Origin of the sequence: Arthrobacter sp. (genome assembly GCF_031179985.1) — a bacterium.
Lineage (GTDB): Bacteria > Actinomycetota > Actinomycetes > Actinomycetales > Micrococcaceae > Arthrobacter.
Window position 1 is genome coordinate 59,648 of sequence record NZ_JAPSHJ010000004.1, and the last position, 56,036, is coordinate 115,683.

At 61.4% G+C, this 56,036-nt stretch carries 58 protein-coding genes and 1 riboswitch (1 of these 59 cut by a window edge); of the genes, 30 read left to right on the forward strand and 28 right to left on the reverse strand.

Going from position 1 to position 56,036, the window contains the following annotated elements; all coding sequences use genetic code 11:
- A partial coding sequence (locus RIN13_RS03205; protein WP_309105890.1) for a GNAT family N-acetyltransferase occupies positions 1 to 207 on the forward strand: 207 nt, incomplete at its 5' end.
- An 8-nt stretch (positions 208 to 215) separates the two neighbouring features.
- Here the strand turns inward: RIN13_RS03205 and RIN13_RS03210 are convergent.
- From RIN13_RS03210 to RIN13_RS03220, 3 genes are all read right to left on the reverse strand, one after another.
- Complete coding sequence (locus RIN13_RS03210; protein WP_309105891.1) at positions 216 to 1,001, reverse strand: alpha/beta hydrolase; 786 nt, start codon at positions 999 to 1,001, stop codon at positions 216 to 218.
- Between the two features lie 72 nt (positions 1,002 to 1,073).
- Positions 1,074 to 1,646: a hypothetical protein gene (locus tag RIN13_RS03215; RefSeq protein ID WP_309105892.1), complete on the reverse strand. Its 573-nt coding sequence runs from the start codon at positions 1,644 to 1,646 to the stop codon at positions 1,074 to 1,076.
- Positions 1,647 to 1,727: 81 nt separating this feature from the next.
- Positions 1,728 to 1,988, reverse strand: coding sequence for a hypothetical protein (locus RIN13_RS03220; RefSeq protein ID WP_309105893.1), 261 nt, complete (start codon positions 1,986 to 1,988; stop codon positions 1,728 to 1,730).
- A gap of 604 nt (positions 1,989 to 2,592) precedes the next feature.
- Between RIN13_RS03220 and RIN13_RS03225 the strand changes: the two genes are divergently transcribed.
- From RIN13_RS03225 to RIN13_RS03235, 3 genes are all read left to right on the forward strand, one after another.
- Positions 2,593 to 4,347 carry an ABC transporter family substrate-binding protein gene (locus RIN13_RS03225; protein WP_309105894.1) on the forward strand — a complete coding sequence of 585 codons (1,755 nt, stop codon included), beginning with the start codon at positions 2,593 to 2,595 and terminating at the stop codon, positions 4,345 to 4,347.
- A 104-nt stretch (positions 4,348 to 4,451) separates the two neighbouring features.
- A complete protein-coding gene (locus RIN13_RS03230; RefSeq protein WP_309105895.1) occupies positions 4,452 to 5,990 on the forward strand; it encodes an ABC transporter permease in 1,539 nt (512 codons plus the stop codon).
- A gap of 1 nt (position 5,991) precedes the next feature.
- Complete coding sequence (locus tag RIN13_RS03235) at positions 5,992 to 7,083, forward strand: ABC transporter permease (RefSeq protein ID WP_309105896.1); 1,092 nt, start codon at positions 5,992 to 5,994, stop codon at positions 7,081 to 7,083.
- 21 nt (positions 7,084 to 7,104) lie between these two features.
- Here the strand turns inward: RIN13_RS03235 and RIN13_RS03240 are convergent, their stop codons facing one another.
- Positions 7,105 to 7,734: a PH domain-containing protein gene (locus tag RIN13_RS03240; protein WP_309105897.1), complete on the reverse strand. Its 630-nt coding sequence runs from the start codon at positions 7,732 to 7,734 to the stop codon at positions 7,105 to 7,107.
- 79 nt (positions 7,735 to 7,813) lie between these two features.
- Here RIN13_RS03240 and RIN13_RS03245 point away from each other — a divergent pair, with 79 nt between their 5' ends.
- A complete protein-coding gene (locus RIN13_RS03245) occupies positions 7,814 to 9,640 on the forward strand; it encodes an ABC transporter ATP-binding protein (RefSeq protein ID WP_309105898.1) in 1,827 nt (608 codons plus the stop codon).
- 32 nt (positions 9,641 to 9,672) lie between these two features.
- Here RIN13_RS03245 and RIN13_RS03250 read toward each other — a convergent pair whose 3' ends face one another.
- Entirely contained in the window at positions 9,673 to 10,323 is a 651-nt protein-coding gene (locus RIN13_RS03250; protein ID WP_309105899.1) for an SGNH/GDSL hydrolase family protein, read from the reverse strand.
- A gap of 609 nt (positions 10,324 to 10,932) precedes the next feature.
- On the opposite strand from RIN13_RS03250, the gene typA reads away from it, so the two are divergent.
- Entirely contained in the window at positions 10,933 to 12,861 is a 1,929-nt protein-coding gene (typA, locus tag RIN13_RS03255; RefSeq protein WP_309105900.1) for a translational GTPase TypA, read from the forward strand.
- A 109-nt stretch (positions 12,862 to 12,970) separates the two neighbouring features.
- On the opposite strand, the gene RIN13_RS03260 is transcribed toward typA, so the two are convergent.
- Entirely contained in the window at positions 12,971 to 13,474 is a 504-nt protein-coding gene (locus tag RIN13_RS03260; protein WP_309105901.1) for a helix-turn-helix domain-containing protein, read from the reverse strand.
- A gap of 41 nt (positions 13,475 to 13,515) precedes the next feature.
- Positions 13,516 to 13,761: a hypothetical protein gene (locus RIN13_RS03265; RefSeq protein ID WP_309105902.1), complete on the reverse strand. Its 246-nt coding sequence runs from the start codon at positions 13,759 to 13,761 to the stop codon at positions 13,516 to 13,518.
- Positions 13,762 to 13,915: 154 nt separating this feature from the next.
- Between RIN13_RS03265 and fdxA the strand changes: the two genes are divergently transcribed.
- The 3 genes from fdxA (at position 13,916) to RIN13_RS03280 (ending at position 16,933) form a co-directional block, all read left to right on the forward strand.
- Positions 13,916 to 14,242 carry a ferredoxin gene (gene fdxA, locus RIN13_RS03270; RefSeq protein WP_050685972.1) on the forward strand — a complete coding sequence of 109 codons (327 nt, stop codon included), beginning with the start codon at positions 13,916 to 13,918 and terminating at the stop codon, positions 14,240 to 14,242.
- Positions 14,243 to 14,256: 14 nt separating this feature from the next.
- Complete coding sequence (gene dapC, locus RIN13_RS03275; protein ID WP_309105903.1) at positions 14,257 to 15,405, forward strand: succinyldiaminopimelate transaminase; 1,149 nt, start codon at positions 14,257 to 14,259, stop codon at positions 15,403 to 15,405.
- 229 nt (positions 15,406 to 15,634) lie between these two features.
- Positions 15,635 to 16,933 (forward strand): citrate synthase, encoded by a 1,299-nt coding sequence (locus RIN13_RS03280; protein ID WP_309105904.1) that lies wholly within the window; start codon positions 15,635 to 15,637, stop codon positions 16,931 to 16,933.
- Positions 16,934 to 17,058: 125 nt separating this feature from the next.
- Here the strand turns inward: RIN13_RS03280 and galE are convergent, their stop codons facing one another.
- A complete protein-coding gene (gene galE, locus RIN13_RS03285) occupies positions 17,059 to 18,072 on the reverse strand; it encodes a UDP-glucose 4-epimerase GalE (RefSeq protein WP_309105905.1) in 1,014 nt (337 codons plus the stop codon).
- A 114-nt stretch (positions 18,073 to 18,186) separates the two neighbouring features.
- Between galE and RIN13_RS03290 the strand changes: the two genes are divergently transcribed.
- Both RIN13_RS03290 and RIN13_RS03295 read left to right on the forward strand, forming a co-directional pair.
- Entirely contained in the window at positions 18,187 to 18,867 is a 681-nt protein-coding gene (locus RIN13_RS03290) for a TetR family transcriptional regulator C-terminal domain-containing protein (protein ID WP_309105906.1), read from the forward strand.
- Positions 18,868 to 18,929: 62 nt separating this feature from the next.
- Positions 18,930 to 19,541, forward strand: coding sequence for a hypothetical protein (locus RIN13_RS03295; RefSeq protein WP_309105907.1), 612 nt, complete (start codon positions 18,930 to 18,932; stop codon positions 19,539 to 19,541).
- 15 nt (positions 19,542 to 19,556) lie between these two features.
- Here the strand turns inward: RIN13_RS03295 and RIN13_RS03300 are convergent, their stop codons facing one another.
- Together RIN13_RS03300 and dapD are read right to left on the reverse strand one after the other, a co-directional pair.
- Positions 19,557 to 20,411 carry a hypothetical protein gene (locus RIN13_RS03300; RefSeq protein WP_309105908.1) on the reverse strand — a complete coding sequence of 285 codons (855 nt, stop codon included), beginning with the start codon at positions 20,409 to 20,411 and terminating at the stop codon, positions 19,557 to 19,559.
- Between the two features lie 80 nt (positions 20,412 to 20,491).
- Positions 20,492 to 21,505 (reverse strand): 2,3,4,5-tetrahydropyridine-2,6-dicarboxylate N-succinyltransferase, encoded by a 1,014-nt coding sequence (gene dapD, locus RIN13_RS03305; RefSeq protein WP_309105909.1) that lies wholly within the window; start codon positions 21,503 to 21,505, stop codon positions 20,492 to 20,494.
- A gap of 50 nt (positions 21,506 to 21,555) precedes the next feature.
- Between dapD and dapE the strand changes: the two genes are divergently transcribed.
- Positions 21,556 to 22,692: a succinyl-diaminopimelate desuccinylase gene (gene dapE / locus RIN13_RS03310; RefSeq protein ID WP_309105910.1), complete on the forward strand. Its 1,137-nt coding sequence runs from the start codon at positions 21,556 to 21,558 to the stop codon at positions 22,690 to 22,692.
- A gap of 147 nt (positions 22,693 to 22,839) precedes the next feature.
- Here the strand turns inward: dapE and RIN13_RS03315 are convergent, their stop codons facing one another.
- The 5 genes from RIN13_RS03315 to RIN13_RS03335 form a co-directional block, all read right to left on the reverse strand.
- Positions 22,840 to 23,118, reverse strand: a complete 279-nt coding sequence (locus tag RIN13_RS03315; protein WP_309105911.1) for a hypothetical protein — start codon at positions 23,116 to 23,118, stop codon at positions 22,840 to 22,842.
- 889 nt (positions 23,119 to 24,007) lie between these two features.
- A complete protein-coding gene (locus RIN13_RS03320; protein WP_309105912.1) occupies positions 24,008 to 24,847 on the reverse strand; it encodes an ABC transporter permease subunit in 840 nt (279 codons plus the stop codon).
- On the reverse strand, positions 24,844 to 25,494 hold the full coding sequence (locus RIN13_RS03325) for an amino acid ABC transporter permease (protein WP_309105913.1): 651 nt from the start codon (positions 25,492 to 25,494) through the stop codon (positions 24,844 to 24,846). The genes RIN13_RS03320 and RIN13_RS03325 overlap by 4 nt, the downstream gene beginning before the upstream one ends.
- A gap of 94 nt (positions 25,495 to 25,588) precedes the next feature.
- A complete protein-coding gene (locus RIN13_RS03330) occupies positions 25,589 to 26,470 on the reverse strand; it encodes a glutamate ABC transporter substrate-binding protein (RefSeq protein WP_309105914.1) in 882 nt (293 codons plus the stop codon).
- Between the two features lie 58 nt (positions 26,471 to 26,528).
- The gene (locus RIN13_RS03335; RefSeq protein WP_309105915.1) at positions 26,529 to 27,284 is read right to left on the reverse strand and encodes an amino acid ABC transporter ATP-binding protein; all 756 of its coding nucleotides are present in this window, start codon (positions 27,282 to 27,284) and stop codon (positions 26,529 to 26,531) included.
- Positions 27,285 to 27,446: 162 nt separating this feature from the next.
- On the opposite strand from RIN13_RS03335, the gene RIN13_RS03340 reads away from it, so the two are divergent.
- The 4 genes from RIN13_RS03340 (at position 27,447) to RIN13_RS03355 (ending at position 30,423) form a co-directional block, all read left to right on the forward strand.
- On the forward strand, positions 27,447 to 28,310 hold the full coding sequence (locus RIN13_RS03340) for a TIGR00730 family Rossman fold protein (RefSeq protein WP_375164655.1): 864 nt from the start codon (positions 27,447 to 27,449) through the stop codon (positions 28,308 to 28,310).
- 24 nt (positions 28,311 to 28,334) lie between these two features.
- Positions 28,335 to 28,748, forward strand: a complete 414-nt coding sequence (locus RIN13_RS03345) for a DivIVA domain-containing protein (RefSeq protein ID WP_309105916.1) — start codon at positions 28,335 to 28,337, stop codon at positions 28,746 to 28,748.
- Positions 28,749 to 28,810: 62 nt separating this feature from the next.
- Positions 28,811 to 30,025 (forward strand): hypothetical protein, encoded by a 1,215-nt coding sequence (locus RIN13_RS03350; protein WP_309105967.1) that lies wholly within the window; start codon positions 28,811 to 28,813, stop codon positions 30,023 to 30,025.
- A gap of 230 nt (positions 30,026 to 30,255) precedes the next feature.
- Positions 30,256 to 30,423 carry a DUF3117 domain-containing protein gene (locus RIN13_RS03355; RefSeq protein WP_009357720.1) on the forward strand — a complete coding sequence of 56 codons (168 nt, stop codon included), beginning with the start codon at positions 30,256 to 30,258 and terminating at the stop codon, positions 30,421 to 30,423.
- Positions 30,424 to 30,530: 107 nt separating this feature from the next.
- Here the strand turns inward: RIN13_RS03355 and RIN13_RS03360 are convergent, their stop codons facing one another.
- Complete coding sequence (locus RIN13_RS03360) at positions 30,531 to 31,163, reverse strand: O-methyltransferase (RefSeq protein ID WP_309105917.1); 633 nt, start codon at positions 31,161 to 31,163, stop codon at positions 30,531 to 30,533.
- A gap of 313 nt (positions 31,164 to 31,476) precedes the next feature.
- On the opposite strand from RIN13_RS03360, the gene sigE reads away from it, so the two are divergent.
- The 3 genes from sigE (at position 31,477) to RIN13_RS03375 (ending at position 33,560) form a co-directional block, all read left to right on the forward strand.
- Positions 31,477 to 32,106: an RNA polymerase sigma factor SigE gene (gene sigE, locus RIN13_RS03365; protein ID WP_309105918.1), complete on the forward strand. Its 630-nt coding sequence runs from the start codon at positions 31,477 to 31,479 to the stop codon at positions 32,104 to 32,106.
- A 236-nt stretch (positions 32,107 to 32,342) separates the two neighbouring features.
- Entirely contained in the window at positions 32,343 to 33,080 is a 738-nt protein-coding gene (locus RIN13_RS03370) for a hypothetical protein (protein WP_309105919.1), read from the forward strand.
- 78 nt (positions 33,081 to 33,158) lie between these two features.
- The gene (locus tag RIN13_RS03375) at positions 33,159 to 33,560 is read left to right on the forward strand and encodes a Sec-independent protein translocase TatB (protein ID WP_309105920.1); all 402 of its coding nucleotides are present in this window, start codon (positions 33,159 to 33,161) and stop codon (positions 33,558 to 33,560) included.
- A 24-nt stretch (positions 33,561 to 33,584) separates the two neighbouring features.
- Here RIN13_RS03375 and RIN13_RS03380 read toward each other — a convergent pair whose 3' ends face one another.
- From RIN13_RS03380 to RIN13_RS03390, 3 genes are read right to left on the reverse strand one after another with little or no spacing between them, the layout of a single operon-like run.
- A complete protein-coding gene (locus RIN13_RS03380; RefSeq protein WP_309105921.1) occupies positions 33,585 to 34,712 on the reverse strand; it encodes an Mrp/NBP35 family ATP-binding protein in 1,128 nt (375 codons plus the stop codon).
- A gap of 10 nt (positions 34,713 to 34,722) precedes the next feature.
- Positions 34,723 to 35,463 (reverse strand): DUF1003 domain-containing protein, encoded by a 741-nt coding sequence (locus tag RIN13_RS03385; protein WP_375164656.1) that lies wholly within the window; start codon positions 35,461 to 35,463, stop codon positions 34,723 to 34,725.
- Positions 35,444 to 36,727, reverse strand: a complete 1,284-nt coding sequence (locus RIN13_RS03390) for a magnesium transporter MgtE N-terminal domain-containing protein (RefSeq protein WP_309105922.1) — start codon at positions 36,725 to 36,727, stop codon at positions 35,444 to 35,446. The genes RIN13_RS03385 and RIN13_RS03390 overlap by 20 nt, the downstream gene beginning before the upstream one ends.
- Positions 36,728 to 36,804: 77 nt before the next feature.
- Between RIN13_RS03390 and RIN13_RS03395 the strand changes: the two genes are divergently transcribed.
- On the forward strand, positions 36,805 to 37,695 hold the full coding sequence (locus RIN13_RS03395; protein WP_309105923.1) for a general stress protein: 891 nt from the start codon (positions 36,805 to 36,807) through the stop codon (positions 37,693 to 37,695).
- 130 nt (positions 37,696 to 37,825) lie between these two features.
- Here the strand turns inward: RIN13_RS03395 and RIN13_RS03400 are convergent, their stop codons facing one another.
- Positions 37,826 to 39,409: an aminopeptidase P family protein gene (locus RIN13_RS03400; protein ID WP_309105924.1), complete on the reverse strand. Its 1,584-nt coding sequence runs from the start codon at positions 39,407 to 39,409 to the stop codon at positions 37,826 to 37,828.
- Between the two features lie 112 nt (positions 39,410 to 39,521).
- On the opposite strand from RIN13_RS03400, the gene RIN13_RS03405 reads away from it, so the two are divergent.
- Together RIN13_RS03405 and RIN13_RS03410 are read left to right on the forward strand one after the other, a co-directional pair.
- Entirely contained in the window at positions 39,522 to 40,370 is an 849-nt protein-coding gene (locus RIN13_RS03405) for a PHP domain-containing protein (protein WP_309105925.1), read from the forward strand.
- 83 nt (positions 40,371 to 40,453) lie between these two features.
- Positions 40,454 to 41,062: a MarC family protein gene (locus RIN13_RS03410; RefSeq protein WP_309105969.1), complete on the forward strand. Its 609-nt coding sequence runs from the start codon at positions 40,454 to 40,456 to the stop codon at positions 41,060 to 41,062.
- Here the strand turns inward: RIN13_RS03410 and RIN13_RS03415 are convergent.
- The 3 genes from RIN13_RS03415 to RIN13_RS03425 all read right to left on the reverse strand — a co-directional run bounded on the left by RIN13_RS03415 (position 41,043) and on the right by RIN13_RS03425 (position 45,408).
- On the reverse strand, positions 41,043 to 41,915 hold the full coding sequence (locus RIN13_RS03415; RefSeq protein WP_309105926.1) for a DNA methyltransferase: 873 nt from the start codon (positions 41,913 to 41,915) through the stop codon (positions 41,043 to 41,045). The two genes, RIN13_RS03410 and RIN13_RS03415, sit on opposite strands and share 20 nt — an antisense overlap.
- Before the next feature lie 8 nt (positions 41,916 to 41,923).
- On the reverse strand, positions 41,924 to 43,618 hold the full coding sequence (locus tag RIN13_RS03420; RefSeq protein ID WP_309105927.1) for a DEAD/DEAH box helicase: 1,695 nt from the start codon (positions 43,616 to 43,618) through the stop codon (positions 41,924 to 41,926).
- A gap of 278 nt (positions 43,619 to 43,896) precedes the next feature.
- Entirely contained in the window at positions 43,897 to 45,408 is a 1,512-nt protein-coding gene (locus RIN13_RS03425) for an RNB domain-containing ribonuclease (RefSeq protein ID WP_309105928.1), read from the reverse strand.
- A 41-nt stretch (positions 45,409 to 45,449) separates the two neighbouring features.
- Here RIN13_RS03425 and RIN13_RS03430 point away from each other — a divergent pair, with 41 nt between their 5' ends.
- A complete protein-coding gene (locus RIN13_RS03430; protein WP_309105929.1) occupies positions 45,450 to 46,169 on the forward strand; it encodes a ferritin-like fold-containing protein in 720 nt (239 codons plus the stop codon).
- Positions 46,170 to 46,222: 53 nt separating this feature from the next.
- Here RIN13_RS03430 and thiE read toward each other — a convergent pair whose 3' ends face one another.
- The gene (gene thiE, locus RIN13_RS03435) at positions 46,223 to 46,909 is read right to left on the reverse strand and encodes a thiamine phosphate synthase (protein WP_309105930.1); all 687 of its coding nucleotides are present in this window, start codon (positions 46,907 to 46,909) and stop codon (positions 46,223 to 46,225) included.
- 26 nt (positions 46,910 to 46,935) lie between these two features.
- A riboswitch (TPP riboswitch) is annotated at positions 46,936 to 47,055 on the forward strand.
- Here thiE and thiO point away from each other — a divergent pair.
- The 4 genes from thiO to RIN13_RS03455 all read left to right on the forward strand — a co-directional run bounded on the left by thiO (position 47,047) and on the right by RIN13_RS03455 (position 50,279).
- Positions 47,047 to 48,411 carry a glycine oxidase ThiO gene (gene thiO, locus RIN13_RS03440; protein WP_375164657.1) on the forward strand — a complete coding sequence of 455 codons (1,365 nt, stop codon included), beginning with the start codon at positions 47,047 to 47,049 and terminating at the stop codon, positions 48,409 to 48,411. Its footprint overlaps the riboswitch before it by 9 nt.
- Before the next feature lie 8 nt (positions 48,412 to 48,419).
- Positions 48,420 to 48,656 (forward strand): sulfur carrier protein ThiS, encoded by a 237-nt coding sequence (gene thiS / locus RIN13_RS03445; protein WP_309105931.1) that lies wholly within the window; start codon positions 48,420 to 48,422, stop codon positions 48,654 to 48,656.
- A 43-nt stretch (positions 48,657 to 48,699) separates the two neighbouring features.
- A complete protein-coding gene (locus RIN13_RS03450; protein ID WP_309105932.1) occupies positions 48,700 to 49,509 on the forward strand; it encodes a thiazole synthase in 810 nt (269 codons plus the stop codon).
- Positions 49,510 to 49,598: 89 nt separating this feature from the next.
- On the forward strand, positions 49,599 to 50,279 hold the full coding sequence (locus RIN13_RS03455) for a 4a-hydroxytetrahydrobiopterin dehydratase (protein ID WP_309105933.1): 681 nt from the start codon (positions 49,599 to 49,601) through the stop codon (positions 50,277 to 50,279).
- A gap of 71 nt (positions 50,280 to 50,350) precedes the next feature.
- Here the strand turns inward: RIN13_RS03455 and RIN13_RS03460 are convergent, their stop codons facing one another.
- Genes RIN13_RS03460 through RIN13_RS03470 form a run of 3 tightly spaced genes read right to left on the reverse strand, consistent with a single transcriptional unit; the run spans position 50,351 to position 51,624 of the window.
- A complete protein-coding gene (locus tag RIN13_RS03460; RefSeq protein ID WP_309105934.1) occupies positions 50,351 to 50,653 on the reverse strand; it encodes a hypothetical protein in 303 nt (100 codons plus the stop codon).
- Positions 50,654 to 50,670: 17 nt separating this feature from the next.
- Positions 50,671 to 50,895, reverse strand: coding sequence for a DUF3107 domain-containing protein (locus tag RIN13_RS03465; protein ID WP_247042468.1), 225 nt, complete (start codon positions 50,893 to 50,895; stop codon positions 50,671 to 50,673).
- A 60-nt stretch (positions 50,896 to 50,955) separates the two neighbouring features.
- A complete protein-coding gene (locus RIN13_RS03470; RefSeq protein WP_309105935.1) occupies positions 50,956 to 51,624 on the reverse strand; it encodes a TetR/AcrR family transcriptional regulator in 669 nt (222 codons plus the stop codon).
- 93 nt (positions 51,625 to 51,717) lie between these two features.
- Here RIN13_RS03470 and moeB point away from each other — a divergent pair, with 93 nt between their 5' ends.
- On the forward strand, positions 51,718 to 52,908 hold the full coding sequence (gene moeB, locus RIN13_RS03475) for a molybdopterin-synthase adenylyltransferase MoeB (RefSeq protein ID WP_375164658.1): 1,191 nt from the start codon (positions 51,718 to 51,720) through the stop codon (positions 52,906 to 52,908).
- Here moeB and RIN13_RS03480 read toward each other — a convergent pair.
- Positions 52,905 to 54,272, reverse strand: coding sequence for a glutamyl-tRNA reductase (locus RIN13_RS03480; RefSeq protein ID WP_309105937.1), 1,368 nt, complete (start codon positions 54,270 to 54,272; stop codon positions 52,905 to 52,907). The genes moeB and RIN13_RS03480 overlap by 4 nt on opposite strands.
- 158 nt (positions 54,273 to 54,430) lie before the next feature.
- Between RIN13_RS03480 and hemE the strand changes: the two genes are divergently transcribed.
- On the forward strand, positions 54,431 to 55,561 hold the full coding sequence (gene hemE, locus RIN13_RS03485) for a uroporphyrinogen decarboxylase (RefSeq protein ID WP_309105938.1): 1,131 nt from the start codon (positions 54,431 to 54,433) through the stop codon (positions 55,559 to 55,561).
- A 61-nt stretch (positions 55,562 to 55,622) separates the two neighbouring features.
- On the forward strand, positions 55,623 to 56,036 hold the start of the coding sequence (locus RIN13_RS03490) for a protoporphyrinogen/coproporphyrinogen oxidase (RefSeq protein WP_375164661.1). Its footprint extends 990 nt past the window's final position; 414 of the gene's 1,404 nt are visible here — the first part of the coding sequence; it begins with the start codon at positions 55,623 to 55,625; its stop codon lies off the right edge, out of view.

Consider the following 56,036-nt stretch of genomic DNA (forward strand, 5'->3'; position numbering starts at 1 on the left):
CTGCAAATCGAGGGACTGCGGGTTGCGGCCACGGAACGTTCACGTGGCTTGGGGACCGCGATGCTTGAGTGGGCCCACGATTTTGGGCGTGCGCGTGGGGCGCAACTCGCACAAGTGACCACGGACGAAGCACGGGAGCGGGCTCGAGCCTTCTACACCCGGCTCGGATATCGGACCGCCCACGTCGGCTTGAAACGGCGCATATAGATCCCTCCTCACCTGGCAGACGTACGGGACCGCAGCAGCCAATCCTTCAACAAGGCTGCGGTGAGGTCCGGGCGTTCAAGATGAGCATTGTGGCCCGCGGAGTCGAGCACCGCATAGGTGCCACGGACATAGTGGTCCCTGAGTTTCCACCCGTCCTCATATCCAGTTACGTGGTCCTGACGCCCGAATAGATGCAAAGAAGGCGCTTCAAACGGAGCAGGGTGAGCGACCTCCGGTTCGACGGGGAGTGCGTAGTCCGCCGCCACCAGTTCCAGAACGTTTTGGTTCGCGCCGCGAAGGCCGGGAAGTGCGTACCGGACGAATGCATTGAGCGTGGCCTCGCTCTGAACGACAGTCATCTCCTCGTAGGCTTCCCTCACCTGACCGGCCATGGCCAGGATGGAGGGATCGTTTCGGACAACCTGCCGAAGGGGAAGGGTGCGTGCCTGATGGACTGGTTCGAACACCCCCGCAAGAGTAGCCAAGCCAAGGACCTGATCCCGGAGCTCGTGGGCGATGTACCGGGCGATCATGCCACCGTAGGAACTGCCAATAACGGCGAACGGTTGGGTCCCTAGATATTCCAGGATGTCGACAAGAGCCCCCTGTGCGACCTGGTTTGCGCTGGACGCACGAATGTCAGCGTGCCCTTCAGCCCAAGGGAGGTCAATATAGACGCGCTGCCAACCGGAACCATCGACGATGTCCTCCAGCGGGAGCATGATTCGGTGATCGACCCCGAATCCGTGGATGGCGACGAGCGGAAGACCTTCTCCTGAGACTTGAGCAATCACGAACCAGAGCCTACTAGCTTCGGTAGCGGCACCAGTTGGCGAAGACGGCCCGGCGACGGCGACACGCAGGCACTAGCGTGAATCATACGGGGGAAACGCTTCAATCGGGCCGCTCACTCGCACACCGCCGACCGCTCCCGTCCATGGCGTGTCGCCCGGGGCGGGCAGGGCCAGATGCGCGAAAACGTACCCCTCCTGAAGTGCAATGGCCTGCGAAGCGGCCCCGGTGCAATTCAGCGCGAGTTCCATCGGTCGAAAAGGGGCGCCGGGATGCTCCTGTCCTACTGCTACGTTCGCCTCGGAAGCACCAACACAGGCTGCGGTGACGGTATAACGCCCGGCTGCCGGCACTTTTTCAGTTTCGCCAAATCCCCTGAGAGGGCCGTCCAGTGGCCCCACGTCGGAAAGGAGGACTGGCTCCGGCGCATCCTCCAGGAGCCGTTCCAAGTGAGCGTAGTTCTTAGCCTCCTGTTCCAGAACCTGCGGATCCCGGTAGGGCTTCGGGGCCCCTGTTACCGAGGTTGGGTCAGCTGTTGGCGTGCGTGTGGGCTCGGAGTATTCATAGACGCACCCCGCCGTTCCGCTGAGAGGGATCAACAGGCAGAGGGCAAACGCAAACCGGTGCCGCTTGTCCTTCTTTCCCACTCTTCAATGGTGTGCAACCCCGCTGCTCAAAACAACAACGGTATCGATCTTTGATGTCTGTCCGAACGTGGCGGCGAATTGTTAGTTCCGGCGGAGCAGCAGCGTCAGGGCAGCGAAGGCCGCCGAGTAGGCGGTCACGATGCCTACCAACATGACGGTGGCCCAGGCGTCATCCCAGCTCGCCTTGTTTACGGAAGTAATGGTGGCAACTGCGGCAAGTATCCCGAACGGGAGGAGATAAGTCAGCCGCAGCAGGATGACGAAGGCAGCCGTGGCCCCGGCGTGGGGTGGCTGCCCGGCCAGGGCTCGCCGGGAGGATGAATCTCCAGACGGCGTGGTCAACTCCGCATACCCCTCATCCGCAGAAGCATACCCTCGTGTTTGTCCGCGACGGAGGAGATCGAAACGGGCACCCTCGACGGACCTGAAGCCTGGAAGAATACTCCCCGAAGCAGATGCGCCAGGGCCCTGCGTGTGTCGCAACGGGGACTGCGGCCTGCCCCTAGTGGCTTGGGCCTCTTGTGCAGTTCGAGACGCCTCCGGCGAAGCTTGGAGGCCCTTGGCCCGAAGCGGCCCGACTTCAGGAAGTCGACCAAAAACGGCACATGCAGGAGGGCTGAACGGAGGCCGATCCGTCCGCCGCGTCTCCTCCAAATCGCGGATTTCAGTGATTGAGGATTAACAACAGAAGCCGCGACTCCGTTGGATCGGGGCTTTCATTGTGATTGAGGATTGTTCCGGACAAGTAACGGGCATGTTGCGCGGAGGGGGCCAAAAACAGGGGGAAACTGCCCTTGATTGCATCTCGATAACAAACTTTACTAAGAGGTAACTTTCGTGCCGCTGGCGATCCTTTCGGGTCTAGGCTTCTTCTCATGTGAGACACGGCACAAGCCCGGCTGGGATTGTGACGGTCTTTTTCCAGACCGAAAACATAGGAGGCGGAATGCGTTTCGGACGTATTTCCAAAGCAGTTGGCCTTGCGGCTGCTGCAGCGCTCGCACTGAGCGCCTGCGCAACGCAGGGTGGCGGCGGCAATTCGACGCCAGAGCCTAGCGCGAAGACCGGCGGTACCGTGACCGTGGCGGAGGTGAACGGCTTCACCTCGTTCAACCCGGGCACGGCGGACAACAACGTGGATATCAACGGCCGCATCGGCTATGCCACCCACTCGAACTTCATCTATATCGACAACAAGCTGAACATTGTCAAGAATGACAAGTTCGGTACATACGAGAAGACATCCGACGATCCCTTGACGGTGAAGTACACCATCAAGGAGGGCGTTAAGTGGTCTGATGGCGCGCAGGTCAGCGCTGCAGACATGATCCTCTCCTGGGCGTCGGGGTCCGCTTACTATGACAGCGATGCAACAACGTACTTCACCACTGCTGCCGATACATCGGGTCTGAACCTCACGGATTTCCCAGAAATCGGTGATGACGGGCGAACGATCACGCTCAAGTACTCCAAGCCCTTCGCCGACTGGGAGTTGGCCTTCGGCACTGCCGGAAACGGTGGCATTGACGTACCGGCGCACGTAGTTGCAAAGCAGGCCGGACTGGCTGATGCTGATGCCCTGGTGGATCTCCTCAAGTCCATCCCGCGTGGAGCGGCTTCGGGAGATGCGGCAACTCTTAAGAAGGTAGCCGATTCCTGGAACACGGGCTTTGACGCCGCTTCATTGCCTGCAGACTCGAGCCTCTACCTCTCCAACGGTCCGTTCATCGTCAAAGACATGGTTCCGGACCAGTCAATGACCCTCGTGCGGAACAAGGACTACAACTGGGGTCCGATTCCGAACATTGACGAGGTTGTCGTCCGCTACATCGGTGAAGCACCGGCCCAGGTCCAAGCGCTCAAGAACGGCGAGGCGGACATCATTGCCCCGCAGGCTTCCGCCGATACGCTTGAACAGCTCAAGGCCCTTCCCGGCGTCACCGTCCAGACGGACAAGCAGCTCTCTTACGATCACCTCGACCTTAACTTCACAGGAGTTTTCGCAGAGCAGGACGTGCGTACAGCATTCATGCTGACCGTGCCCCGCAAGGACATCGTGGACAAGATCGTCAGAAAGCTCGATCCCGAGGCCAGCCCTCTCGATTCCCAGCTCTTCGTTCCGGCCCAGGCCTCCTATGAGGAGACCGTGAAGTCCAACGGCTCTGCGGACTACGCAGATGTAGACATCGACAAGGCGAAGAGCCTGCTCGCTGGTAAGACCCCGGAAGTCCGCATCATGTACAACAAGGACAACCCGAACCGCGTGGATGCGTTCTCGTTGATCCGTGAATCCGCTGAGAAGGCCGGCTTCAAGATCGTCGACGCCGGTCTCCCTAAGGACCAGTGGAGCAAGGCCCTGGGCGACGGCAGCTACGACGCTTCGATCTTCGGCTGGATCAACTCGGGCGTCGGCGTGACCGGTGTGCCGCAGATCTTCAAGACCGGAGCTGGCAGCAACTTCAACACGTTCTCCAGCCCTGAGGCAGACAAGTTGATGGACGAGCTCGTGGTCACCACTGATAAGGCAAAGCAGGATGAGCTCCAGGTGAAGATCGATGAGCTGATCTGGAAGAGCAGCTACGGACTGCCGCTGTTCCAAGCGATCGGCGTGGATGCCCACAGCGACAAGGTCACCGGCGTGCAGTACATGCCGAACCTGACAGGCGTCTGGTGGAACATGTGGGAGTGGTCGGTCAAGTAGTCTGATCGATTTCTCATGCAGGGAGGAGCGTTGGGATCGGGTAAGTGGGTCCCAGCGCTCCTGTCTGTGTTATCCGTTGCATCTTCCGATCCGAGGTACCCCCAATGGTGACGTATATCGTCCGGCGGCTCATCACAGCCGCGTTCATCCTGCTCGGCGCTTCTTTCGTCGTCTACATCCTGACGGCAATCTCCGGTGACCCCCTTGGAGAGCTCCGAGCCCTCAACACCCCCAACCGTGATCAGCTCATCGAGGCACGCATTAACCTCCTGGATCTGAACACACCGGCGCCCATCCGCTACTTCAAGTGGCTCGGCGGAGCAGCACAATGCCTGGTTCCCTTCGCCGGCAACTGCGACCTTGGCCGTAACGTCACAGGACAGCCGGTCACTGAAGCGTTAGGCCTGGCGCTGGTCCAGACCCTCTCGCTCGTTACCGCTGCCACCGTGCTGGCCATCCTGATCGGCGTCGCACTCGGCATCGTGACAGCCCTGCGCCAGTACAGCACCTTGGACTACGGCGTCACGTTCATGGCCTTCCTGTTTTTCTCCCTGCCGATCTTCTGGATCGCCGTCCTCCTCAAGGAATACGGCGCTATCGGCTTCAATGACTTTCTTCGGAATCCGGATATCCCCTGGTATATAGCCGCCGGGATCGGCATTGCCGCAGGCCTGGTCCTCGCGGTCGCTGCCGGAGGCGACCTCAAACGCAGGCTGACGGTCGGCGCGGTGGGCTTCGGCTTCGTCGCAGCACTCCTCCTGGTCGCGTCCGTCACCCGTTGGTTTACGACTCCAGGGCTTGGGATCGTTGTCATCCTGTTGGCGGGTGTGGGGCTGGCTTTCGCCATTACCGTCCTGGTCTCGGGCCTGCAGAACAAGAAAGCCCTCTATTCCGGGCTCACTGCTGTGGGAATCGGCATCGTCTTGTACTTCCCGATCCAAGGGTTGCTTAACGTGGCTACGCCGCTGATGATCTTCATCCTTGCGGTCGTGGCGGTCCTCGTAGGCGTCGGAGTCGGCTGGCTTTGGGGAGGTTATGACCGCGGTCAGGGCATGCGGGTCGGCGCAATCACCGCCTTCCTCGTCGGCGGACTGATCGTCCTGGACCGCTTTATGCAGGCGTGGCCTTCCTATTTCAACAACGGGAAGATCCGGGGCCGGCCTATCGCGACAATCGGAGCAAGTACACCGAACCTCGAGGGCGATTATTGGGTTTCCACCCTGGACTCCTTCACCCACCTGATCCTGCCTACCGTTGCCCTGATCCTCATCTCCCTTGCGAGCTACACGCGCTTCACGCGCTCTTCCATGCTTGAAGTGATGAACATGGACTACATTCGCACCGCGCGGGCGAAGGGTGCGACGGAGCGTTCAGTGGTGATGCGTCACGCCTTCCGCAATGCGCTCATCCCCATCGCCACAGTCGTTGCCTTCGACATCGGTGCGCTCATTGGCGGTGCAGTAATCACGGAGCGTGTGTTTTCCGTACAGGGCATGGGAACCCTGTTTTTCGATGGCCTCGACCACGTAGATCCCAACCCGGTGATGGGCGTGTTCCTTTGCACAGCCGTTACAGCCCTCGTGTTCAACCTCGTCGCTGACTTGGCCTATTCAGCACTCGACCCGCGTGTAAGGGTGAAATAATATGACTCAGCCATCCCAGCAGAATGAAATCCTGGCGGAGCGCACCGCGGAGGTCGAGGAGCCGATTGCCGGCATCGAAGACATCCGCGAGGCGAAAGGCCTCAGCCAGGGCCAGATCGTCCGCAAGCGCTTCTTTGGGCATACAGGTGCCCTCATGGGGCTAGTTGCCTTTGCCTTCATCTTCCTTCTTGCCTTCACCTCGGTGGGCTGGGCAGGGATTCCCGGCTGGTGGAAGTACAACCATGTCGATGTCGCACCGCTGATCAATGACGGCGCTCCCACCCTCACACTAACGTCCATTGGTGAACACCCCTTTGGCCAGGACCGTATCGGCAGGGACCTCTTTGCCATGACGATGCGTGGCGCACAGCAATCGATCACCGTGATGTTCATCATCGGGCTGATCGCAGGCCTGATCGGAGTTGTTGTGGGCGCTCTTTCCGGCTACTTCCGCGGTTGGTTGGAAGCAGTGCTGATGCGCATCACCGATATCATTATCATCGTCCCGGCCCTGCTGCTGGCCGCTGTGGTATCGCAGATCGCCGGCCGTCGCGATTCGGGGAGCTGGTTCTCGGCATTCGCGGTGGATAACGGGACCGTGGTGCTTGGAGTGTTCCTGGGTTTTGTGGTCTGGGTGGGCTTGGCGCGACTGGTCCGCGGCGAATTCCTGTCCCTGCGCGAACGTGAGTTCGTAGACGCTGCCAGGATCTCCGGATCAAGCAACGCACGGATCATCTTCAAGCACATCCTTCCCAACGCGATTGGCGTGGTGATCGTCAACGTCACGCTCACCATGTCCTCGGCAATCCTGCTGGAAACTTCACTCAGCTACCTTGGGGTGGGCGTGAAGTCGCCGGACACGTCCCTGGGCCTGCTCATCTCGCAGAATCAAGAAGCGTTCTCCACGCGCCCATGGCTTTTCTGGTGGCCAGGCCTCTTCATTGTCGCCATTTGCCTTTGCATCAATTTCATCGGCGACGGGCTAAGGGACGCTTTCGACCCCCGGCAGAAGAAGTTCAATGCGAAGAAGGCCGTGAGTTCGGGTCCTGGCGCAGCTCCGGTGACGGCGGCCGACACTGCGAAAGGCGCCTGAGTGGCAGCCCTTGGAGACCTGCTAGAACAGGAGGATCGCGCCATAACCGGCACCGGCGAGGATCACCGCCACCCCTATGCGCGACCAGACGACGGCGGAACGCACCGGTGTTTTTTCGGCTCGCCCGGACTCCACACTGCCGCTCTCCAGGAGCTGCTGCCAGCGTCCCCTGACTATCTGGGCTGCGGCGCCGGAATCAGTGCTTTTGAGGTCCCCGGGACGTACCGAGTTGCCTGGCCCATAGCTCGATTCCGGAAGTCCGCGGAGATGGCCAGGGTGCGCGTTGCGGGCTCCCCAGATCCCCGGCGCCGGCGCAGCCCAGGCCGAGTACTTTCCACGTGGTGTGATCAAGGTGAGGGAGTAGCGCGTGTCGACGTCAACCAAGGCCTCCCAGGGGACCTCTACTACCCGGAACGGATTCTCGAGGGTCACTCCGGTGTCGCTGACAATGACGGCGGGACGCCAGAACAGCAGCCAGCCAAGGTAGGCCACAAAGAGCAGGGGAAGAATGCCGGCCAGAGCCGCCGTTCCCCCGCTCAGCACGGAAACCACTATGCCGAAAACCGCTACAGCCCAGCAGGCCCAGGCGAACAGCCGGCTGATGCCAGGTTGGAAGACTTCGACATTTTCGGCGTTGGGCAAGGGACTCATGCCTCCAATAATTCAGGATTCCGGGCCACGGAACCAATTACCCTTCATTCAGTGGCTCCGGTGAAAGGAAACCCAAACCATGACTGATAACCTCAGCCCCAATCCCGCCGCTGCGACGGGCCAGGTATCCGCCAAGAGCCCTGTTGTCCTTGAGGTGCGTGACCTCAGTGTCGACTTCGGAGTAGACAAGCAGTGGGTGCCTGCGGCGATCGGCCTGAACTACGAGGTGCGTGCTGGAGAAGTCCTGGCAATCGTCGGAGAGTCGGGCTCCGGCAAGAGCGCCAGCTCAATGGCGCTGCTCGGCCTCCTTCCCAGCAACAGCAGGGTGACTGGCAGCGTCAAGCTCGCCGGGATGGACTTGCTCGGAGCCGATGAAAGCAATCTTCGACGAATCCGTGGCCGGGACGTTGCGGTGATTTTCCAGGAGCCCATGACGGCGCTGAACCCCGTTTACACCGTGGGTGCACAGATTGTGGAGACACTCCGGCTCCACAATCAGATGTCGCCGGACGAGGCCAAAGAGCGGGCCCTGCACATGTTGGATCTCGTGGAATTGCCTGATCCGGAAAAGGCTTACAAGTCGTATCCGCACCAGCTTTCCGGCGGGCAACGGCAGCGTGCCATGATCGCTCAGTCACTGTCCTGCGATCCGAAGCTGCTGATTGCTGACGAGCCCACAACAGCCCTGGACGTTACGGTCCAGGCCGAGATCCTCGATCTCATGAGGAACCTGCGCAACAAGCTGGACAGCGCCATCGTCCTCATTACCCACGACATGGGTGTGGTTGCCGACCTGGCAGACAGAATCGCAGTGATGCGAAAAGGCCTCATTGTTGAAACAGGATCCGCGGAACAGATCTTCAGCAACCCACAGCATCCCTACACGCAGGCGCTTCTTGCCGCGGTTCCGCATTTGGGGCAAGGTGCGGATTCCGACCTCGAAGTGGACGTCACGGCCGCTTTGGCCGCCGCTACACAAGCGGAGCTCACATCCGTCAATCCTGAGGAACTTGTCCGCAGGGAACGCCAGAATGCTGCTGCCCTTGCTGCCGCAGAGGCGGCCGGGCCCAAGGGTGATCCCGTACTCGAACTGACTGACGTCGCCATCGAATACCCCAAACAGGGACGGGTTCCGGCTTTCAGGGCAGTGGAGGGGGCCAACCTGGTCATCTATCCGGGCCAGGTTGTGGGACTGGTGGGGGAGTCCGGCTCAGGTAAGACGACCATAGGCCGTGCTGCCGTCGGACTCTTGCCGGTCGCGGCGGGAATCATGCGGGTGGTGGGAGAGGACATCTCCGCCGCCAAGAAAAACGGGAAGCAGCTGCACCACGTGCGGCGCCATATCGGCATGGTGTTCCAGGATCCTTCGTCTTCCTTGAATCCGCGCCTCCCTATTGGCGAGAGCATCGGGGAGCCTATGTTCCTTGCGGGGGAGGCCAAGGGGTCAGCTTTGCAGAAGCGGATCGAGGCGCTCCTCGACCAGGTGGAACTGCCCCGGGACTACCGCAACAGGTATCCTCATGAGCTGTCCGGTGGCCAGAAGCAACGAGTGGGCATTGCCAGGGCTCTGTCCCTTAAACCCAGGCTGATGGTGGCGGATGAGCCGACGTCGGCCCTCGACGTTTCCGTGCAGGCGAAGGTTCTGGAGCTTTTCCAGAATCTGCAAAAGGAACTCGGGTTCGCCTGTCTCTTCGTGACGCACGACCTCGCGGTGGTGGATGTCCTGGCAGACAGGATCTGCGTTATGCAGCGTGGACGGATCGTGGAACAGGGAAGCCGGGACCAGATTCTTCGCAACCCGCAGGAGGCCTACACCCAGCGGCTTCTCGCCGCCGTCCCGTTGCCTGATCCTGAGAAGCAGCGCGAGCGAAGGGAATTGAGGGCTCAGTTGGCAGGGATCGAGTAGCAGGTAACCGCTGAGGGCCGGGACACCGGCCCTCAGTCAAACTCCGGACCCGGCTCCTGGCCTGGCTGGGGGGCCTGAATATGCAGTTGGGCCAGACGTCCGGCAAGCAGTTGGCCGAGAGCTTTGTGCCCCTGTGCGTCCATGTGCACGCCGTCAGCCATGTACCTGGAAAGGTCATAGCGCGTCAACCAGTCGCCCACGCTTATGAATGGCAGTGCGTGTTTGGCGGCGACGGTCCCCAGCAGTGCGTCAACCTCGGTGCGGCGGCCTCCGCCGTGTTCCGTTCCCTTGGCCAAGGTGCCGATCATAGCCATTTCCGCATTCGGGTAGCGCTGCTTCAAGGCAGAGATCAGGCGCTCAGCGTTGGAAGCAATTTGTGCATCGGTTGCTCCTTGCCCAGCATCATTGCCCCCGCCCTCGATCACTATCAGGGGCAGCGAACCATATGGCAACGTCCATTCCCCCCGATCCAGGGCGTCGATATAACTCCCAAAGCGGCCGTTGCCTGCTACAAAACCGGTTCCGCCCCTGCCGCAGAAGAACACTTTGTAGCCGACGGCGGCGAGCCCGGCCCGCGGCCAGGAGTGGGATGGTTCAGCCTGGGAGTCGCCTATGAGCAGTACGGTGCGTTTGACATCCGCTACGATGACCTCTTTTTGGCCAGTGGCTGGGTTCAGGTACATCGATCCGGGAGCTAACGTAGCCGGATTGGGGAGAGCCCGGCCGGTTGCAGCGGGGCCGGGGGCTGTGCTTGCTTCCCCTCCCGCTGGCCCTGCTGTTGGGGCGGTCGTTGCCTTTGCCCCCGTTGTCGTTGCGGGCTCAGGGGACGTTGCTGAGTTCGGCTGTGGCGGGTTTGGCTTAGCCTTGCCAGGCTGCGCGCCGGACGGCGCTTCCGCTGCGCTGCCGGCCCTGGCTGCGCTCGCAGTGTCAGATGACGCTGGTGGCTGTCCGCAACCACTCATGATCAGGCCCAAAGCGACCATCGGCACGGCGAAGCGGTACAGAGCCATGGCAATTCGCATTGGTGGTCTCCGGACTTCCTTGCAAGTAACACAGTCATCATGGGCTATCAAGTCAGGAAAATCCAGTGACTTTAGCTTCATGTTTGCAACGCTCTGTTCACGATTTGGTCACGGTGCCAAAGGGCTGGTTTTCGTTTTTTAGGCCAATAAATGCACGTTCGACTAGACTTGCTATAGGTGCCCTGTGCAAAGGGCCTGATCTGTCGTGCGTTCCGATTGGAAATGTCGCGATACTACAGCTGACTTCACCATCGAATCGAGCCATTACGCATGTCTGAAACCACCACCAAAACCGCCGCAAACACTGCTTCGCGCAGTGATCTGCGCAACGTCGCGATCGTGGCCCACGTTGACCACGGCAAGACCACCCTGGTCGACGCCATGCTCAAGCAGACCAACTCCTTTGCCGAGCACAACCACCTCGAAGACCGCGTCATGGACTCGGGCGACCTGGAGCGCGAAAAGGGCATCACCATCCTCGCCAAGAACACGACGGTTGCCTACAACGGCCCGTCCTCCAAGGGCCAGACCATCACCATCAACGTGATCGACACCCCGGGGCACGCTGACTTCGGCGGCGAGGTCGAGCGTGGCCTGTCCATGGTCGACGGCGTCGTGCTTCTCGTTGACGCCTCCGAGGGCCCCCTCCCGCAGACGCGCTTCGTGCTGCGTAAGGCCCTGGCCGCCCACCTTCCTGTCATCCTGCTCGTCAACAAGACGGACCGCCCCGATGCACGGATCGATGAAGTCGTTCACGAGTCCATGGACCTGCTGCTCGGCCTGGCCTCAGACCTCGCCGACGAGGTGCCGGACCTGGACCTGGACAAGATACTCGAAGTTCCTGTTGTCTACGCGGCAGCCAAGGTCGGCCGCGCTTCCCTCGACCAGCCGGCAGACGGCACGGCCCCGGAAAACGAAGACCTGGAGCCGCTGTTCCAGACCATCATCGAGCACATCCCGGCACCGACCTACAACCCGGACGGTGTCCTGCAGGCGCACGTCACCAACCTGGATGCCTCACCGTTCCTTGGCCGCCTCGCCCTGCTCCGTATCTACAACGGAACCCTCCGCAAGGGCCAGACCGTTGCATGGGCACGTGCCAACGGCGAACTCAAGAACGTCAAGATCACAGAACTCCTGGCCACCAAGGCCCTGGATCGCGTACCCACCGAATCCGCAGGCCCCGGTGAAATCGTCGCCGTCGCCGGTATCGAGGAAATCACCATCGGTGAGACACTCACTGACGCCGAGAACCCGCAGCCGCTGCCGCTGATCACGGTGGATGATCCCGCGATCTCCATGACGATCGGTATCAACACCTCGCCGCTGGCCGGCAAGGTCAAGGGTGCCAAGGTCACGGCCCGCCAGGTGAAGGACCGCCTGGACAAGGAACTGATCGGTAACGTCTCCATCAAGGTGCTCCCCACCGAGCGTCCGGATGCCTGGGAAGTCCAGGGCCGTGGCGAGCTCGCCCTGGCAATCCTCGTGGAGCAGATGCGTCGCGAAGGCTTCGAACTGACTGTCGGCAAGCCCCAGGTAGTCACCAGGACCGTCGATGGCAAGATCCACGAGCCGATGGAACACATGACCATTGACGTGCCCGAAGAATACCTCGGCGCTGTTACCCAGCTCATGGCAGCCCGCAAGGGCCGGATGACGAACATGGCAAACCACGGCACCGGCTGGTGCCGCATGGAGTTCATTGTTCCGGCGCGTGGCCTCATCGGTTTCCGCACCAAGTTCCTCACGGACACCCGTGGCGCCGGCATCGCCGCCTCCATCTCCGAGGGCTACGAGCCGTGGGCTGGCCCCATCGAATACCGCACCAACGGTTCGATGATCGCCGACCGTGCAGGCGTCGTGACACCCTTCGCCATGATCAACCTCCAGGAGCGCGGCTCCTTCTTCGTGAAGCCCACTTCTGAGGTTTACGAAGGAATGATCGTCGGCGAGAACTCCCGCGCCGATGACATGGACGTGAACATCACCAAGGAAAAGAAGCTCACCAACATGCGTGCCGCTTCCTCCGACACCTTCGAGAACCTGACGCCGCCGCGCGACCTGACCCTCGAAGAATCCCTCGAATTCGCCCGCGAGGACGAGTGCGTTGAAGTGACCCCGGATTCCATCCGTATCCGCAAGGTGATCCTGGACACAAATGAGCGCGCCAAGGCCAATCGCGCCCGCGCCAAGGTCTAACCAACCAGGGGTAAACAGCGAAGCTGTAGACAAGCAGCAAAACCAGAAACTGCCGGTACGGCAGGCGGCTCCGCCGTCGTCGTACCGGCAGTTTTTTGTTTTGGCGTTTTCAGTCGGCGGAGGGATCCCGGTGGTGGGCAATCATCAGGGAGGTGGCCTCGCCGTCGTCGTCCGGTGGCAGTTCGGTGTATTCCTCGAGAACGGCCTTCAGTTTTGCCATCATTTCGCCCCGTCGCGCGGCGTTGAACTTTACGCCCAGCCGCCACACTTCCATGTCGGCAGGCGGCAGACCCTTGGTCTCCTGCAGGAACGTCTCTATGAGGATGGGGGATACATTCGGCACGGGCGTCCGCCACGATTCCTTGCTGGCGATGTAGGGAACCTCGGTGGCTCCGCGCTTGCCTTTCCTGCGTTCTTCCGTGAGCAGCAGACCGGTCCGCACAAGGATTCGCACATGGTGAAGGCTCGATGCAGGATTGATGTCCAACAGCTCAGCTATTTCCTTGTTGGTCCGTGACTGGTGAAGGCATAAGCGCAGGATCCGCAACCGCAGCGGGGAGTTTAATGCACGCTCCCTTGCTGCCAGATCTGCTTGCGCGCCCTCATTAGTCATAGTGGCTAGTGTAGTCAGCCATTGAGGGGCTGCAGAAGCGCTCAGACAGGCGAACGGGCGCCCCGCCGGGGCGGCGCCGGAGGGACTTCCTTCGCGGCGACCACAAGGGCCAGGGGGATGACGACGTCGGTCCGTCGGGTGCGCACCGTGCACTCCCCGCCGGTGACCGAAACGACGTCTCCCAGCGCATCGGTGAGTCCGCCCTCGATCCTGTACCGGACCACAACCCGCGTTCCGGGGGCTGTGCCGGCGAGGAAGTCCTGGGGCGTTTTCACTGGGGAGGTCACCCCTTCATCGTAAATCGCCCCGGCAGTATGACGCTCCGCTACGTTCGCGCCAAAGGCTGGGAGATAATAGGCTCGGAAGTCGATAAGTCCGGCGTGCGCGCCGGGAGCATTAACTGGCAGGATTGCCGGAACCAACGTGGAGAGGCAAAGGGACGTGACGTACGTAATCGCGCAACCGTGTGTAGATGTCAAAGACAAGGCATGTATTGAGGAGTGCCCCGTCGATTGCATCTACGAGGGTGAGCGGTCCCTCTACATCCACCCCGACGAGTGCGTCGACTGTGGCGCCTGCGAACCGGTGTGCCCTGTTGAGGCCATCTACTACGAGGACGACACCCCGGACGAGTGGGCGGACTACTACAAGGCCAACGTCGAGTTCTTTGACGACCTCGGTTCGCCTGGCGGAGCGGCGAAGGTCGGCAACACCGGTAAAGACCACCCCATGATCGCCGCCCTGCCGCCGCAGAACCAAGACCACTAAGGGCGGACGCGCCAGTGACCTCTGCCCTCCGCAGCTTTGGCCTCAGCCTTTCCGACTACCCGTGGGAAGCCATGGCGCCCTACCTCGCCACGGCGGCAGCACATCCCGGGGGAGTGGTGAATTTGTCCATCGGCACTCCGGTGGACGGCACTCCAGCCCTGATCCAGGACGCCCTCCGCCGCGCTGCAGACGCACCCGGCTACCCCACCGTCCATGGCACCCAGGGATTGCGGGAAGCGATTTCCGGCTGGTTCGAACGGCGCCGTGGCGTTCCCGGGCTGGATCCCCGGGATGTGATGCCCACGGTTGGCTCCAAAGAACTCGTGGCTTGGCTCCCTTTCCTTCTGGGACTCAAGTCCGGCGACGTCGTCGTGCGTCCTACTGTTGCCTATCCCACCTATGACATCGGCGCTACCTTTGCCGGCGCTGTTCACGTCGCAGCGGACGATCTGGACGAGCTTGATGCCGCCACACGTTCCCGTGTGCGGCTGATCTGGATAAACTCGCCGGCCAATCCCACCGGCAGCGTCCGGGACGTTGCTTCCCTCCGAAAGATCGTTGACCAGGCCCGGGAGATCGGCGCCGTGGTTGCCTCCGACGAATGCTATGCAGAACTGGGCTGGGATGAATGGGACCTCCAGTTGGGTGGGGAAGCCGTGCCAAGCATCCTGGATCCGCGGGTTTCCGGCGGCTCCAATGAGGGTCTGCTGGCCGTGTACTCGCTCAGCAAGCAGTCGAATCTCGCGGGTTACCGGGCAGCTTTCATTGCCGGCGATTCGGCCATCATGGCCAACCTGGTTAACAGCCGCAAGCATGCCGGCATGATTGTGCCCTATCCCGTCCAGGAAGCAATGCGGGTGGCGATCGGAGACGACTCGCACGTGCAGGTACAAAAAGACATCTACCGGTCACGTCGGCAGCGGATAGTCCCGGCGCTGAAGGAATTCGGCCTGGAGATCCAGCAATCCAAGGCCGGCCTCTACCTCTGGTGCACTGCCGGGGAGGCCACATGGGACACGGTTGGGAGGCTTGCGGAGCGGGGAATTGTTGTGGGCCCCGGCGTTTTCTACGGCGATGCCGGCCATGGCTTCATCCGGGTGGCGCTGACCGGAGCAGACGACAGAATCGACGCCGCAGTTCAGCGACTCTCCGTAGCGCCGTAACAATCATGTGACTCGTGCCACAACTGGCGGGGTTTGAGGCCGTTTCGGAAGGATCGGATTAGTACCACCTGCGCAGGGGCGGTACTTTTTAACTGAATATCAATGGTGGCTTTCTACAGGAAGGCAGCCCGGCTGTTGGAAACCTGCCTGTGCAGCGACCACGGACGGTCCCACCTGATGTTGGATCAAGCTTTCTAGAGAGGCCCAGAGGCCTCATGAAGGGGACTCCATGACTGAGACCACCAGTACTGAGACCACCAGCGCAGTCCTGCGCCATGCCGGCGGCGAACTCGAACTGCCCCGCATCAAGGTTGTAGAAGGAAACGAAGGCTACGACGTTTCCCAACTGCTCAAGCAGACCGGAGCCGTTACGTTTGACCCCGGCTTCATGAACACCGCCGCTACGACGTCGGCCATCACCTACATCGATGGTGACGCAGGGATCCTGCGGTACCGCGGCTATCCCATCGAGCAGCTTGCCCAGCACTCAAGCTTCCTCGAGGTCTCATACCTCCTGATTTACGGCAACCTGCCCACGCCTACCGAGCTGGACGGGTTCGACCAGAAGATCCGCCGCCACACGCTGCTGCACGAGGAGCTGAAGGGCTTCTTCGGCGGCTTCCCCCGTGACGCCCACCCGATGCCCGTGTTGTCATCGGCCGTGTCTGCACTCTCCACCTTCTACCAGGACTCCTTGGATCCGTTCAACGAAGAGCAGGTGGAACTCTCCACCATCCGCCTGATGGCCAAGCTCCCGGTCATTGCGGCCTATGCGCACAAGAAGTCCATTGGCCAGCCGATGCTGTACCCGGACAACTCAATGAACCTGGTGGAGAACTTCCTGAGGCTGAGCTTTGGACTTCCGGCTGAGCAGTACGAGCTGGATCCCGTCATTGCCAAGGCCCTGGACCTGCTCCTGATCCTGCATGCAGACCACGAACAGAACTGCTCCACCTCCACGGTGCGCCTGGTGGGCTCCTCCAACGCCAACCTCTTCGCATCGGTGTCTGCCGGCATCAACGCGCTCTTCGGCCCTGCCCACGGCGGCGCCAACGAAGCTGTGCTGAAGATGCTCAAACAGATCCAGGCCGAAGGCATCAAGCCCGAGGACTACATGGAGAAGGTCAAGAACAAGGAAGACGGCGTCCGCCTCATGGGCTTCGGACACCGTGTCTACAAGAACTACGACCCCCGGGCCAAGATCATCAAGGCTACGGCGCACGAAGTTCTGAGCAAGCTCGGCGGCAACGACGAACTGCTGGACATTGCGATGCGCCTCGAAGAGAAGGCGCTTGGCGATGACTATTTCATTCAGCGCAAGCTCTACCCGAACGTGGACTTCTACACCGGCCTGATCTACAAGGCCATGGGCTTCCCCGAGAAAATGTTCACGGTGCTGTTCGCGATCGGCCGTTTGCCCGGCTGGATCGCCCAGTGGCGTGAAATGATCAACGACCCCAACACCAAGATTGGCCGTCCGCGCCAGCTGTACATCGGCGAGCCCGAGCGCAACTACCCGGCCCGCTAGTCCCCACCGGCTCCCGAACCTCGCACGCTCGGTTCGGGTCCCTCGCCGGTGTGGGCCCTCCCACCGACGACGGCGGCCGCTCACCTTCACGGGTGAGCGGCCGCCGTCGCACTTTTTAATCGACGCTAGGAGTTGTAGCCCTGCGGGTTGTTCTTTTGCCAGCGCCAGTGGTCTTCGCACATCTGGTCGATGGTTTTGGTGGTGGACCAGCTCAGGTCGGCCAAGGCTGAAGTTGCGTCGGCCCAGAAGGCGGGGAGGTCCCCGGCCCGTCGTCCTGTGATCTCATAGGGGATTTCCCGTCCCACGGCCTTTTCAAAGGACCGCAGCACTTCAAGCACGGATGAGCCCTTGCCTGACCCGAGGTTCCACCGGAAAACTCCGGCCCGTTCCGCGATGTGGTTCAGGGCTGCGAGGTGCCCTTCGGCCAGATCGACGACGTGGATGTAGTCACGCAGGCAGGTTCCGTCCGGGGTGTCGTAGTCGCCACCGAACACCATGAGCTTTTCCCGCCGGCCTACTGCGACCTGGGCTATGAACGGCACCAGGTTGTTGGGAATGCCCTGCGGGTCCTCACCAATCCGCCCGGAGGGGTGGGCGCCGACAGGGTTGAAGTAGCGAAGCAGCGCAATGTGCCAACGGTCATCAGCGGCTCCGAGGTCCGAGAGGATGTCCTCGATCTGCTCCTTGGTGCGGCCGTACGGGTTGTTGGCGCCGATTTCCATTTTTTCCACATAGGGAATCTCGTTATGCTCGCCGTAGACAGTTGCGGAGGAGCTGAAGACGATGGAGCGCACGTCGTGACGGTCCATGGCACGGATGAGGTTGAGCGTTCCCACCAGGTTGTTGTAGTAGTACTTCAGGGGCTCCTGAACAGACTCACCAACAGCCTTCAGACCCGCAAAGTGGATGACAGCGTCTACATCCTCTTGGGCGAAGACGGCGTTGACAGCGTCTTCATCCACCAGATCCACCTCGTGGAAAGCTGCCTGCTTGCCGCTGAGCTCAAACACCCGCCGCAAGGCTTCCTCACTGGAGTTCACCAGATTGTCTATGACCACAACATCGTGGCCCGCCTCCTGAAGGGACAGGACCGTGTGCGAACCGATATAGCCGGTGCCGCCAGTTACCAGAATTCTCATGGCTCCACGCTATCCCAAATTGCCTCACCCCCACCGAACGGCCGGAAGTGCTACGACAGGTGCCGGCCGGTGCGCCACCGACGGGTGCCAGCACATCTGTGCTAAATAGGACTGGTGCCCAAATACGTGGATGCCGACCTCCGGCGGCAAGATGTGGTGGAAGCAGTATTCAGGATTATCGCCAGTGATGGCCTTGAGCGCGCATCGCTGAGGGAAGTTGCGGAGGAAGCCGGCCTTGCGGTGGGTTCGGTCCGCCACTATTTCTCAAGCAGCGAGGAGTTGCTGATCCATTCGTTTGGAGTAGTCGTGGACCGCATCACCGGACGCCTCAATGAAGCAGCTCAGGCGGTAGCCGGGTGCACCCCTGGCACCAGCGAGCACAGGGCAGCGGTATTAACCCTCCTGGGCCAAATCCTTCCGCTCGATGAGGAGCGGGCTGTGGACAGCTGCGTCTGGCTCGCTTTTAAGAACGCTGCCCGCATCAGGCCCTTTCTGGCTCCCGAGGCTGACCGGAGTCACCGTGCCGTTGCTGCCGCTATGGGTGAATTGGTCATGGAGCTGATTGCGCCGCCGTCGGACATCGACGGCGGCACTACCGGCGGTACGAACGGTCAGGACAGCGGCGACGCTGCCGATCGGCAGGTCCTCGTTACCGAGGCTGAGCGCTTGCTTGCCATGCTCGAGGGCCTGAGTATGCACGCGCTGCTCCAGCCTGAGTGGATGACGGCACAGATGTGCCACGAGGTCCTGGAGTCCCATCTGGACACCCTTACCCCTCCCGTCAAAGGCCATTAACGCCGCCCTGTATCGGGAATACACTGGGACGGGGACATCTAACATCAAGGGAGGCCATTCGGATGCATCAGACAGGCGGTCCCGCCTGGGAGATCACCATGGACACCTCAGGTCCCATGCTCATTGCCCTCTATGTACGGGATGCCGCAGGGCTGGATGGTGCCGGCAGGCCTGCCCTTTCGCATGCAGCCCCAAAGGTTCACCGGGCGAACCACAACCACCTCACTGCCGATGTCGGCGGGATCAGCGCGCTCAAGACCGAGTGGGAGGCGTGGTGGGAGAAGCTGGTGCGATCGCACCCGCAGATGACGCCGGACCTCACTCCTCCTTCCTTCGAAGCATTCGCCAATTCACCTGCCCTCCAGCGCGTCCTGCAGGCACACTTTGGCGGCGCGCTCAGCTGGGCGCGTGAACGCCGGAGCGACTACGCCACCCTGGAAGCCGAGCGGGAGGCGGGCGGCGCCTGCCAGCTTCTGGGCGACATCGTCGAGGACAGGCTGATGGAGGTGGGCAGGGAGTCGAGGGACTTCAACCTGACCATTATTGAATTACCACTTGACGAGCCGCGGGCATGGTACCTGGAGCCCGACAAGATAGTGATGAGCCAGGACCTCTTGTCCCACCCGGACACGTTCAGGAGCTACGTCCAGCCAGTCGTGGAGATGCTTGCCTGACTACGGCTGGATTGCTTACGAGGCGTCCTGGACAGCAAAGGTGATGGAGACCTGACCGTTCGCGGCAGCACTTGGCTGCCAGCCATTCCGTGATTCCCTTAGCCAGCTGTACCCCGCGACGTCGACTGCCGTCAGGGAGCGCAACTTGGCATTGGCTACAGCCCACTGGGCAATGGCCCATGCCTGGCTGTCACTGGACTGGACCACCAGGACGGAACCTTCCACGGACGCGGGAACGTCGCCGAAGGTGGCCGTCAGTTCGTCCAGCACAGCTTGCGGATCGCCTGCTTCTTCCGGGGCACGAAGGGTGCAGTCGAGCGCAGCGGTGGACTGTCCCGTCAAAGCAGAAGCAAAGGCCCTCGCCATGCCCTCATGTTGGGCGTACGCGCGGGGATAGGCGGAGCGCTGTACCTGCTGGGCGGCGGCTGTAATTTCCAGCGCCTCGTAGTCCGGGACCTTGACCAGGGCAGCGTAGAAGGCCCCACTGGCGTAGTGCGGATCCATGACTTGCTCTTCGGTTCCCCAGCCTTGGGAGGGCCGCTGCTGGAACAGGCCCCGGGAGTCCGGTCCTGCTTCGTCTCCATACCTGATGTTGCGCAGCTTGGATTCCTGCATCGCGGTAGCCAAGGCAATCGTTGCTGCGCGTGGCGGTAGGCCGCGCTCGACAGCCTCCCCGGAAATCAACGCCGCATTTGCGGCCTGGTCCGTTGCCAGTTCGGCGCGTTGGGACCCTGCACTGGCTGTGCAGCGTTCGACGATAACATTTTCCGAACGCTGCACTATGGACAGGGCGATGTAGCTGCCGCCACCCACCAGGGCCAGTGCCAACACCAGCACTAATGCGCGGCGACGGCCACGTCTGTGTGCCACGAAGATGCTCCCTCAGGCCCTTCAGGGCCGGTCCAGGTGATGTGCGGGTGAAGTTGCTGCTGTTCTTAAGGATTGTCGCCTCAGTTGGCGTGCAGGGCCTCGTTGAGCTCGACAGTTTGTCCCTTGCGGGGGAGTACCTCTACTGCGCCTGTGGCGGAATTCCGGCGGAACAGAAGGTTGGGGACTCCGGAAAGTTCCACCGCTTTGACAACCTTGCTGGTGTCCTCGCCGTCGGCATTCTTTGGGCCAACTACGAGCACACGGGTTCCTGCTGTGACATAGAGCCCGGCTTCGACGACTGAATCGCTGCCGATGCTGATCCCGACGCCGGAATTGGCACCCAGGAGGACCCGCTCGCCCAAGGCAATCTTTTCCTTCCCGCCACCCGACAGGGTGCCCATGATGGAGGCGCCGCCGCCCACATCGGTGCCGTCTCCGGCAACCACTCCCGCGGAAATGCGGCCCTCGACCATCGAGGTTCCCAAGGTACCCGCATTGAAGTTCACGAAACCCTCGTGCATAACAGTGGTGCCTTCGGCGAGGTGGGCACCCAGGCGCACCCGGTCGGCGTCTGCAATGCGCACACCACTGGGGACAACGTAGTCCACCATGCGCGGGAACTTGTCCACTCCGTAGACGGTCACGGCGCCACGCCGGCGGAGTTTGGCACGCGTGAGTTCGAATCCATCGACTGCTGCAGGTCCGAAGTTGGTCCAGACGACATTCGGCAGTTTGCCGAAGACGCCGTCGAGGTTGATCGTGTTCGGTTGAACCAAACGGTGAGACAGCAGGTGCAGCCGGAGATACGCGTCTGCAGTGTCAGCCGGGGCTTCGTCAAGGTCAATCTGGACGAAGACAACCTTCTGCTCGGTTCCACGATCCGGGTCTGTTCCGCCGGCAGCGATCTCCGCCAGGACACCATCCGCGTTGGCCACATCACGGAGATGATCGGCTGCAACCCCCAAGGCCGGTGCGGGGAACCAGACGTCCAGCACAGTGGAATCACCGTTGCGGGTGAAGATGGTGGCCACTCCATAGCCATGGGCGGAACGGGCGGCAGAGGGCACGGCGGAATCAGCCACGGTTTCAGTCATGGCCCCAGTGTATCGAGAGCCGGGCACCGGACTCGAACTAGACTGTCACCGTGACTGCTCAAACCACTCCAGTGTCCTTGCCTGCTCCCTTGAACCTGCGCCAGGATGTTGCGCTCCTCACAGCGGCCGTGATCGATATGAACAGCGTGTCCGGCAATGAGAGGGCTTTGGCTGACGCAGTTGAGGCCGCTTTGCTCAAGATTCCCCAGCTCCGGCTGGTCCGTGACGGAGATTCAATCATCGCCCGCACCGAGCTGGGCCGTTCTGAGCGCGTTATCCTCGCGGGCCACCTGGATACTGTTCCGCTTCCCATCACAGAGGGATCCTTGGGGACTGTTCCGTCAACGTGGGTGTCCGGGACGCCGGGCCAGGGCGTTCTCTACGGGCGCGGCACCACGGACATGAAGGGCGGGGTTGCTGTGCAACTGGCCCTCGCCGCGTCAATGTTTGACGACGGCGCTGAGCCCAACAAGGACGTGACCTTTGTCTTCTATGACCATGAGGAAGTGGAAGAGGCTAAGAGCGGCCTCGGGCGGCTGGTACGGAACCACGGCCATCTTCTCGAGGGAGACTTCGCGATCCTCCTTGAACCAACTGATGGAACCGTAGAGGGGGGCTGCAATGGGACGTCCCGCTTCGAAGTGACCACCATCGGCGAGGCAGCCCACTCGGCGCGGGCCTGGATGGGCAGTAACGCAATCCATGCCGCAGCGCCCATTCTGGAGAGGCTCGCCCAGTATCAGCCTGCAACAGTCACGGTGGATGCTCTGGACTACCGAGAGAGCCTGAACGCGGTAAAAATCCATGGCGGCATTGCGGGCAATGTCATTCCCGATCGGTGTTTGGTGGAAATCAATTACCGCTTTGCGCCCGACAAATCCCTGGACCAGGCAGAGGCACACGTTAGAGAGCTGCTGTCTGGCTTCGACGTGGTCCGCACGGACGGGGCACCCGGAGCCCGCCCGGGGCTGACACACCCCGCTGCTGCCTCCTTCGTGGCTGCCGTCGGGGCTGAACCGAAGCCGAAGTATGGCTGGACCGATGTCGCCCGCTTTAGTGCCCTGGGGATACCGGCAGTGAACTTCGGTCCGGGAAACCCATTGTTGGCTCATAAGGACAACGAGCACGTTGAGGCGGAAGCAATCCGCGAGTGCCTCCGCGCGCTCAAAATCTGGCTCTTGGCCTAAAAGACAGCCGTCGTCGAACGTTTCCCTCGTTCTCAGCGTGCCAATGCCCTGGGAATGTGCGCGTGCCGCTGTAGTGACACGACAGAAAAGCGGTCAAAGGCAGTATCGGACCCAGCAATCCATGTATCTTTGTTGTTGACAACTTTGTCACATAAACATTGGGGTTCTGTTGAAACATTTGACCAGACTTGTGTTGTTGATATTAGTGGTTGGATCGAGCTTTATGACCGCCGGCGTTGCGAACGCAGCAGTGAACGTGCCTGACCAGCAGGTCGTGCAGAAGACGGACCAGGCAATTGTCCAATTCTTTGAGCCGCACTGCTTTGCCAGTGCAGGTTTGAGCCAGGGAAGTTCCACGGTAACTGCCTCCGGATACGGCAGATGCAGGTTTATGCCACCCATCACGGTTGGCGTCACCGTGGTCATGTATCACAACGGTTGGAATATCGGCAGCACCTATAACTCCTGTTATATGGCCAGCGATGGTGACTGTTACGGACATTCCATTTCGACGCCAAATGCCGGTGGCAGCTACTGCTCAAGGGTTACGGTCGACTACGTCGAGCCCAATACCGGTAGCTTCAAGCAGTCCTCAACCTCGAACGGAGCTGGGTGTTAATGAGACGAGTACTTCTGAAAAAGGCCGTGGTTCTTGTTGCGGCGCTGGCGCTCTCCACAGGATCAGTGGCGCTATCTGCCGCGCCGAGCCAGGCTGCTGAAGGATGCCAGATTAGTTCGTGGTCCGAAGTCGATGGATCCAGCGGCAGCGTTATCTTCTATCCGCGGTTCGTTTGCTATTCCCAGAAACTTTCAGCATCCATGCAGACCTTTCCTTCTAATGGCGGCAATACGTGGTCCAGTCCAACGCCGGGCCAATGGTATTCGGCAAATGGAGTTGTTGTTCCAATCCAAGGCTCCGGCGAACACTGTGCCTATTTTAGGCTGACAGCATCTACAGGGTCCGGACCAGAAGAGTACTACGCTCAGGCGTGCACCTATGTCTGACCGCTCTGCCTGACCATATTTACAGACGGCTTCTTAGCGATGGCTCCCAGCAGTATCCTGACTCAGGATGCGGTGGGAGCCATTGTGACGTCGGGGCGATGCGTCCAACACACGATGCGTCAAGAGCAGGACAGGCCCTGGATGGAGTGTCGGTTCCGCCTTAGTGAGGGTTACTAGGGAACACAAAAACGTTCGGCCGGGATAAATTCCGGCCGAACGTTCCTGTGACTTTTTAGTGCGAGCTTCGGTAGGGAAGCGAGGCAGGTTCTTGGACCGCTGCTCCGTTCACCTACGGTTATCGTCCATCCTGCTAAGGTACGGCCGCCTCGATGGGCTCGGGCTCAGCCTTCGCCACCCCGCCAGCAGCCTTTACAGTGCCGCGACGTTCAATCCAGACCGCAATCCGCGAAACAACAATGTTGATTGCAATGTAAATTGCAGCTGCCACAAAGAAGATGGGGAACAGGAAATCGGGCCCCAGGAAGTCTGCCATGATTTGCACTTTTCGCAGCAGTTCCTCATACGACACTATGTAGCCGAGGGACGTGTCCTTGAGGAGCACCACAAGCTGCGCAACCAAGGACGGCATCATGCGACGGATGGCCTGGGGCAGCTCGATGATCATCCTGGACTGAAAACTGGTCAATCCCACCGTGAGGCCGGCTTCGCGCTGGCCCTTTGGAAGCGATTGAATACCTGCCCGAATGATCTCGGCAAAGACAGCAGCGTTGTAGAGCACCAGTCCGGCAACGACCGCAGTGAACGCCCCGCTGGCAAATACAAGGAGCACAAAAAGCATCATGAGGACTACCGGCATGCCGCGGAGGAACTCGAGGACAATGCGTGTGGGGATCCGGATGGCGGCTATGTCCGAGATTCGCAGGAGGCACAAAAGCAGGCCGAGTGGAAAGGCCAGGACAGCTGCCACTGCAGCTGCGCTGAGCGTCGTGAGGACGCCATTGCCAAGCAGTGACCAGACATCGCCGCGGGTGAAGATCGCCCAACGCTGCCCTTGGAAGATGCCTTGCTCTGCCAGGGTGGTGATGATCCAGGCAACCAGACCGAGGATCAGCACACTTCCCAACACAGAACCAATGAGTGAGACTCTGCGGGCTTTCGGACCCGGGACGTCGTAGAGAACCGAGCTCATCGCGAGATCGCCACCTTTCGTTCGACGGTACTGGCCAAGATGCCCAACGGAACTGTGATTAGCAGATAGAAGAACGCAACGCCCAGAAGTACCGTCATAACCTGATCACCGTTGGCATTCGCCAGCTGCCGCCCATAGCCGAAGAGTTCCAGGACAAAGAACGCACCGGCAACTGAGGAGTTCTTCGTTAGTGCGATGAGGATATTGATCAGTGGTGGAATGACTGTGCGAAGTGCTTGCGGAAGAATAATGAGCGACAGTACCTGACCGAACTGCATGCCGATGCTTCGGGCAGCCTCAGCCTGGCCTACGTGAACGCTGTTGACACCGGAGCGGACAGCTTCAGCGATGAACGCCGCGGTGTAGGTGCTTAGCGCGATGATGGCAGCCACTTCGAATTGTTCGAATCTGACTCCCAAACGGGGGAGGACGATCGCGGCGAAGAAAAAGGCGATTGTCAGGGGGGTGTTCCGCAGGACTTCGACGTAGGTCATGCTGAAGCCGCGGAGCGCTGCAACTGGTGAAACTCTGGCCGCGGCCAGGAGCGTGCCCAGTACCAGTGCGATCGCTCCAGACACAACGGACAAGAAAAGCGTTCGAAGAAAGCCTTCCCAGTAGAGAGGGAGGTTTTCAATTATGACGTCCATGGGATCCTTCGGCATGTGTCGTGGACGGAACGAAGATGGCGCGGCGGTTGCCGGAGCCGCAAGAGTAGCGGGCTCCGGCAACCGCCTGCGTTATTTAGTAGCGATTGAGCTCGGGAAGTTCAGGGGCGGTCTTGATGACGGCTCCAGCGGTGGCTTCCCAGGCCTTCTTGTAGGATCCGTCAGAAGCGAACTCTTCCAGCTGGTCGTTGATCCAGTTGCGGAATTCGGTGTCGTCCTTCTTCAGGCCAATGCCGTATGGCTCCTTCGTGAAGGTTTCGTCCGAGGCGAGCTTGAAGGCTTCCGGTTCCTTGTTGACGAAACCGGCGAGGATGACGTTGTCAGTGGTGATCGCTTCGACCTGCTTGTTGCGCAGAGGCTCAAGGCAAGCGGAGTAGGTTGCGGCCGGAACGAGCTCTGCCTGGTACTTCTCCACAATGGTGGCCGCAGGAGTTGAGCCGGTCACTGAGCAAACCTTCTTGCCCTTGACGTCCTCCGGCTTGGTGATGGAGGTGTTGTCCTTGTTGACCATCAGTGCCTGGCCGGCCTCATAGTACGGGCCTGCAAAAGATACTTCCGCTTTGCGCTTGTCGTTGATGGTGTACGTGGCGACGATGATGTCGACGTCGCTGTTCTTTATGAACTGCTCCCGGTTAGCCGAGACAGTTTCTTTCCATTCGATCTTGTCTGCAGGAATTCCGAGCTTTGCAGCAATCAGCTTGCCGATCTCGACGTCGAAACCGATTGGCTTGCCGTCGAGGCCCTTCTGGCCGAAAAGCGGCTGATCAAACTTGGTGCCGATCTTGATCGTCCCGGCTGAAGAAAGCTTCTCCATGGTGCTGCCGGCAGCGAAGGTCGGTTTCTCTGCCACTGTCGGGTTGGTGGTGGTAGTGCCGCCGCCGCACGCGCTCAGGCTCAAGGCCAGGGCTGCGGAAGCTGCAACCAGCAAGGACTTCCGACGGGTCATAAATGCCTTCATGACATTCCTTTCATTGGGCGGCCGAAGCTGACGGCCAGGGGTGCGAATTCAGTGGGTGTCAGTGAGTCAGGAGCTTGGACAGGAAGTCCTTGGCCCGGTTGCTCTTGGGATTCGTGAAAAATTCTTCAGGCGTTGCGTCTTCAACAATCTGGCCATCGGCCATGAAGACCACTCGATCTGCAGCCTTGCGGGCGAATCCCATTTCGTGAGTCACCACGATCATGGTCATGCCCTCCTTGGCCAGTTGGATCATGACGTCCAGGACCTCATTGATCATTTCCGGGTCAAGGGCAGAGGTGGGCTCGTCAAAAAGCATGACTTTCGGCTTCATGGCCAGAGCGCGTGCGATTGCCACACGTTGCTGCTGGCCACCGGAGAGCTGGGCCGGAAGTTTCGGGGCCTGATGACCGACGCCGACCCGTTCCAACAGCGCCATGGCTTCCTTGTCTGCCTCAGCCTTGGAAAGCCCCTTGACCTTGATGGGCCCGAGGGTCACATTTTCCAGGATGGTCTTGTGGGCAAACAGGTTGAACGACTGGAAGACCATACCGACGTCGGCACGAAGCCGCGCAAGTTCCTTGCCTTCTTCAGGGAGCTTCTTCCCATCAATGGCGATCTCGCCGGTATCAATAGTTTCAAGGCGGTTAATGGCCCTGCACAGAGTGGACTTGCCGGAGCCTGAGGGCCCGATGACTACGACTACTTCGCCCTTGCGGACGTTCAGGTTGATGTCCTTGAGGACGTGCAACTGGCCGTAGTGCTTGTTGACAGCATTAAGGGAGACGAGGGCATCGCCGGGCACTTGAGTAGTCATAGAAATGAATCTAGCGAACATTGAACATTTATGACCCGAATCACTCCCACTTCCTGCAGATCGTAATTCAAGAGATACCTGCGGAGCCCGGGCACCGGAAGGCTCAGCGGTAATAGGGAATGGATAAGCGGCGGACACCCCGATCCGCGCTAGCCTTGGTGGATGAGTACCGATCCGCAGCCACAGCCAGTCCCGGACATCACCGGAGAGACTTTCCCAGCCCCCGAGCAGGGCGCAAACAACCATGTGGCGACCCGGCATAAAGGTCCTCTGGAGTTGCGGCGTAAACAGGCCGCCGTCGAGATGTCCGACCAGCACTTGCTGGACACCAAGGGTGCAGGCCAGTTCATCCACACTGATCCGTGGCGGGTACTGAGGATCCAAAGCGAATTCGTGGAGGGCTTCGGTGCGCTTGCAGACATCGGTCCGGCAGTCAGCGTGTTCGGTTCCGCACGAACAAAACCCGGTACGTCTTACTACGATCTTGGCGTTGACGTGGGAAGGAAGCTGGCAGAAGCCGGCATTGCCGTAATTACCGGTGGCGGGCCAGGATCCATGGAGGCTGCCAACAAGGGAGCAGTGCAAGGCAACGGGCTGTCAATCGGCCTCGGGATCGAACTCCCTTTCGAGCAGGGTCTCAACCAGTGGGTGGACCTGGGAATCAATTTCCGTTACTTCTTCGCCCGCAAGACCATGTTCGTCAAGTACGCTCAAGGATTCATTGTGCTCCCGGGAGGCCTCGGCACTCTTGATGAGCTCTTCGAAGCGATGGTGCTGGTACAGACGCGAAAGGTCACGTCCTTCCCGATCGTCCTGTTGGGAACGTCCTTCTGGGGACCGATGATCGACTGGATCCGCGGCACCCTTGTAGAGGAGGGCATGGTGTCGGAGAAGGACCTTGACCTCATCCAGGTAGTGGACGATCCCAGTGATGCCGTTGACCTGGTGCTGCGTGGTTCAGTCCCGGGCGCTTCAGCGAACGGCAGGGCAAACGGCCGGCCCAACGGAGAGCAGCGGCCTGAATAGCCGTTGATCTGGCACGATGGTGCTGTGAGCTACTTCCTGGTTTTTCTCGCCGTCGCCCTGCTCGGCGTCACGGTTTTCTTCGGCACCGGCATCGGCTCAAAGTTCCGCAACAGGAGCGCGGTCAGCAGCGTGCTTGAGGACGGTTTTGATGAGCCGGTGGCATCGCTCCCTCCGGTACTGCTGCCGGCTCACCCGAAACCTTCCGACGTCGACCACCTCCGCTTTGCCCTTGGCCTGAGAGGCTACCGGATGGACCAGGTGGACCAGGTGCTGGATGAACTCCGTGACGAGCTCGCCGAGAAGGACGCCGAAATCGCCAGGCTTCGCGCGGCTCTTGGTTCCGTTGACTCGACTGGTTCCCGGGGTTCCTCTGAGGCCACGGGCTCCGTTCCCTCCTCCGGGTCCACCATGCGAACGATGCAGGAGGAAGGCTCTTGAGCGATCAGGAAACCGCTCCTGGCAGGAACTGGAGCGTTATTCGTCCGCACTCCCGGAGCCGTCTGAACGAACGCAGGGCGAACGCCCTTTCCGCGGCCGGCCGATGGCCCTGGTGGCTCCAGGTGGGAGCCATATACCTGGTGGCCCGACTCATCAGTGCTTCCATTTTCATGGCGGCCGCGCTGCACCAAGGCACTAATCCCTGGTTTCCTGCCAAGCCGGACTATTGGAACTTCATCAATATCTGGGACGCCCGTTGGTACGGCGAGGTTGCCACTAACGGCTATCCCTCCGAACTTCCCTTGAATGATTCGGGTAACGTCCAGGAGAACGCCTGGGCGTTTTATGCACTTTTCCCGGTACTTGGACGGGCGCTGTCAGGGCTTACCGGGCTTCCGCCTGCCGCATCGTTGACTGTTATCGCGATGGTCGCAGGGCTTGGTGCTGCAATGGTGACGTACCGGCTGTTCCGCCACAAGGCCTCCCATACTGCCGCCCTGTGGGGAATCGTGTTCTTTTCCACGTTTCCCGTGTCTCCTGTGCTCCAAGTTCCCTATGCGGAGTCCCTGAACCTGCTGCTGCTGGCTTCCGCCTTGCTGCTCCTACTAAGGCGTCAGTACCTCTGGGCCGTACCCGTAGTGCTGCTGATGTGCTTGTCCCGGCCTACGGGAGTGCCCTTTGCCGCGATGGCAGGGCTTCTTCTTTGCTACCGCCTATGGCAGCATTTCCGGCCTGCCCAGTGGCGGGAGGGCAGTGGTCACAGCCTGCGTGAATTGTGGAGCCTGGCTGGGCTAACCGTGGTGAGTGGAGTGGGGGCCCTGGTGTGGCCGGGGATCGCATGGCTGGTGACAGGTGATATCGGGGCCTACACCAAGACTGAAACGGTCTGGCGCGGCCACGACCTCGTCCCCTTTATGCCGTGGTTCGACACAGGAATCCTGCTATTTGGCCCCGTCCTGGGGATCCTCGCGCCCTTCCTGTTTGTGGCAGTTTTCGGCCTCGTGATGCTGACTCGGCCTGTGCGTGCACTCGGTATCGAGCTGCGCCTCTGGTGTATCTGTTACATGGGCTACTTGCTGATGTTCCTGCATCCCCAGACCAGTACCTTCCGTATGCTCCTCCCACTGTTTCCGCTGGCACTCAGCGCTGCCCTGGTCTCCAGATCCGGAGCCTACCGGACGGTAGTGGCGATGATGTTCGTCTTGCTGCAAATTGTCTGGATAGTCTGGCTCTGGGCCTGGGCGCAGTTGCCCGGGGGCGGAGACTACCCGCCCTGACGCTTGAATCGCGGCTCTTCCCCGGCGTGTTTTGGACAGCGTGTCGAAAGTCCATCAATTAGCTGTGCGCGGTCAATTACGGGATAATAGAGGTAAGCAAGGACAAATGGCATTCGACAGTGTTCAGCCATGACGGCTGCGGTAGCGGCCGTCATAGCGGCTTGTTTGACCATGCGGACACAGCCCGTCCGGGCTGGTATGTCCTGGGACTACTGGAGGGGATATTCCTCATGGCGGCTATGAAACCACGCACCGGCGACGGCCCGATGGAAGTAACCAAAGAAGGCCGCAGCCTCATCATGCGTGTGCCGCTCGAAGGCGGAGGACGGCTTGTAGTTGAGCTCAACGCTGCAGAGGCGGCGAACCTGAAGGAATGCCTGGTGGGCGTTACCGAATAGATTCTCCGGGCAGGACCGGTGGCCAGCAGGCTGCCGGTCCTGCCCTTTTTAGTTCCCGATCGGCAGTGCCGTGATCGGCGCCCCTATTTCTTGCGTGATCGGCGCCCCTATTTCTTGACGGCTACGAGCAATCCATCGCCTGTGGGCAACATGGCGGACACCAGGCGTTCGTCGTCGCGGATTGCCTTGCCCACCTGCCGCAGAACCACCGTGGTGGCATCCCGGGCGGCGGGGTTGGAGACCCGGTCCTTATCCAGTGCGTCGTTGACGATAAGCAAGCCACGGGACTTGAGCAGACGGATGGCCTGTTCGACGTAGCCGGGAAGCCCTTGCTTGTCCGCATCCACAAACACAAGGTCGTAGGCGGAATCGGTCAGACGCGGGAGGACATCGGCCGCGCGGCCGGAAATAGTGCGGGTGCGGTTGGCCGGGCTGCCGGCTTCCTGGAAGGCCTCGCGCGCCGCCTTAAGGTGTTCCACATCCACGTCGATAGTGGTCAGCACCGATTGCGGTCCCAGGCCCCTGAGAATGCAGACACCGGAGACGCCGGCGCCCGTGCCTATTTCAACTGCCGTCTGCGCCTTTGACGCCGCTGCAAGCACAGTGAGGGCGGCACCGACACCGGGACCAATTGGTGTTACGCCCAGCTCGAAGGAGCGTTCACGAGCGTGCAACAGCACCTCATCCTCAGCAGGCAGATCTTCTGCATAGGACCAGCTCGTGGACTTATCGGCGCTCATGGAGGATTCGCTTTCTGGGCGGCAGGGGGCGTTTGTATCAGAGTACTGTGTCTGACGCCGTAGGCCGGGAAGGTGACGGTGTGGCAGCCCTGAGAACGGCGTACACTGCCAAGGTTCAGCCGGGAATGCGGCGCTCTTGGAGAGGTCCTCCCTCAGCGCAATTGCGCCTTGGGCTGAAGGGCCTTGAATGTCAGGAAACTCCCAGCCAAATTTGACATGATAATTATCCGGTCATCCAACAGATGAACGGCACCGAATCACTGGTGTAAGAGCACTAAATCGGCGTAGTACCCATCCACGAGGGGAGTGGACGATGTCAGCATCAGTTGTGGCACCTGTCCCTGCAGTTGAAGATTCGGGATCACTGGCGGAAGCCGCATGGGTCAGGCCAACCTGGGAAGAAGTGGTCACCAACCACTCAGCCAAGGTTTACCGCCTTGCTTTTCGCCTGACCGGCAACAAGTACGACGCCGAGGACCTTACCCAGGAAGTGTTCGTGCGGGTGTTCCGTTCGCTCGAGAACTTCAAGCCGGGCACCCTTGACGGCTGGCTGCACCGCATCACCACCAACCTTTTCCTCGATCAGGCGAGGCGCAAGAACCGGATCCGGTTCGATGCCCTTGCCGATGACGCCGAATCCCGCTTGCCCGGACGCGAACCCGGGCCGGAACAAAGTTTTGAGTTCAACAACCTTGATCTCGATGTCCAGGCAGCTCTGGAGGAGCTGCCGCCAGACTTCAGGGCTGCTGTCGTGCTCTGCGATCTTGAGGGTCTTTCCTACGATGAGGTGGCTCTGGCCCTTGGCGTAAAGTTGGGCACCGTGCGCTCCCGGATTCATCGAGGACGCACCATGTTGCGTGAGAAGCTTGCTCATCGGGATCCCCGTCCAACGCAGGGTTTGAAGCCTCGTCTTAACATGCCCCGCATCGCCGGCATCCTCTGATCGGCCTTATGGGTCGGTTACGTTATCCTGATCTGTTTCGACGGCTGGTTCAGTCCGTAAAAACCGGCATCGGCAAAAAGCACGGAGCCTGCAGGGCCGCTGTGGAAGTTTGCCCGGATTGCTCCTCTACCGTGCAGAGGGAGCGGCAGTACCTGGAGCGCCTCCACAGCGCGGCGGTGCCTGCCGCGCCTGATGATCTCGTTGCGCGGCTTTTGTCCAGGACGCAGGATCTTGCTATGGCTGTTCCCGAGCCTGTTTCCAGGGTCCGCTCAAGGATGAAGCTGGTTCAACTCTTGCTGGCCTGCACTGCTGCTGTAGCAGGCCTCATGGGCATGGCCGCCTTCATTGTGGGAGGTGATCCGGTCCCCCAGGCGGGGACGGCAGCTGCGGGCGCCCTGACAGACCAAAGAAGCACGCTGGCGTCAGGAAGGGTGCAGGAACTGCGCAGTCAAGGATGGGTTTGCCCTGATCTGTCGGGCGCAGGCTTTCATTTGGTTTCCGCCCGGGCCAACGTCGTAGCGGGGGAACCGGCGATGGAGTTGCGCCTTTCGGATGGAAAGAATTACGCGACGCTTATTGAACAGCACTACTCTCCTGCCGGGGCGTCCCCAAGGATGCCGACAGCTGTACGCGAACCTGTGAACGCGCTGACAGGGCATACTGCTTCGGAGGACGGTTTTGCCCAGGTGACGAAGCTTAAGGGTTCGGAGGCTGGCAGCCTTTGGGTTTCTTCAGGAACTCCTCAACGGGCTATTTACCAGGTCAACGGCATCACGTTCACCTATGTCTCAGACCTGTCGCAGCACCACGCGGAGGCCGCCTTGGCCGCCCTCACCCAGTCCGCTCCGCGCGACTCCATGACAGGGCAGGCAACCGGGCCCGGGTCCTCAGAGGAACGTGCCGAGACCGGGGATCTGTTCGGACGGCTTCAACGGGGCATAGGCCGTATTTTTGGTGGAATTACGGCCTCATGACAGGCTTTCGCAGCTGGATGCTTCCCCGCCATTCGCAGGAATCGTCACCGGGCTCCCGGAGAGGGTAATCTTCCTAAAGTGTTTGGAATCAATGGCCCGGAGTTTTTACTTCTGCTGATCATCGGCGTGATGGTGATCGGTCCCCAGCGCCTGCCCGAATACACCCAGAAACTCGCGAACCTGGTGAAGGAAGTCCGCCGGATGGCCTCCGGTGCCCGGGAACAGATCAAAGACGAAGTGGGGATCGACATCGACGATGTCGACTGGAAGAAGTACGATCCCCGGCAGTACGATCCCCGCCGCATCATCAAAGAAGCGCTGTTGGATGATGACACCAAACCTGTAAGCGCGGGCGCCCCTGGAGCAGTCGCCGGCGTGGCCGGCGCTGCGGCCGCAACCGCTTCAGAATCCCGCCCCGCACGTGTTATCGAGCGTCTTGCTGTGGGTGCAGCTGCGCCTTTCGATTCTGAGGCCACATAGTAGCCGGCGTTCGGCAGCAGTAAGTCAGCGGGGCTGCAGCCCGAGCGACAGCCCCGTTAGCCCTCGCGGTCTGGCCGCCAGTTTTCCCGCGATGCCATTCAAAGCGGATGCTGCCGGAGTCTCCGGGCGGTTAAGAACGATCGGAAGACCGGTGTCTCCGCCTTCCCGCAGGAGGATGTCCAGCGGAATCTGTCCGAGCAACGGGACGTCGGTGCCAACGGTGGCAGAGAGACGCTCGGCGAGCACTGCTCCGCCGCCTGTCCCAAAGAGGTCCATCCGGCCGCCGTCGGGCAATTCCAGGTACGACATGTTTTCCACTACACCCGCCACCGACTGTCCTGTTTGGGTTGCAATAGCGCCGGCCCGCTCAGCGACGTCGGCAGCGGCAACCTGGGGAGTGGTCACCACCAGGATCTCGGCCTTGGGCAGCAGTTGGGCAACGGAGATGGCGATATCGCCGGTTCCGGGTGGCAGGTCGAGGAACAGGGCGTCAAGGTCGCCGAAGTAGACGTCGGTGAGGAACTGTTCGAGTGCCCGGTGGAGCATGGGCCCCCGCCAGGCCACCGGCTGGTTACCGGAAACGAACATCCCGATGGAAATCACTTTGACCCCGTAAGCCACCGGCGGCAGGATCATGTCGTCCACCCGGGTGGGCGCCTGCGTGATGCCCATCAGAGCCGGGACGGAGAAGCCGTAAACGTCGGCGTCAATGATGCCCACGCGCAGTCCTTGGGCTGCGAGGGAACAGGCGAGGTTCACTGTGACAGATGACTTGCCCACCCCTCCCTTGCCGCTGGCCACGGCATAGACCTTGGTTAATGAGCCGGGCTGGTTGAAGGGGATGCCGCGCTGGCCGCCTGGACCGCGGAGCTTCTCCTTCAGGGCATCCCGCTGCGACTGCGTCATCACCTGGAGATCAACCTCGACGCCGGATACTCCCGGGACGGCGGCCAAGGCAGCCTCGGCATCGGCCGTGATGGTTCCCCGAAGGGGGCATCCGGCGATGGTCAGGAGAACCGTAAGGCGAACCAATCCTTCCTCTGAAATATCAACTCCACCCACCATGCCCAACTCCGTAATGGGTCGGCGCAGCTCGGGATCGATGACTGTGGCCAAAGCAGCGTTGACTGCCGGGACCAGTGAGTTACTCATGGAGCGGTACTCAGCTTTCAGTGTGGTTGGGGCTTTCCGGCGGGTTGAGATGCGCAGGCTTGCCGGAGGATTCGGGCCGGATCTTGGGGATCTGCTGGGTCCGGGGATTGCGCTGCTTCTCCCTGCGTTCCTTCAGTTTTTCGCGGACCTTTTCCTTGGGCGACTCATGGCTGCCGGCGCCTGAGGGGTCGTGCTTCCGGAGTTCCTCCTGGGCTTCCAGCATGTCCTCCATCAGGCTGCGGAGTTCGGCGCGGACGTAGTCACGGGTAGCCACTTCACGCAAGGCAATCCGCAGCGATGCCAGCTCCCGGGTCAGGTACTCAGTATCGGACAGGTTCCGCTCGGCACGCTGGCGATCCTGCTGCAGGGACACGCGGTCCCTGTCGTCCTGCCGGTTCTGGGCCAACAACAGGAGCGGAGCCGCGTATGAGGCCTGGAGGGACAGCATCAGTGTCAGCAAGGTGTAGCCAAGCGCCCGGGAGTCGAATTGCCACTCCACGGGGGCCCAGGTGTTCCAGACGAGCCAGACGACCACGAACACAGTCATGTAGACAAGGAACTGCGGAGTACCCATAAAGCGCGCGAAACCCTCAGTGGACTGGCCAAAGGCATCAGGGTTGGGCGAGAACTTGGGCAGAATCCGCTGACGCCCACTTAGGGGTGTATCCAGGCCGCCTGTGACGCTTTGCCTGCCCACCAGCCGGCCATTGAGCTTCCGGGGGGCGTTCTGATCAGCCAATGCGGCCTCCAAGTTTCCTTATGGGGACGTCATCCTCGTGGGCACGCCAGTCATCAGGTAACAGGTGATCAAGCACGTCATCAACAGTCACCGCCCCCACGAGCCGGCCGTCGTCATTGACCACAGGAAGCGAATTCAGGTTGTACGTGGCGAGAGCACGGGCGACTTCGCTGATGTGTGCCTGGTCGGACAACGGTTCAAGGTTCTTATCCACGAGGTTGCCCAGTGGCTCCGGGGGCGGATAGCGCAGCAGCTGCTGAATGTGCACAACACCCAGGAAGCGGCCAGTGGGGGTTTCCAACGGAGGTCTTGTGATGAAGATCGACGACGCCAAGGCCGGGGAGAGCTCCTCCCTGCGGACATGCGCCAGGGCTTCCGCGACCGTCGCTTCAGGGGGAAGGATCACGGGAACGGGAGTCATCAGGCCGCCCGCGGTGTCCTCGTCGTATTCCAGGAGGCGCCGGACGTCCTCTGCGCCCTCCGGCTCCATCAACTGCAGCAGTTCCTCGGCCTGGGCCGTGGGCAGTTCGGCAAGGAGGTCCGCGGCGTCGTCGGGATCCATCTCCTCCAAAACATCAGCAGCACGCTCGACGTCGAGGGCCGAGAGGATCTCCACCTGATCGCCTTCGGGCATTTCCTGGAGGACGTCCGCCAGCCGTTCGTCCTGGAGTTCGCTGGCCACTTCAAAGCGGCGCTTGTCGCTCATCTCCTGCAGTGCTTCGGCGAAGTCGGCGGGTTTCAGGTCTTCGTGCGTGGCGACGAACTGGGTTGCGGCCTGGGGCTCCGTCTTGGCCACCTGCAAGGCATCCGCCCAGTCGATGATCATGGTCTCGTTGCGGCGGAGCCGGCTGAGCGGGGAGAGTGAATGGCCGCGTCGGACGAACAGCTTGCTCACAAACCAGTCACCGGAGCGGTGGCGGTCCATGGCAATGTCCTCGATAGTCGCATCGCCGCTGCCATCGGCGAGGGTTACCCGGCGGTCGAACATCTCCGCCACCACGAGGGTCTCTGCGCCGCGCTGTTCGAAGCGGCGCAGGTTGACCAGCCCGGTGCAGATGATCTGCGTCTGGTCGATTGAGGTGATGCGCGTCATCGGAACAAAGACCCGTTTTTTCCCGGGCACTTCGACGACGATGCCCACCACATGCGGGGCGCCACGGCTGCCGCGGGAGAGCACCACGACATCGCGCAACCTGCCCAGACGATCGCCCAGGGGGTCGAAGACGTCCAGTCCAAGTAAGCGCGCGACAAATACCCGCGAATGATTGGTGCTCACTTGTACAGGCTACCGAGTCTGCTCTCTTTTAGCTGAATTTACAGCCGCCACACATGATCATGGGCAAGAATGGGGGTATGTCAAATATTTTTGGTGCTCCTAAGTCGGGCGTTCCCGGGTCCGATGAGTCCCGCACTGTCCCCACCGGGGACACCGTCGGGTCATACAACTCCTATCTGGACGCGCAGAAGGCGGTGGACTACCTGGCCGACCAGCAGTTTCCGGTGCAGGTTGTGTCCATCGTGGGCAACGACCTGAAGATGGTGGAACGCGTCACCGGCAGGCTGAGCTACCCCAGGGTTGCATTGTCCGGTGCCCTGAGCGGCATGTGGTTCGGGCTGTTCGTTGGCGTCATGCTCTCCTTTTTCTCCCCGACGGGCGGCTACTTCTCCATCGTGGCCTCGGTCCTGATGGGTGCAGCCTTTTTTATGCTGTTCGGAATCGTCACCTATGCCATGCAGCGCGGGAAGCGTGACTTCACGTCCACCAGCCAGGTTGTGGCCACCAACTACGACGTCGTGGTTGCCGTGGAGGCCTCAGGGGAAGCGCGGCGGCTGCTGCAGCAGCTGCCTATGACGCCGTCGGACGCTTCTTCCGGCGCACCCCGCTACACCGCCCACCAGGGGCAGGCTCCGCAGCGTCCGGCCAGCTGGAATGACCCATACGGCCAGGCGCCGGGAGCGGGGCAGCAGCAAACCCCCGGCCCAACCCGGCAGCCAGGCGAGGCTGCCGGCACCCCTCAGCAGCAGCCCGGCCAGGCCCCTGCCATTTCACAGGAGGAAGGGCAGAAGATGCCTGCCGGGACCAGGCCTGCGGCAGTCCGCTACCCGGACCTTCCTGACGGACGTCCCCAATACGGCGTCCGCGTTACAGGCCAGCAGCCGGCATCGCAGCAGCAGCCACAGCAGGAGGCACCACAGCAGAACCAGCAGCAGGCAGCGCAGGACAACGCCGAGGGCAAGTCCTAGCCAGCCTGGGATTCAGCGCCAAAGACAGGACACAGGAAGGCCCGGCGGATCTGAGCAGTTCAGATCTGACGGGCCTTCCTGTGTCGGTTCCTGCAGGCAGTCACTTCGTGGGCTCATCCAAGCCCAATTCTTAGGCCGACTGGGCTTCCACTTCCTGGTAGATCCCGGCCATCCAGTCCTCCACGTCATGGGACCCCCGGGGAAGGGCTGCACTGAGGTTCACAGGGCCCTCAGCTGTCATCAGGACATCGTCCTCGATGCGGACGCCGATTCCCCGATACTCCTCCGGGATGCCGAGGTCTTCATTCTTGAAGTAGAGGCCGGGCTCAATGGTGAACACCATTCCCGGAGTGAGCACGCCATCCAGGTAGAGTTCCCGCTTAGCCTGTGCGCAATCGTGGACATCAAGGCCAAGGTGGTGGCTGGTGCCATGTGGCATCCAGCGCCTGTGCTGCTGCCCCTCGGGGCTGATGGCCTCCTCCACGGATACTGGGAGCAGGCCCCACTCCGAAAGCCGCTCAGCCAGTACGGTGGTTGCGGCAATATGAATGTCGCGGAATTTCGTTCCCGGGCGGGCCGCGGCAAATCCGGCATCTGCCGCCTCCAGGACTGCCTCATAGACCTTGCGCTGGATGTCGGAGAAAACACCGTTGGCAGGAAGGGTGCGCGTGATGTCGGCAGTGTAGAGGGACTCTGCCTCCACCCCTGCGTCCAACAGCAGGAGTTCACCAGCATTGATCTTGCCGGTGTTCCGGGTCCAATGCAGCACAGTTGCGTTGTTTCCCGAAGCGGCGATGGTGTCGTACCCGAGTTCGTTGCCCTCTTCACGGGCGCGGGCAAAGAACGCTCCCTCTACAACGCGCTCGCCTCGGTGATGGGTCAGGGCACGGGGAAGCGACTTGACCACTTCGGTGAAGCCCTCAACGGTGGCTGCCACGGCGATTTTCATCTGCTCGATTTCCCACTCGTCCTTGAGCAGCCGCAGTTCCGACAGCGCCTCGGAAAGCTTGTCATCCAAGGCATCAAGGACTCCAAGATCGAGCGTGTCCGGATCCTTGGCTGTGTTGTAACGGGCGGTGTCTACGAGGGCATCGATGTTCTCGTCCACTTTGCGGACCAGCCGCACCGAAACTCCGCCGATTTCCGGAGCGCCCACGTTTTTGGTGATCGCCGTCTCCAGTTCATCTATGTGCGCCGTGGCAATCCCGAGCCGGGCTTTGAACTCTGCCAGAGTCGGACGGCGCCCGATCCAGAACTCTCCCGAGCGGGAATCAGCGTAAAACTGTTCCGTGTCCCGGCCGGCCAGCGGACGGAAGTAAAGGGTGGCGTGGTGGTGGCCGCCGTCGTCGCCCTTGCCTTCTTCGACCGGCTCCATAATCAGGACGGCATCGGGTTCATGGTCCATGCCAAGACCGGTCAGGTGTGCGAAGGCTGAGTGCGGGCGAAAGCGGTAGTCGGTGTCGTTCGAGCGGACCTTCAGCGGCCCGGCCGGAATGACCAGGCGCTCGCCCTTGAACTGGCCGGAGATGGCGCGTCGGCGCGTAGCGGCATAGCCGGCCACTGCTTCAAGCTCGTAGTTGTGCTCAGGGGCAGGGGACCAGTTACTGGCCATGAAGGCCTTGAAGGCATCGGAACTTGGCCGTTGAGAGCGGTTGTTGACACGCTCCTCAAGTGGCTGGGCAGCGGAGTTTTGGGTAATTTCAGCGTCGTTCACGGTCCCATCGTCTCACCAGCAGACCCCGGGTTGGCAACCGTGCCGTCCGTTTGTCCGGACAGCAGAAGATGCGGCGACCGGCGGGGGCCTGGTCATCTACTAGGCTGGGCTGGTGAGGATTGACCTGCATGCCCACTCGAACGTTTCCGACGGCACCGAAACCCCTGCTGTCGTCATGCAGGCGGCGGCAGCGGCACAGCTGGACGCCATTGCCCTGACGGACCATGATTCCACCGATGGCTGGGCCCAGGCCGCCGATGCTGCCGTCGTGGCAGGTGTTGCCTTCGTGCCAGGAATTGAAATCTCATGCCGGACGGCTAAGGGAATCAGCGTTCACCTGCTGAGTTATCTCCATGATCCGGCCCACCCTGGCTTGATGGAAGAAATCACCAAGGCGAAGGACGCTCGCCTCACCCGTGCCGAACACATGGTGACATTGCTGGCTGAAGACTATCCGCTGACCTGGGATGACGTTATTCATCATGTTGCTCCTGGGGCAACCCTGGGCCGCCCGCACATTGCAGACGCCCTGGTGGCCGCCGGAGTCGTTTCAGACCGCTCCGAGGCCTTTTCCTCAATCCTGACATCCCGTTCCCGGTACTTCGTCCAGCACTATGCGCCGGACCCTGCCGTCGCCGTCGAACTGGTCCGGGCCGCCGGTGGCGTACCGGTTTTCGCCCATCCGGTGGCATCAGCACGTGGAAGGATCGTCGGGGAGCAGACGTACCAGGAAATGATCGACGCCGGGCTGGCAGGGCTCGAAATCGAACACCGGGACAATCCGGAGGAGGGCCGCAGGTTCCTCCGGCGGCTGGCAGAACGCCACGATTTGCTCGTGACAGGCTCCTCCGACTACCACGGGACGGGAAAGCCGAACCTGCTCGGTGAAAACCTTACGGCCCCCGATGTGCTTGTCCGGATCGAGGAAATGGGAACGGGAAGCGCGGTGGTGCGTTCCTGACCCTCAGCCTGACCTTTGCTGTTCCTGACGCCCGGCAGTCCGGGAGAATCTGTCCCACGGTCTAAGCTTGCCCAGTGGAATGGATAGATCTTCAGCTGTTCGCGTCAGTTCTGGTGACGCTTTTTGTGATCATGGACCCACCGGGGACGGTGCCGATCTTCATGTCCTTGACTGCACAGATGACGGCGAAGGACCGGAACCGGTCGGCCCTGCAGGCGCTTCTGGTGGCCGCTGGGGTCATCATACTTTTCGCCCTTTTCGGACAGTCAATCCTGAACTACATGCACATATCGCTCGCTGCCCTGCAGGGAGCCGGCGGGCTGCTGCTGATCCTGATCGCCCTCCAGTTGCTGACCGGTTCAACAAGCGGTGAAGAGAACGCTGCCAAGTACAAGAACGTAGCTTTTGTTCCCCTGGGGACGCCATTGATGGCAGGACCCGGAGCGATCGTTGCCGTGATGGTGTTCGTTCAGCAGTCTTCTGCCACAGCGCAGTATCTGGCTGTTGGGCTGGGAATCGCTGTCACGCTGTTCTCCCTGTACCTGGCGATGCGTTTCGCCGGCTTGGTCCAACGCGTCCTTGGTGAGAACGGCGTGGAACTGGTGACCAGGATTGCAGGCTTGCTGCTGTCCGCGATTGCAGTGCAGATGATCGCGGATGCGGTCCATGCCTTTATGACGAGCTGGGCCTGACGACTTCCGCCACCGGTCCCAGACGCTTGGTCATAACGTCAATGGCCGGCAGGTTCTGGTCAACGCACACAAATTTCCGGTTCAGTTTGGCCGCTACCGCACCCAGGGTCCCGGAACCGGCGAAGAAGTCCAGGCACCAGTCCCCGGGGCGGCTCGATGCTGCTACTACGCGGCGCAGAAGCCCTTCGGGTTTTTGCGTGGGGTAGCCGGTTTTTTCCCTGCCTGTCGGCGAGACGATGGTGTGCCACCAGACGTCTGTTGGCAGCTTCCCAAGTTCCCTTTTTGCCGGCGTGACCAGGCCTGGCGCCATATAGGGTTCCCGGTCCACTTCCACGCTGTCGAAATGGTACTTCGCTGGATTCTTCACGTAGACGAGAATGTTGTCGTGCTTGGTGGGCCAACGGAATTTGGCCCGTGCCCCGTAGTCGTAGGCCCAAATGATCTCGTTCAGGAAGCACTCCCGGCCGAAAATGGCATCCAGCATGACTTTGGCGTAGTGCACTTCCCGGTAGTCCAGGTGAAGATACAGGGTTCCATCGTCTGCCAGGAGCCGCCAGGCTTCCACCAGCCGCGGTTCCAGGAAGGACCAGTAGTCGCTGAAAGCATCGTCATAGCTATGCAGGGCGCCTTTGATGGTGTCGTAGGACCTGCCCTTGAATCCCACACGGTCCCCGGCACCGTCGGTATTCACCACCATCTTGGTCTCCTGGCGCCGCTGGGAGCGGCCGGTGTTAAAGGGTGGATCTACGTAGATGAGTGTGAAGGCGCCGTCCGGCAGCGTAGGGAGGAAGAGCGCGTTATCCGCGTGTACCACCAGATTGCTGCCGTCCGGCGCCCAGACAGTGTCAGTCATTGAGAGGTTTAGGCCTCGGTGGTGCTGGACTGCGCGTCGCCGCCGGCCACCACTTCGCCGTTACGGCGGCGGGTGCGGGTCCGGTTGCGCCGGGCACGTGCCGGACGATCCGTGTCAGCCTGTGCCGGTGCTTCGGCTGCCGCCGGAGCGGCAGCGTCGTTGGCTGCTTCGTTTTCGGGGGAACGACGACGACGGTCACCTGTGCGGCCGCCGGTATCGCTGCCACTGCGCCGGCTGCCTGAACGGGCGCCGTCGCGGTTACCGGAACGTCCGCCGTCCCGGCTGCCGCCACCGTCACGGCTGCCGGAGCGGCTGTTCTTCTTGCCGGTTTCGCCGAGGTCCTCAAGGACCTCGGCATCCACTCCGGCCAGGGTGCGCTTGCTGCGGGGCAACCTTCCCTTGGTGCCCTCGGGGATGTCGAGTTCCTCGAACAGGTGCGGAGAGGACGAGTAGGTTTCCACCGGCTCCGGAACGCTCAGGCCCAGAGCCTTATTGATCAGGCCCCAACGCGGCATGTCATCCCAGTCCACAAACGTGACAGCGGTGCCCTTGTTGCCGGCGCGGCCCGTCCGTCCAACGCGGTGCAGGTAGATCTTCTCGTCTTCAACACACTGGTAGTTGATGACGTGCGTGACGTCGTCGACGTCGATGCCGCGGGCGGCGACATCGGTGGCGACAAGGACGTCGATCTTGTTGTTACGGAATGCGCGAAGCGCTTGCTCGCGGGCCCCCTGCCCAAGGTCGCCGTGAATCGCGGCGGCTGCGAAGCCGCGGTCCACGAGTTCTTCGGCTACCTTCGCGGCGGTGCGCTTGGTTTTGGTGAAGATGATAGTACGGCCACGGCCGCGGGCCTGCAGGATGCGTGCGACGACCTCGATCTTGTCCATGCTGTGGGCACGGTAGATCAACTGGCGGATATCGCGCTTGGTCAGGCCCTCATCTTCGGGGTCTGCAGCGCGGATGTGGGTGGGCTGCGTCATGTAGCGGCGGGCCATGGCGATGACCGGGCCGGGCATGGTGGCAGAGAACAGGAGGGTCTGCCGCACTGCCGGGGTGCCTGCAATGAGGGTTTCAACGTCCGGCAGGAAGCCCAGGTCAAGCATCTCGTCAGCCTCGTCGAGGATTACCATCTTGACGTTTTTGAGGCTGAGGTGCTTCTGCTTGTAAAGGTCGATCAGGCGACCAGGCGTTCCCACAACAACCTCGACGCCCTTCTGCAGAGCGTCAACCTGGGGCTCATAAGCGCGGCCGCCATAAATGGTGGCGATGCGCGCGTTGCGCTTGCGGGAGGCGTTCTGGAGGTCATTGGCCACCTGGACGGCGAGTTCGCGTGTCGGAACGATCACCAATGCCTGCGGGGCACCGGGAACGGCCAGCTTGTCGAAGCCGGGATCGTCCCTGCCCACAATGCGCTGCAGGGCAGGAATGCCGAAGCCCAGGGTCTTGCCCGTACCTGTCTTGGCCTGGCCGATGATGTCGTGGCCGGAGAGGGCCACAGGGAGCGTCATGGCCTGGATAGGGAACGGATGGGTAATCCCGGCGTCGGCGAGGGATTCGACGATGTCGGCGCGGACGTTGAAGTCGGCGAAGGACTTTTCCTCGATCTCGTGCGGTTTCTCGTCCGAGATGATGGTTTCTTCAGGCTCGATCGATTCCGTTCCGGTGTCGTCGGTCAGAAGTTGGTGCGTGTGCAATTCACTCACAGTGGAGTTTCCTTATTCATTTGGGCTTAGGCGCTGCCTGCTCAACGGGACGGTTTGATGGGCCGTTCCGGAGCACGCTCGGGCGCGCTAGCAAATCCAGTGGAAGCCGATCGCGGGCTATCTATGCTGGCACTGGTGACCAACTGGTGTGTCTCAAGATCGCGTAGGGGCGGGCTTGTTGATTCATTAAAAGGAAGGAAATCAACGACCGGGCATCCATTACTACACCCTCAGTCTAGCCGTTGACATGAAAAGCACTGGACGCGACCCGATTTGGGTCAGTCCACGAGCTCGAGCAAGACCTCCGGGGCGGAGATGTCGCAGGCCACCAGCCGGACCCTGACGTTAGTGCCGGGTTCGAGCTCTCCCGTACACCTGGCCGTGACAGCAGGTTCTGCGATCTGCACAATCCCGGAAGGTCCGGACCCGTTCAGGCTGCCGTTGCCATTGCCGCCGTTGCCGTTACTTCCGCCGTTGCTGCCATTACCGTTGAGTTTGCCTTGCCGGGACCCGGAGATCACAACTGCTTCGAATTCCTGGCCGATGTGGTTGACCAGGAGGGCGGCTTCAACGGTATTCAGGGCGAGGCGTTCCATCCTGCCGGCGAGCTGGTCGGAGGCGGCCATGATGGCTGGCAGCGACGGCAGGGCCTCGCGGGCCCAGCGGGGAACGTCAAAGCCGTTGCTCAGTGCTTCACAGATGACCAGGACGAAGCGGTCCACGAGCCTGCGCAGCGGTGCTGTGGTGTGCGCATAACTGGCACCGATGGCCGACTGAATGGCGTTCTCGGGAACCGTTCCATCAAACGGCGTGTAGTTTGCTCCCCGGAACAGCATCCCCGCAGAGTGCAGGATGGCCAGCTGCTTGGGATCCCGGGGATCGAGGGTGCGCAGGTATTCCCCGTAACTGAATTGGCCATCCCAGGGCTTGCCAAGCGCCTGCGTTTGGGTCCGGAAATTATCGAGGGACCGCTCGTCGGGGGTAGGCATGGTCCGGAGAATACCCACCTTGCCGTTCAGCATGAGTTTTGCGGCTGCCATTCCTGTCATCAGGGAAATCTGGGCATTCCAGTCCTCCACTGGTAGCTGGGGTGTTGCAATGATCCGGTAGCCGCCGTCCGGAAGCTGTTGGATTTCCTGTTCGGGCATGTTCAGGCTTGCACCCTCTCTGCCCCGCTCCAGCTCGACCCTCTTGATCCCCACTTCCTTGAGTAACTGCAACACGAGTGGCGCCGTTCCTGCATCAAGCTGTGTCTGGGCCTGCCTGTAGCTGAGCTTCGCCCGGCTCCGGACCGTCGCCCGGCGCACGGTAACCTTTGACACTTCTGCCGCCTGGTCGAGATCGAATTCCCAAACGAACGCCGAGCACAGCTGACCCTCCAACAGGCTGCCTGCTTGCTCGCTGATCACTTCGGGATGTAACGGGATGCGACCGTCGGGCGCGTAGAACGTCTGCCCCCGCCGTCGGGTTTCGGCGTCCAGGGGGCCGCCCGGTTCCACAAAGGACGGCACGTCGGCGATGGCGTAGTAGACCTTGTAACCGTCACCGGCTCTGTCTATAAAAACAGCCTGGTCAAGGTCGGTGGAGGACGCCGGATCGATGGTGATGAATTCGATGGCCGTGAGATCCAGGTCCGGAAGGCGGTGGTCCGCAACGGCCTTCTCAGCTTCTTTGAGGGCCTCGTCCGGGAAGGCTCCGGGCAGCTCCAGACGGGCGCGCAGAGCACTGAGCGCCGCGGCCAGCTGGTTGCTCTGAGCGTGGACACTGGGAGCCAGACGATGATGTGACACGAAAATCAGGTTAGCCCGATTTGCGCCATTAGTCTTGGAACATGAGCACTTCCCCCACAGACAACGCTCGCCGGGACCGCTTCCTTGCGGACCTCCTGGGAGTCATGGCCTATGGGGAGCTTTCCGCCTTCGAGAGATACTCTGCGGACGCCCGTTACTCGCCAACCCTCCATGACCGGGCCGTTATGGGCAGGATCGCTGTGCAGGAATTCCAGCATTACGAACTGGTAAGTGCCAGGCTTGCCGGGTTGGGTGTTGATGCCGAGGAAGCCATGCTGCCATTCCAGCCCGCCATCGACCATTTCCACGATCGTACCCGCCCGGCGGACTGGTACGAGTCCCTGATGAAGGCGTACGTGATTGACACTGTTTCGGCTGATTTCTACCGTGCAGTGTCCCAGTACGTCGAGCCGCAAAGCAGGCAGCTGATCCAGCAGGTTCAGTCAGCCGAAGATGTCACGGAAATTCTTCGTGCACGGCTTAAGAAAGCGTTGTCCGATGATCCCAGGTTGGCGTCGCGGCTGGCCTTGTGGGGCCGGCGGTTGCTGGGGGAGGCTCTCACCCAGGCGCAGCGGGTGGGCTTCGAGCGTGCTTTCCTGTCGGGCCTCATAGCCGGCCAAGGCAGTGACGTACGCGAGTCAGACTCAGGAGTGGGAACCGTCCGGGACGATGCCGGGGCCAAACATATGGTTGCTGATTTGATGAAGGAGCTGGCGGGGAACCACTCCCGGCGCATGACTCAACTTGGCCTGACAGGGTAGCTGATCGGCTTCGGATGATCAAACCGTCCGGTTGATCAGACCAGCAGCCCGGGTCAGGCTCCGGCGTCGAGCACTTGGAGGATGGCCTTGGCTGCGGCTGCAGGATCGTCTGCCTCTGTGATGGCCCGGACCACCACTACACGCGAGGCTCCGGCCGCCACCACCTGCTCCACGTTGGCGAGGTCGATGCCGCCAATGGCGAACCAGGGCAGGAGTAAGCCGTCAACAGTCATTCGGTCTGCCGCCCGGATGGCGTCAGCGGCATAACTGACGAGTTCAAGCCCGACGGCGGCCCGTCCGGGCTTGGTAGGGGTGGACCAGACCGGCCCCACACAGAAGTAATCCAGGCCGCTCCGCCCGGGTGAAGCGGCAATAGCGGCGTCAACTTCCCCCGGGGTATGGGTGGAAAGGCCGATCACTGTTTCACTGCCCACGAACGTCCTTGCCGAGTGCAGCGGGAGGTCCTTCTGGCCAAGGTGTAAGACGGGAGCGCCTGACAAGGACGCGATATCTGCCCTGTCGTTGACCGCCCATAGACGTCCGTGCCGATGAGCCGCGGCCTGCAGTACGTCCAGCAGCTCCAGTTCCTCCGCCGCCTCCAGCTGCTTGTCCCGCAACTGGATGATGTCGACGCCCCCTTCGTAGGCGGCATCGATGAAGTCTTCAAAGTCCCCCCGGCCCTGCCGGGAGTCGGTGCAGAGGTACAGGCGGGCGGTGGTGTGGACGGCAGGCTCGGTCATGGCACCAGCCTAGTTCCTCTAAACTGGGGGAGTACCGCGGGAGCCCGCCGCAGCTGTCACAAACTGCCGGGCTGAGAGGGCGTCAGAGCCGACCGCTTGACCTGATCCGGTTAGTACCGGCGTAGGGAAGGAATCCAGTGCTCTCCCACCCAGCACTCTCTCCATCGTCCAGTGAAACGTCCGCAGGCTCAGTGAGTGAGCCCGGCTCCGGCACAGATATCAGCGTGGATGTCGCAGTCATTGGCGGCGGAGTGGTGGGCCATGCCATCGCGTGGGAAGCGGCCCTGAGCGGCCGCTCCGTGGTCCTGATCGACGATGCCCCTGGTACCGGCGCCAGCTGGGCCGCTGCCGGGATGCTGGCCCCGGTGAGTGAACTGCACTACCAGGAGGAAGACCTGCTGGAACTCATGCTCGAGGCTTCAGCCCTCTGGCCGGCGTTCGCCGCCGGACTCGCTCCCTCCATCGACAGCCGTGCCAACAAAGACTCGGATGAGGCTGAAGCGGCGGGGTCCGGTACCGGATACGTCACCACTCCCACGCTCGTCATCGGCGCTGATGCTGCAGACCGCCGGGCGCTCGAGGATCTGAGGCTGGTGCAGGGAACGAACGGGCTCACGGTGGAGCCATTGACAGTTCGTGAAGCACGCTCCATTGAGCCCCTGCTCAGTCCCGCTGTGGCCGGTGCTTACCGCATCGCCGCGGATCATCAGGTGGACCCTCGAAGGCTCCTTGCCCGGATCGCCGAGGCTCTGGTTGATCCCCGGCGTTCCGGGGCAACCTGCCAAATGCTTCCGGCAAGGGCAGCCGGCCTGCGGTGGGACGGCGACCGCGTAGCCGGCGTCGTCCTGGACAACGGAAGAGCCATCCATGCCGGCGAGACTGTCCTGGCCAACGGACTTGGTGCGGAAAAACTGGACGGCCTTCCGCCGGGACTCGATCTTCCTTTGCGGCCTGTCTACGGGGATATCATCAGGCTCCGCGTTCCTGCTCACCTCCAGCCGCTGCTGACCTCAACGGTCCGGGGCATGGTTCATGGCGTGCCGGTGTATATCGTTCCACGGGATGACGGGACTGTAGTGATCGGAGCCACGCAGAGGGAAGCAGCTGTGGAAGCAGGTGCAGCAGAGGCAGCGGTCTCCGCCGGAGGTATTTACCAGTTGTTGCGCGACGCACAGGTACTTCTCCCCGCGGTGGCCGAACTGGAGCTGCTGGAATGCACCGCCCGGGGACGGCCCGGCACCCCTGACAATGCGCCGCTGCTGGGCAGGGTGCGGGGCCTCAGAGATGATGCTGACGTCTTGGGCCTCATTGTGGCAACAGGATTCTTTCGCCACGGCATACTGCTGGCCCCCGCCGCCGCATCAATCTGCGTGCAGCTGATGGACGGCCGGTCCGATCCGCGCTGGACGGTTTTCGAACCCGGACGATTCTCCTCAGGTTTCTCGGCCGGCCACGTCCGGCGCCACTCCGATCCGGCAACAGCCGGTACCTCTCCGCAGTAAGGAACAGTATGAACATCACCCTCAATGGTGCGGAGCGTGCCATCGATGACGGCGCTTCCGTAACCACACTGGTAGCCCTTGTTACCGGCAAGAGCCTTGGCCCGGACGGCCAGGCAGCGGACGGTCAGAAACTTGGCGTTGCAGTCGCGCGCAATTCTGAAGTGGTTCCGCGAAGCCGCTGGTCACTGACGGCGCTCGCTGACGGCGACGACGTCGAACTGGTCACTGCAGTACAGGGAGGCTAGGCAAATGCACGAAGGCTCTACTCCAGGAGGAAACGCCGGAAACATGATGGTAGCCACCACTTCCGGTGCAGCAGACACGGCAACCGAGGGGCTGTCGATCGACGGCGTCACTCTCAATTCGCGGCTCATCATGGGAACCGGCGGTGCTCCAAGCCTTGACGGGCTCGGCGCCGCACTTCTGGCCTCCGGGACGGAACTGACAACAGTGGCAATGCGCCGGTACTCACCGGCGCAAACGGGTTCCCTCTTCCAGCTCCTGGTGGACCACAACATCCGGGTACTGCCCAATACAGCGGGCTGCTTCACGGCCAGGGACGCCGTCATGACTGCCGAACTTGCCCGTGAGGCGCTTGAGACGGACTGGGTCAAACTGGAGGTTATAGCTGACGAACATACCCTCCTGCCCGACGCCGTGGAACTGGTCGAAGCGACCGAGCAGCTGGTTAACCGGGGATTCAAAGTCTTTGCCTATACCAATGACGACCCCGTGCTGGCATTGCGCCTGGAAAACCTCGGCGCCGTCGCAGTGATGCCTTTGGGTTCGCCCATCGGGACCGGCCTGGGCATCCTGAATCCCCACAATATTGAGCTGATCGTTGCCAGGGCCTCTGTCCCGGTAGTGCTCGACGCCGGAATCGGTACCGCCTCGGATGCCGCCCTGGCCATGGAGCTCGGTTGTGACGCCGTCTTGTTGGCTACCGCCGTCACGCGGGCCCAGAACCCCCTCCGGATGGGCGAGGCCTTCAAACACGCCGTCATCGCCGGTAGGCTGGCGAAAACCGCCGGCCGGATTCCGCGCCGTGAGCACGCCTTGGCGTCATCTGCCATGGAAGGCAGGGCCGAGTTCCTCTAGCCCGTCCTTCCGGGACAGTTGCCTGGTTCAGCTTTCCGGGCCGGCCGACGGCGGACCTGTTCGCCTGCTATCAGTTCCAGGAGGGCATCATGCCTGAACCAGTCGTACCTGAAAAAGCAGCGGTACTCACCCGGCCGCAGATTGATGAAGCGCTTGCCGGGCTGCCTGACTGGCGTTACCGCCTCGGGGGCCTGGTGACTGTCTACAAATTGCCGACGGCCGCCAAAGCGCTGGACCTCATTGCCGCCGTCGGACGTCTGGCAGAAGAACAGGACCATCACCCTGACCTCGATTGGCGGTTCAACAGGGTGTTCATCCGCTTTACCTCCCATGACGCGGGATCTGAAGTGACCGGGCGGGACATTACCGCCGCGACGTCGGTGAGCGCAGAGGCGGAAGCGGCAGGTGCAACTGCTGAACCGGGCCTCTACAGAACGATCGAAATCGCCATAGACACAGCCGATCCCGCCGAAATTTCAGACGTGTGGAGCGTTGCCCTCGGGTACAAAAAGGGCCGCTACGGCGACCTGGTGGACCCCTATGGAAGGGGGCCCAGTCTCTGGTTTCAGAAGACGTCCACACCAAATCCCAACCGGCTTCACCTGGATATCCACCGGAGCAAAGTGGAATCGGGACCTGCGCTGGAGAAGACCGCCGGCACAGGCGCCCTGATGGACTACGGCCACGCCCCTCATTGGGTTGTTGTAACCGACGCCCAAGGAAACCGGTTGTGCCTGTGCACCGAAGAAGGCCACGAGCCGGACCTCTGAGGATCCGCTGTGGCCTTATCCGGCTAGAGCCGCGTCGCTTTTAGAGCCGTGTTTCTTTTAGAGCCCGTCCGTTAGAGCCTCAGTGCGGCAGTGAGCCGCGCGGTGTCGTGCCGGGCCCGGGTTTTCCCAAGGTAAAGGGCAGCAGCCAGGGCGGCCGCGGTGCCCAGAACCATCGGAAGGATCCAGGGAATCCAGGTCAGGCCCGGCTGGTAACTGAACCCGGCGGTAGTGAACAGGATCCAGCTCAAAAGCCCTACCGCCGTGGCTACTCCCGCCGGCATCAGAATGCCGTATTTGGCATGCCTGCGGTCATTCGCCCAGATGATGAAACCTGCAGCTACTGTCACGAAAGAGACGATGACGAGAGAAAGCATGTGGAACTCCTGCCAGGTTAGAGTGCGCCGAATCCGACCCTGCGGACTTCTTCCGCTCCGATTTCTACGTAACCAAGGGTGTTGGAGGGGATTATGACCAAACGGCCTTTGTCGTCTTTCAGCCTGAGCTCAGTTCCTTTGGAAATGGCTTCCGCAACCACCTTGGCGACCTCGTCAGCATCCTGAGCCGATTCCAGCACAATTTCACGGCCGATGTTCTGAATGCCGATCTTTACTTCCACAGCGAGGCCTCCCAGCCAATCAAAGTTAAAAAAATTCCGAAGACAGTTTCTATTTGTAGTCTAGGTCTCTTTGGGGAAGCGACTGATTCCGCGCCAAGCTAAACGGTAAATCAGGTCGCTGGCAACATCGAGGTCCAGGTTGCCGTCTGTTTCGAGCCAATAGCGCGCGCTTACCTGGGCCATTCCAGCGAGTGCCCGGCCAAGCAGCTGTGCTTCCAGGGGCGGAAGTTTTGTGTCCTCGGCGATGACACGCGCCACGGCGTCGGCAAAGGTCTTGTTAAAGGTTTCGAGCCTCGAGCTGACATCCGGATCATTGATGAGGTCAGATTCGAAAACCAGCCGGTGGGCCTGGTCATCATTCGCAATAAAGCGGAAGTAGGCACGCATCACTGCCTGAACACGCTCGTCATTGTCCGTGGTGGAGTTCAGAGCGCCGAGCAACAGTTCGGTCAGCGCGGTGAGGTGGCTGTCCAGCAGAGCGAGATACAGCTCCCGCTTGGAGGGGAAGTGCTGATAGAGCACAGGCTTGCTGACCCGTGCCGTCTCTGCGATCTCGTCCATGGCCGCCCCGTGGTAGCCGTTGGCAACAAAGACCTCCTGGGCTGCGGACAGTAACTGGGCCCTGCGTTCATCACGGGGTAGCCGAGCGGAGCGGGGACCGGAAGCACGCGCCTGCCCGCCAACGGGCTTTCCGTCCTGTACCCGGTCGACCGGTGCATGATGAGCCACTTTATGGCCTTCCTTCCCTTGCAGTTACCTCTACTTTACGTGGGGGTAACATGACCTGACGGCATCTTCGGCATACATTGAAGTATGGCTTCCATGATCTCCACTACAGCTGCCCCTACGGCCATCGGACCTTTGGTGGAACCGGCGGAAGGGCTGAGCGCCCAAGAGGTGGAGAGGTACTCCCGGCATCTCATCATTCCTGAGATCGGGACAATGGGCCAACGGCGGCTCAAAAACGCAAAAGTGCTGGTGATCGGTGCCGGCGGACTTGGTTCGCCTGCCCTGCTGTACTTGGCCGCTGCCGGAGTGGGGACGCTGGGGATTATTGACGACGACGTCGTGGATCTCAGCAATCTTCAACGCCAGGTCATCCACGGAGTGGCGGACGTCGGCAGGCCCAAGATCGAATCTGCCCGGGATGCAGTGGCGGCCCTGAATCCTCTGGTTGATGTCCGGCTCCATAATGTGCGGCTGGATGCCTCCAATGCCCTTGAACTTTTCGCGGACTACGACCTCATCCTGGATGGTGCCGATAACTTCGCCACGCGCTATCTGGTCAATGACGCCGCTGCAATACTGGGCAAACCTTACGTCTGGGGTTCCATTTTCAGGTTTGACGGCCAGGTCAGCGTCTTCTGGGAAAAACACGGCCCTACCTACCGTGACCTCTATCCGGAGGCACCGCCTGCCGGATCTGTTCCCTCCTGCGGCGAGGGAGGAGTGTTCGGCATGCTGTGCGCGGCTGTGGGCTCCCTGATGGTGACGGAGGCAGTCAAGCTCATCACCGGCGTCGGACGTTCCCTGCTGGGGCGTGTGGCCCTCTTTGACGCGCTGGGTGGAAGCTGGCGCGAGATCAAGGTTTCCAAGGATCCTGCAGCCGAGCCCATCACCGCGCTGACTGACTATGAGGCCTTCTGCGGCATCCTTCCGGCCTCCTCCACCGCGAACGAGAACACCATCACCGCCAAGCAGCTGGCAACCATGCTTGCCGCCCGCAAGGCCGGCCTCAAGGAGTTCGACCTCGTGGACGTCCGGGAATCCGGGGAGCACGACATCGTCAGCATCGACGGGTCGGTACTCATCCCGCAGGGCAGGATCCTCGCAGGTGAGGCCTGGTCAGAACTGCCCCAGGACCGGGATATTGTGTTCCACTGCAAGGCCGGAACCCGTTCAGCCGCGGTTCTGGCCGCAGCAAAAAAGGCGGGGTATGAACGGGTCAGCCATCTCGACGGCGGCATTCTCGCGTGGGTGAAGGACGTGGAGCCGGGAAAGCCTGTCTACTAGGCGGATTCGCGCCGGTCGTCGATGGAGATCTGCGTGTGATCCACCGGGCATTCTGCCTCAGGGTCCGAGGCGGGTGGCGCAGAGGGCTGGAGAGGTGCCGGTGCAGCTGCCTGCTCCACGCTGATGCCGTAGAGGGCTTCAAGGGCTGCGACGTACTCGTCCTGTTGGCCGTTGGCGGCGAGTTCCCGGGCCCGGACCGTGGGAACATGGAGCAACTGCTTGACCATGCGGCGGAGGGCGAACTCCACCTCTTCGGCCGCTGCCGTACAGCCGTGGCGCGCGCGTACCTTCTCCATCTCGGCGTCGAGGACGTTCATGGTGTGGCGGCGCAGGGCAACAATGGCTGAATCGACCGAGCGGGCCTCGCGTTCCTGCTCAAATGCTTTGGCTGCTGCGGTGACGATGCTGCTGGCCTGGGACAGGGATTCGGCCTGCTCCTGCGGGGCCGCGAGCCGTACGGACTCAAGGGTCAGCAGTTCCACGCCGTCCAGCTCTCCCACAGCAGGGTCAAAATCATGGGTCAGGGCGAGGTCGATCGCAATCAGCGGCTGTGGAGAGTCAGCACGGACACGTGCCAGCTCCCCGGCCTCGACCCTGGTGTCTGATCCGCTGCAACCGATCATGAGGTCCGCTGCAGCGACCGCGACAGGAAGGGATTCTTCGTCCAACGCCACACCGCCGCGAGTTGCGACGAAACCTGCGGCACGGCCGGAGGAGGAAAAGACGGAAACATCCGTGCAGCCGCGCTCACGCAAAAGCGACATCGTGGCTCCGGCGTAGGCGCCGGTACCGAAGATGACCGCCTTCTTGGTTGCCCAATCCGCGTTCTCGGAAAGATCAGCGGCAAGGTCGAGGGCCACGGACACGATAGAAAGCCCGCGTGAACCGAGTGCGGTCTGGGCGCCGACGTCCTTGGCGGTTTTTGAGGCAGCCTGGAACAAGCGGACCAGCCCCGAGCTCGCGGTTCCCTCATGCTGCGCCTGGATCAGGGCACGGCGGACCTGACCGGCGATTTCGCGTTCACCGACGACGGCGGAATCCAGCCCGGAGCTGACGGCAAAGAGGTGCTTTGTCACCTCAGTCCCGATGCGTGTGCTGAATGACCTGGACACGAGTTGCTCACTGAGCCCGCTGCTTCCGCTGATCTGTGCCACCAGGGCAGCACGTGCCGCCTCAACATCATCCGAATGGACTGCTTCGCCATAAATCTCGAAGCGGTTGCAGGTGGCAAGGACAATCGCACCCGTGACTTCCGGCGATCCGGAGAGTGCGGATGTAGCGAGCTCTGAAGCGCCGGTGCTCAACTGAGCAACGGTTTCAAGGTCGATGTCGGCGTGTGTAGCCACCAATGAAAAAAGAACCACAGCAGCACAATCATAGCTTTTTCGTGTCCGTGTAGAACAACTCAATGAAGTGGAGTGCAGCACCAGCCCTTGTGATCCCCGCCACGGGGGAATGCCTACACCAACAGATGACAAGCTGTCGTTATCTTTTGGGCCGGAATTTGGGCACAATCGAAGGCATGATCTCTAGCGCTGCAACTTCAGACGGCACGGCATCCAACGGTACGGTGAGCCACACCCACCCGGGCAGTCTCGACTCAGGCCACCCCTTGATGGATGGGCGTACGGCGGACTCGCCCTTGATTACTGCCTACCGCGGCGGGAAGCCGTCCCGCCGTCCTGTGTGGTTCATGCGCCAGGCGGGCCGCTCGCTGCCGGAATACCTGAAGGTCCGCGAGGGCGTCGCGATGCTCGAGTCCTGCCTGCGGCCTGAGCTTGCCTCTGAAATCACACTGCAACCGGTGCGCCGCCATGACGTGGATGCCGCCATTTTCTTTTCGGACATCGTCATTCCCCTCAAGCTTGCCGGTGTCGGCGTCGATATTGTCCCGGGGGTTGGCCCTGTGCTGGACAAGCCGGTGCGGACGGCAGCGGACGTAGCTGCGCTGCCAAAGCTGACGTGGGAAGCGCTGGAGCCGATCAGGGAAGCTGTGCGTCTCACAGTGGCCCAGTTGGGTAAAACACCCCTGATCGGATTCGCGGGTGCACCCTTCACGCTGGCCGCCTACATGGTGGAGGGCAAGCCGTCCCGGGATCACCTGGGTCCGCGCACCATGATGCACGCTGATCCGGAAACGTGGCAGGCTCTGGCCAACTGGGCAGCCGACGCCTCAGGCCTTTTCCTGCGGGCGCAGCTGGAAGCCGGAGCTTCCGCCGGCCAGCTCTTCGATTCGTGGGCCGGTTCCCTTGGCCTTGCTGACTACCAACGTTTTGTTGCCCCGGCCTCCGCCCGCGCCCTGGACCACGTGCGGCATCTTGGCGCACCCCTCATCCACTTCGGCACAGGCACCTCTGAACTCCTGGTGGCCATGCGCAACGTCGGCGTCGACGTCGTCGGGGTGGACTACCGCCTGCCGCTGGACGAGGCAAACCGGCGCCTGGGCGGAACAGTACCATTGCAGGGCAACATCGATCCCGCGCTGCTCTCGGCTCCCTGGCCGGTGCTCGAAGCCCACGTCCGCGAGGTTATCGCTGCCGGTTCGGCAGCACCAGGCCATGTGCTGAATCTCGGCCATGGCGTACCGCCGGAAACCGATCCGACCGTCCTGACCCGCGTCGTCGAACTTATTCATTCGATTTCCCCCGAATAAGCCCGTGGCAGCAGCTCAAGAAAGCCGTTCCAACCGAACTGCAGCGGTGGTAGGCGGCGGAATGTCCGGCCTCCTGGCCGCACGCGAACTCGCCCGAACGGGTTTTGACGTTACGTTGCTGGAAGCCAGTGATTCATGGGGTGGTTGTGTCGGCAGCCACGTTGTTGCAGGCCTGGAACTGGATAGCGGAGCGGAATCGTTTGCTACCCGCTCCTCTGCGGTGGCGGACCTGGCCGCAGAACTGGGCTTGGCGGGAAACATCGTGTCCCCTGATCCGTCCGGCGCCTGGGTGCAATTGCCCGATGGTCCCCGCGAACTCCCCAAAACTGGGATCCTTGGTATTCCAGCGTCCCCCTGGGACCCGGAGGTCCGCAGGTCTCTCGGCTTGCTGGGCGCACTCAGAGCATCCATGGACGCGTGGTTGCCGGCGTCGTTGGGAACCTCCAAGGACGTTGCCAGCGTCTCCTCTTTGGTA

Excerpts from the sequence above, each read along its gene's own strand:
- RIN13_RS03225 (WP_309105894.1), top strand. The coding sequence starts at position 2,593 with ATGCGTTTCGGACGTATTTCCAAAGCAGTTGGCCTTGCGGCTGCTGCA.
- RIN13_RS03230 (WP_309105895.1), top strand. The coding sequence starts at position 4,452 with ATGGTGACGTATATCGTCCGGCGGCTCATCACAGCCGCGTTCATCCTG.
- RIN13_RS03235 (WP_309105896.1), top strand. The coding sequence starts at position 5,992 with ATGACTCAGCCATCCCAGCAGAATGAAATCCTGGCGGAGCGCACCGCG.
- RIN13_RS03240 (WP_309105897.1), bottom strand. The coding sequence starts at position 7,734 with ATGAGTCCCTTGCCCAACGCCGAAAATGTCGAAGTCTTCCAACCTGGC.
- RIN13_RS03245 (WP_309105898.1), top strand. The coding sequence starts at position 7,814 with ATGACTGATAACCTCAGCCCCAATCCCGCCGCTGCGACGGGCCAGGTA.
- RIN13_RS03250 (WP_309105899.1), bottom strand. The coding sequence starts at position 10,323 with ATGTACCTGAACCCAGCCACTGGCCAAAAAGAGGTCATCGTAGCGGAT.
- typA (WP_309105900.1), top strand. The coding sequence starts at position 10,933 with ATGTCTGAAACCACCACCAAAACCGCCGCAAACACTGCTTCGCGCAGT.
- RIN13_RS03260 (WP_309105901.1), bottom strand. The coding sequence starts at position 13,474 with ATGACTAATGAGGGCGCGCAAGCAGATCTGGCAGCAAGGGAGCGTGCA.
- RIN13_RS03280 (WP_309105904.1), top strand. The coding sequence starts at position 15,635 with ATGACTGAGACCACCAGTACTGAGACCACCAGCGCAGTCCTGCGCCAT.
- galE (WP_309105905.1), bottom strand. The coding sequence starts at position 18,072 with ATGAGAATTCTGGTAACTGGCGGCACCGGCTATATCGGTTCGCACACG.
- RIN13_RS03295 (WP_309105907.1), top strand. The coding sequence starts at position 18,930 with ATGCATCAGACAGGCGGTCCCGCCTGGGAGATCACCATGGACACCTCA.
- dapD (WP_309105909.1), bottom strand. The coding sequence starts at position 21,505 with ATGACTGAAACCGTGGCTGATTCCGCCGTGCCCTCTGCCGCCCGTTCC.
- RIN13_RS03315 (WP_309105911.1), bottom strand. The coding sequence starts at position 23,118 with ATGACCACGGTGACGCCAACCGTGATGGGTGGCATAAACCTGCATCTG.
- RIN13_RS03320 (WP_309105912.1), bottom strand. The coding sequence starts at position 24,847 with ATGAGCTCGGTTCTCTACGACGTCCCGGGTCCGAAAGCCCGCAGAGTC.
- RIN13_RS03325 (WP_309105913.1), bottom strand. The coding sequence starts at position 25,494 with ATGGACGTCATAATTGAAAACCTCCCTCTCTACTGGGAAGGCTTTCTT.
- RIN13_RS03330 (WP_309105914.1), bottom strand. The coding sequence starts at position 26,470 with ATGAAGGCATTTATGACCCGTCGGAAGTCCTTGCTGGTTGCAGCTTCC.
- RIN13_RS03335 (WP_309105915.1), bottom strand. The coding sequence starts at position 27,284 with ATGACTACTCAAGTGCCCGGCGATGCCCTCGTCTCCCTTAATGCTGTC.
- RIN13_RS03340 (WP_375164655.1), top strand. The coding sequence starts at position 27,447 with ATGAGTACCGATCCGCAGCCACAGCCAGTCCCGGACATCACCGGAGAG.
- RIN13_RS03355 (WP_009357720.1), top strand. The coding sequence starts at position 30,256 with ATGGCGGCTATGAAACCACGCACCGGCGACGGCCCGATGGAAGTAACC.
- RIN13_RS03360 (WP_309105917.1), bottom strand. The coding sequence starts at position 31,163 with ATGAGCGCCGATAAGTCCACGAGCTGGTCCTATGCAGAAGATCTGCCT.
- sigE (WP_309105918.1), top strand. The coding sequence starts at position 31,477 with ATGTCAGCATCAGTTGTGGCACCTGTCCCTGCAGTTGAAGATTCGGGA.
- RIN13_RS03370 (WP_309105919.1), top strand. The coding sequence starts at position 32,343 with ATGGCTGTTCCCGAGCCTGTTTCCAGGGTCCGCTCAAGGATGAAGCTG.
- RIN13_RS03380 (WP_309105921.1), bottom strand. The coding sequence starts at position 34,712 with ATGAGTAACTCACTGGTCCCGGCAGTCAACGCTGCTTTGGCCACAGTC.
- RIN13_RS03395 (WP_309105923.1), top strand. The coding sequence starts at position 36,805 with ATGTCAAATATTTTTGGTGCTCCTAAGTCGGGCGTTCCCGGGTCCGAT.
- RIN13_RS03415 (WP_309105926.1), bottom strand. The coding sequence starts at position 41,915 with ATGACTGACACTGTCTGGGCGCCGGACGGCAGCAATCTGGTGGTACAC.
- RIN13_RS03430 (WP_309105929.1), top strand. The coding sequence starts at position 45,450 with ATGAGCACTTCCCCCACAGACAACGCTCGCCGGGACCGCTTCCTTGCG.
- thiE (WP_309105930.1), bottom strand. The coding sequence starts at position 46,909 with ATGACCGAGCCTGCCGTCCACACCACCGCCCGCCTGTACCTCTGCACC.
- thiS (WP_309105931.1), top strand. The coding sequence starts at position 48,420 with ATGAACATCACCCTCAATGGTGCGGAGCGTGCCATCGATGACGGCGCT.
- RIN13_RS03450 (WP_309105932.1), top strand. The coding sequence starts at position 48,700 with ATGATGGTAGCCACCACTTCCGGTGCAGCAGACACGGCAACCGAGGGG.
- RIN13_RS03455 (WP_309105933.1), top strand. The coding sequence starts at position 49,599 with ATGCCTGAACCAGTCGTACCTGAAAAAGCAGCGGTACTCACCCGGCCG.
- RIN13_RS03460 (WP_309105934.1), bottom strand. The coding sequence starts at position 50,653 with ATGCTTTCTCTCGTCATCGTCTCTTTCGTGACAGTAGCTGCAGGTTTC.
- moeB (WP_375164658.1), top strand. The coding sequence starts at position 51,718 with ATGATCTCCACTACAGCTGCCCCTACGGCCATCGGACCTTTGGTGGAA.
- hemE (WP_309105938.1), top strand. The coding sequence starts at position 54,431 with ATGATCTCTAGCGCTGCAACTTCAGACGGCACGGCATCCAACGGTACG.